Origin of the sequence: Kitasatospora sp. SUK 42, from assembly GCF_015776785.2 — a bacterium.
Taxonomy (GTDB): domain Bacteria; phylum Actinomycetota; class Actinomycetes; order Streptomycetales; family Streptomycetaceae; genus Kitasatospora.
Window position 1 is genome coordinate 281559 of the sequence record NZ_LFMD02000007.1, and the last position, 57155, is coordinate 338713.

The window sequence follows — 57155 nt, forward strand, 5'->3', positions numbered from 1 at the left end:
GTCCGCCCGGAGGGCGGGCGGGGCGGCGTTGGGGTGCGTGCATCGCAAGGCGGAGGAGGGAGCCACTGCGGAGCATTGGCGACCGACGACAACGCGGCGAGGTGCGTGCCCCGGCGCCGCCCCGCAGGCGGGAGTTCGAAGACAGGCCCCTAGACCCACTCCTGCTGCCGCGCCAGGTCCGCCTTCACCTCGGCGAGCTGGACCGCGACGGCCGAGGGGGCGGTACCGCCGCGCCCGTTGCGGGAGGCGATGGCGCCGTGCACGCTGAGCACCGACCGGACCTCGGGGGTCAGGTGCTCGGAGATCGAGGCGAACTGCGCGTCCGTCAGGTCGGACAGCTCGATGCCCTCGGCCTCGCAGACCTTGACGCAGGCTCCGGCGACCTCGTGCGCGACCCGGAACGGCACGCCCTGCTTGACCAGCCACTCGGCGATGTCGGTGGCGAGCGAGAAGCCGGCCGGGGCCAGCTCCTCCAGCCGCTCCCGGTGCACGGTGAGGGTGGCCATCATCCCGGTGAACGCGGGCAGCAGCACCTCCAGCGTGTCGCAGGAGTCGAAGACCGGCTCCTTGTCCTCCTGGAGGTCCCGGTTGTAGGCGAGCGGCAGCGCCTTGAGGGTGGCCAGCAGGCCGGTCAGGTTGCCGATCAGCCGGCCGGACTTGCCCCGGGCCAGCTCGGCGATGTCCGGATTCTTCTTCTGCGGCATGATCGAGGAGCCCGTGGAGAAGGCGTCGTGCAGCGTGATGAAGCCGAACTCCTTGGTGTTCCAGATGATCACCTCCTCCGCGATCCGGGAGAGGTTGATGCCGATCATCGCGGTGACGAAGGCGAACTCCGCGACGAAGTCGCGCGAGGCGGTGCCGTCGATGGAGTTGCCGACCGAGCCGCCCTCGAAGCCGAGGTCGGCCGCGACGGCCTGCGGGTCGAGGCCGAGCGAGGAGCCGGCCAGCGCGCCGGAGCCGTACGGCGACACGGCGGTGCGGGCGTCCCACTGGCGCAGCCGCTCGGCGTCCCGGCCGAGGGCCTGCACGTGGGCGAGGACATGGTGGGCGAAGAGCACCGGCTGGGCGTGCTGGAGGTGGGTGCGGCCCGGCATCGCGGTGTCCGGGTGCGCCTCGGCGAGGCCGACCAGGGCGTGCTGGAGGTCGAGCACCAGGCCGCCGATGATCTTGGCGTGGTCCCGCAGGTACATCCGGAACAGGGTGGCGATCTGGTCGTTGCGCGAGCGCCCGGCCCGCAGCTTGCCGCCGAGTTCGGCGCCGAGGCGCTCCAGCAGGCCGCGCTCCAGGGCGGTGTGCACGTCCTCGTCGGCGACGGTGCCGGTGAAGGTGCCCGCCTCGACGTCGGCGAGCAGCCGGTCGAGGCCGGCCAGCATGGCGGCCAGCTCCTCGTCGGACAGCAGGCCGGCCTTGTGCAGCACCCGGGCGTGCGCCTTGGAGCCGGCGATGTCGTACGGCGCGAGGCGCCAGTCGAAGTGGACCGAGGCGGAGAGCTTGGCCAGCGCCTCGGACGGGCCGTCGGCGAAGCGCGCGCCCCAGAGGCGGACGTCGGAGGACTGCTCGGCGGACATCGCGTGGCTCCTTGTTCGGGGTACGGGAAGGGGGTTGGGGGGTGGACCGGTCAGGCGAGGTCGCGGCGGGCGGCGAGCTTCGAGGACATCCCGAAGATCTCGATGAAGCCCTTGGACATCGACTGGTCGAAGGTGTCGCCGGTGTCGTAGGTGGCGAGGTTGAAGTCGTACAGCGACTGCTCGGACCGGCGGCCGTCGACCACGGCCCGGCCGCCGTGCAGCACCATCCGGATCTCGCCGGAGACGTGCCGGTTGGCCTCGTCGACGAAGCCGTCCAGGGCGCGCTTGAGCGGGGAGAACCACAGGCCGTCGTAGACGAGTTCGGCCCAGCGCTGCTCCACCTGCCGCTTGTAGCGGGCGAGTTCGCGCTCGACGGTGACGTTCTCCAGCGCCTGGTGGGCGGTGATCAGGGCGATCGCGCCGGGGGCCTCGTAGATCTCCCGGGACTTGATGCCGACCAGCCGGTCCTCGACCATGTCGAGCCGGCCGACGCCCTGGGCGCCGGCCCGCCTGTTCAGCTCCTCGACGGCCTCCAGGACGGTGACCTTGCGGCCGTCGACGGCGACCGGGACGCCGGCGTCGAAGGTGATGACCACCTGGTCGGCCTCGCGCGGGGCGGCCGGGTCCTGGGTGTACTCGTAGACGTCCTCGATCGGGGCGTTCCAGATGTCCTCCAGGAAGCCGGTCTCCACGGCCCGGCCGAAGACGTTCTGGTCGATCGAGTACGGGGACTTCTTCGTGGTGGCGATCGGCAGGCCCTTGGCCTCGGCGAAGGCGATCGCCTTGTCCCGGGTCATCGCGTAGTCCCGCACCGGGGCGATGCACTTCAGGCCCGGGGCCAGGGAGTTGATGCCGACCTCGAAGCGGACCTGGTCGTTGCCCTTGCCGGTGCAGCCGTGCGCGACGGTGGTGGCGCCGTGCTTCCTCGCGGCGGCGGCGAGGTGCTTGACGATGACGGGCCGGGAGAGCGCGGAGACCAGCGGGTACTGGCCCTGGTAGAGCGCGTTGGCCTTGATCGCGGGGAGGCAGTACTCCTCGGCGAACTCGTCCCGGGCGTCGGCGACCTCGGCCTCGACGGCGCCGCAGTCCAGTGCGCGCTGACGGATGACGTCGAGGTCCTCGCCGCCCTGGCCGACGTCGACGGCGACGGCGATGACCTCCGCACCGGTCTCCTCGGCGATCCAGCCGATGCAGACGGACGTGTCGAGTCCGCCCGAGTAGGCGAGTATGACGCGCTCGGTCACGACCTTCTCCTTCCAGCTCCGCGTACGGGGTCGTACAGGTTTGCGGCGATGGGCATAATTATGCACGACGCCGTATGAAACACAAACCCCGGCCGGTGGAATCTCCACCGGCCGGGGTTTGTAGGGAACTGCGCGTACTACTGCGCCTTGGCCTGGGCCAGTTGCATGAGGTGGTCGGCGAGCGCCTGGCCGCCGGCCGGGTCGCGGCTGATCAGCAGCACGGTGTCGTCGCCGGCGATGGTGCCGATGATCTCGAACACCTCGGCCTGGTCGATCGCCGAGGCCAGGAACTGCGCGGCACCCGGCGGGGTGCGCAGCACCACCAGGTTGCCGGAGGCCGTCGCGGAGACCATGAGCTCGCCGGCCAGCCGGGCCATCCGGCCCTCGCTGGCCGACTCCCCCATCGGCGCGCGCGGCGTACGGTCGCCGCCCTCGGCCGGGACGGCGTAGATCAGCGCGCCGTCCCGGTTGCGGATCTTGACCGCGCCCAGCTCGTCCAGGTCCCGGGAGAGGGTCGCCTGGGTGACCACGAGTCCGTCGTCGGCGAGCAGCTTGGCGAGCTGGCTCTGCGAACGCACCGGCTGGCGGGTGAGCAGGTCCACGATCCGCCGGTGGCGCGCAGTGCGGGTCTGCGGGACCTGCGGCGTCGGGCCGGTGGCGGAGGGGCCGGAGTGGGAAACGGTCATGTGATTATTCTCCCGGACAAACGTCAACTCGCATCGGCCGGGGCGCTCTCGCGCACCGTCCGGAGGATGCCCGGCAACGCGGCGAGGAAGGCGTCCGCCTCCTGCTCGGTCAGCACCAGCGGCGGAGCCAGCCGGACGGCGTCCGCGACCGCGGCGTTGACCAGGAAACCCGCCTCCTGCGCGGCCGCCTGGACCTTTGCCGAGACCGGCTCGGTGAGCACGATGCCGAGCAGCAGGCCGGCCCCGCGCACGTGCGAGACCAGCGGGTCGCCGATCGCCTCCACCCCGTGCCGCAGCCGCTCTCCCAGCTTGCGGACGTGCTCCAGCAGGCCCTCGGACTCGATGGTGTCCAGCACCGCGAGCCCGGCCGCGGCGGCCACCGGGTTGCCGCCGAAGGTGGTGCCGTGCTGGCCCGGGGTGAGCAGCTCGGCCGCCTCGCCGAAGGCCAGCACCGCGCCCATCGGCAGGCCGCCGCCGAGCGCCTTGGCGAGGGTGACGACGTCCGGCTCGACGCCCTCGAAGGCCTGGTGGGCGTACCAGTGGCCGGTGCGGCCGATGCCGGTCTGGATCTCGTCCAGGACCAGCAGGGTGCCGGTGGCCCGGGTGATCTCGCGGGCCGCCCTGAGGTAGCCCTCGGGCAGCGGGATCGCGCCGTTCTCGCCCTGGATCGGCTCCAGGAAGACGGCGGCGGTCTCGGTGGTGACGGCCGCGCGCAGCGCCTCGACGTCGCCGAACGGAACGTGGGTGACGTCTCCGGGCAGCGGGCGGAACGGGTCCTGCTTGGCCGGCTGGCCGGTGAGCGCGAGGGCGCCCATGGTCCGGCCGTGGAAGCCGCCCTCCAGGGCGACCAGGTGGGTGCGGCCGGTGCGCCGGCTGATCTTGAACGCGGCCTCGTTGGCCTCGGCGCCGGAGTTGCAGAAGAACACCCGGCCGCCCTCCCGGCCGTCCAGCTCCAGCAGCCGCTCGGCGAGGGCGATGGTCGGCTCGGCCATGAAGAGGTTGGAGACGTGGCCGAGGGTGGCGATCTGCCGGCTGACCGCCTCGACGACCGCCGGGTGGGCGGTGCCGAGGGCGTTGACGGCGATGCCGCCGAGCAGGTCGGTGTACTCCTTGCCGTCCGCGTCCCAGAGCTTGGTGCCCTCGCCCCGCACCAGCGGGATGCGGGGGGTGCCGTAGTTGTCGGTGAAGCTGTGCTGCCACCGCTCGGTGAGCTGCTCGTTGTGTGTCATGCCAGTCCCCCGGTCACGGTCGTCTCGTCGTCCGGCACGACCATCGTGCCGATGCCCTCGTCGGTGAAGATCTCCAGCAGCAGGCTGTGCTGGACCCGGCCGTCCAGCACGCGGGCGGTGCCCACGCCGGAGCGGACGGCGCGCAGGCAGCCCTCCATCTTGGGGAGCATGCCGGAGGCCAGCTCCGGCAGCAGTTCCTCCAGCTCGCTCGCGGTGAGCTGGCTGATCACGTCGTCGGAGCTCGGCCAGTCCTTGTAGAGGCCCTCGACGTCGGTCAGCACCACCAGCATCTCGGCGCCGAGCGCGACCGCGAGGGCGGAGGCGGCGGTGTCGGCGTTGATGTTGTAGACGTGGCCGTCGGCGCCGCGGGCGATCGAGGAGATGACCGGGATGCGGCCGTCGGCGATCAGCGCCTTCACCGCGCCGGCCTCGATGTTGACGATGTCCCCGACCAGACCGATGTCGACCTGCTCGCCGTCCACCACCGCGTAGCGCTTGACCGCCGTCATGGTGTGCGCGTCCTCGCCGGTCATGCCGACGGCGAACGGGCCGTGCTCGTTGAGCAGGCCGACCAGCTCGCGCTGCACCTGGCCGGCCAGCACCATCCGGACCACGTCCATGGTCTCGGGGGTGGTGACCCGCAGGCCGTTGGTGAAGTTGGACTTCAGGCCGAGCCGGTCCAGCTGGGCGCTGATCTGCGGGCCGCCGCCGTGCACCACGACGGGGTGCAGGCCGGCGTAGCGGAGGAAGACGACGTCCTGGGCGAAGGCCGCCTTGAGGCTCTCGTCCACCATGGCGTTGCCGCCGAACTTGATCACGACGGTCTTGCCGTGGAAGCGCTCCAGCCACGGCAGCGCCTCGATCAGCGTCATGGCCTTGGGCAACGCGGTGTTGTTGCGGGCCTGTTCGCCCTTGGGTGCGATCTGCACGGGTTTCCCTCGTCGATGGGGGTCCCCTCGGCCGGAGGCTGGGGGAGGTTGTCGCGGATCAGCGGATCGGATGTCGCGTCGCGGTGTCGCGGCTCAGGTGGAGTAGGCGCTGTTCTCGTGGACGTAGTCGGCGGTGAGGTCGTTGGTCCACAGGGAGGCGCTCGCCGTACCGGCGTTGAGGTTCGCGGTGATGACGACCTCGCGGCCGCCCATGTCCACCAGCTCGCGGTCCTCGCCCACACCGCCCTCCTTGCACACCCAGACGCCGTTGATGGCCACGTCGAGCGCGTTCGGGTCGAAGGCGGCGGAGGTGGTGCCGATCGCGGCCAGCACCCGGCCCCAGTTGGGGTCCTCGCCGTGGATGGCGCACTTGAGCAGGTTGTTGCGGCTGATCGTGCGGGCGACCTCGACGGCCTCGTCCTCGGTGGCGGCGCCGGTGACGTCGATCCGGATGTCCTTGCTGGCACCCTCGGCGTCGCCGATCAGCTGGCGGGCGAGGTCGGCGCTCACCGCGCGGACGGCCTCGGCGAACTCGGCCTGGTCCGGGGTGATGCCGGTGGCGCCGGAGGCGAGCAGCAGCACGGTGTCGTTGGTCGACATGCAGCCGTCGGAGTCGATCCGGTCGAAGGTGGTGCGGGTGGCGCCGCGCAGCGCGGCGTCCAGGCCGGCGCCGTCCACCTCGGCGTCGGTGGTGAGGACGACCAGCATGGTGGCCAGGCTCGGGGCGAGCATGCCCGCGCCCTTGGCCATGCCGCCGACCGTCCAGCCGGCCGGGCTGGTGACCTGGGCGGTCTTGTGCACGGTGTCGGTGGTCTTGATGGCGATCGCGGCGGCCTCGCCGCCGTTCTCGCTGAGCTCTCCGGCGGCCAGGGCGACGCCGGGCAGCAGGATGTCCATCGGCAGCCGGACGCCGATCAGACCGGTGGAGGCGACGGCGACCTCGCCGGCGTTGAGCTTCAGCTCCTCGGCGACCTTCTCCGCGGTGGCGTGGGTGTCCTGGAAGCCGAGCGGGCCGGTGCAGGCGTTGGCGCCACCGGAGTTGAGCACGACGGCGGAGACCTGGCCGCCCTTGAGGACCTGCTCGGACCAGAGCACCGGCGCGGCCTTGACCCGGTTGGCGGTGAAGACGCCGGCCGCGGCGAGCGAGGGGCCGTCGTTGACCACCAGGGCGAGGTCCGGGGTGCCGGAGGCCTTGATGCCGGCGGTCACGCCGGCGGCCCGGAAGCCCTTGGCGGCGGTCACGCCGATCTTGGGGTTGGTCACGGTGCGACTCCGTTCACGGGAAGGCCCAGCTCCTCGGGCAGGCCCAGGGCGATGTTCATGCTCTGCACCGCGCCGCCCGCGGTGCCCTTGACCAGGTTGTCGATCGCGCTGATCGCGATGATCCGCCCGGCGGCCGGGTCCAGGGCGACCTGGACCAGGGCGGTGTTGGCGCCGTAGACGCTGCTGGTCTGCGGCCACTGCCCCTCGGGCAGCAGGTGGACGAACGGCTCGGCCGCGAACGCGTCGGCGTAGGCGGCGCGCAGGCCCTCGGCGGTCACGCCCGGCTTGGCCTTGGCGGAGCAGGTGGCGAGGATACCGCGCGGCATCGGGACGAGGGTGGGGGTGAAGGAGACGGTCACCGGCTCGCCCGCGACCGGGGTGAGGTTCTGCACCATCTCCGGGGTGTGCCGGTGCACGCCGCCGACGCCGTACGCGCTGACGTTGCCCATGACCTCGCTGCCCAGCAGGTGGGTCTTGGCGGCCTTGCCGGCGCCGGAGGTGCCGGAGGCGGCGACCACCACGGCCTCCGGCTCGGCGAGCCCGGCGGCGTACGCCGGGAAGAGCGCCAGGGAGACGGCCGTCGGGTAGCAGCCGGGGACGGCGATCCGGTTGCTCCCCTTCAGCGCGGCGCGGTGGCCGGGCAGTTCGGGCAGGCCGTAGGGCCAGGTGCCGGCGTGCGCGGAGCCGTAGAACTGCTCCCAGTCGGCGGCGGCCTTGAGCCGGAAGTCGGCGCCGCAGTCGACCACCAGGACGTTCTCCCCGAGGGCCTCGGCGACGGCGGCGGACTGGCCGTGCGGCAGCGCGAGGAACACCACGTCGTGGCCGGCCAGCACCTCGGGGGTGGTGGGTTCGAGGACGCGGTCGGCGAGCGGGAACAGGTGCGGCTGCAATGCGCCCAGCCTGATGCCCGCGTTCGAGCCGCCGGTCAGCGCCCCGATCTCCACCTCCGGGTGGCCGAGCAGCAGGCGCAGCACCTCACCGCCCGCGTACCCGCTCGCGCCTGCGACGGCGACTCGCAAAGCCATGACGTTCCTCCTTAGTCGTGGCATGAATATACGCGCGACGGAAAATTCATGCAAGGAGTAACGGGAGAGGCCCCGGGGCCGGCCTTCGCACTCCCGACGTCGCCCCGCAGGTGGGAGTCCGAAGACAGGCCCCTCGGGCGCCGCCGGGACGGATCAGCGCCTGACCGCCCGCAGCACCACGAACTTGGGGTTCCCGGCGACGAGTTGGCAGTTGCCGAAGAGGCGGCGCAGCTTGACGTGGTAGCCCAGGTGGCGGTTGCCGACCACCCAGAGCTCGCCGCCGGGGCGCAGCGCCCGCCGGGCGCCGGTGAACATCCGCCAGGCGGTGGCGTCGGTGGTGGCCTGGTGGGAGTGGAACGGCGGGTTGTTGAGCACCAGGTCCACCGAGCCCGGGGCGAACAGCTCCGGGGCGAGCGCGTCGGCGGCCAGGAACTCGGCCGGGGCGTCCGGGCCCAGGTTGGTACGGAAGGTCTCCTCGGCGGAGGCCACCGCCTGGTGCGACTCGTCCACGAACACCAGCCCGGCGCCCGGCCCGGCCAGCGCGGCGGCCGTGCCGACCACGCCGTTCCCGCAGCCGAGGTCGACCACCCGGTCACCGGGGGCGGGGGTCGGCAGGTGGGCCAGGAAGAAGCGGGTGCCGATGTCGAGCCGCTCAGCGCAGAACGTCCCGGCGTGGTTGACCACCGTACGGCCGGAGGCGGGGCCGATGTCCGGCGGCAGCGCGTAGCGGTGCGGCCACGGGCTCGGCCCGGGGCGGAGCGCCGGGTCAGGAGTGCAGAGGATCAGCCGGGCCTTGCGGACCGCGAGCGAGGTGCGGGTCGGGCCCAGGATCCGCTCGAAGAGCTCCAGGGTGGAGGTGTGGATCTCGGTGACCATGCCGGTGCCGAGCACCACCGTGCCGGGGTGGAGCGCGGGGGCGAGCCGGTGCAGCTGGTCCTCCAGCAGGGCCAGGCTCTTGGGGACGCGCACCAGCAGGACGTCGATCCGCGCGGGCGGCTCGTCACGCGTGGTGAGCAACCGGGCCTCGTCCACGGCGGCGCCGGCCCGGGCCAGGTTCTCGCGGGTGGCCTGCCGGCCGAGGTGGGAGTCGGAGATCTGCACCGGTTCGTACGGCGCGAGCGCGGTGGTCAGCGCGCCCCAGCGGTCGCCCAGGACGGCGATCCGGCGGCCGGCCAGCTCGGTGGCGGCGCCGGCGGCGCTGTCCGCCTCACCTGCGAGGTGGCGCAGCAGGTACTCGTCGGAGGCGTCCCAGGCCCGCAGCCGCTCGCGCGGGTCCGCCGGGAAACGGGTGAGGTCGAGGGTGCCCCACGGAGTGGTGAACGGGGTCGCGGCGGCGGTCGTGCTGTCGGGATTCATCGTGTTCTCAGGCTATCCGAAGGCTCCGGTGAGCAGTTACGGACGGATACTGGAAGGGCCCGGCCGAGAGGGGTGAGGGCAATGGACTGGAAACTCGACGTCGTAGTGGTCCCGGTGGCCGATGTGGACCGCGCGAAGCTCTTCTACGAGGAGCAGGCCGGCTTCACGGTCGACCACGACACCCGGCCACGGGACGGTGTCCGGGTGGTCCAGTTGACTCCTCCTGGCTCGGCCTGCTCGATCGTGGTGGGCACCGGGGTGATCTGTTCTGCGCCCGGATCGGTGAAGGGGCTCCAGCTGACGGTGCCGGACATCGAGAAGGCGCACGCGGAACTCGTGGCGCGGGGCGTGGCGGTCAGCCCGGTCCAGCACTTCGAGGCCGGGTCGCGGGTGAACGGGCACGGCGAGGCGTGGAACAACTTCGTCTTCTTCAACGACCCGGACGGCAACGGCTGGGCGGTCCAGGAGGTGCCGTCCGCCGCGTAGGGCCCGGGTGAGGGCCCCAGGTAGGCTCCGAGGATGGCTGAGGACGAGGGAAGCGTGCGGGTGGACGCCTGGATCTGGGCGGTCCGGCTGGCCAAGACGCGGTCGCTGGCGGCCGCCGCCTGCAAGGCCGGGCACGTCCGGGTGAACGGCGAGCGCGCCAAGCCCGCGCAGCCGCTGCGGGCCGGGGACGAGGTGCGGGTCCGCGAGGAGGGGTACGAGCGGGTCGTCGTGGTGCGCAGGCCGATCCGCAAGCGGGTCGGCGCCTCGGTCGCGGCGGAGTGCCTGGTCGACAACAGCCCGCCGCGACCGCCGCGCGAGTTCGTGGCACCTGCCTTCGAGCGGGACCGCGGCGCCGGGCGCCCGACCAAGCGGGAGCGCCGGGAGCTGGACGAGCTGCGCGGGCGGTGACGCCGCGGTCACCCGGCCGTGTCGGTCAGCACCTTGGCGAGGAAGGCGTCCAGGTTGCCCACCGTGCGGTCGATCTGCTGCTCCAGCGGCAGCGACTCGTCGGGCCGGGTGACCAGGGTGGACTTCTTCAGCCCGCGGACGTAGAGCGAGCAGGCGAGGTCGGCGCAGATGTACGTCCCGACCGTGTTGCCCTCCCGCCCGGCCGCCCCGGCCCGCCGCGCGGCCAGCAGCGCGACCCCCGACCCGGCGTGCGCGGTGATGCACAGCGAGCACACATTGGTCTTGGTCAGACTGCGCCGGATCACCGGTGAGCGCATCGTCACCCCGACCAGCTCGCCCTCGTACGGCGCCACCAGGTACGCCCGGTCCGGTGCGCCCTGGTCCCGCCACCCGAGGAAGTCCAGTCTCTCCCAGGGCAGTTCGGCCAGCCCGCGGGGCAGGTGGAGTCGACGGGCCTCGCCCTTGGAGCAGTTGACGAAGGACGCACGGATCTCGGACTCGGTCAGGGCTTCCATGTCGCGGAAGCTAACACCGCCCGCCGCGCCCTGTCGCGTGAGTTTCTCCCGGTATGCGCCGGGCAGGCGGCCCGGACGGTCCTGGTGAAGGACCGTCAGTGCCGGTGCGTGGTCCGCGGTGGCCGGTCCCGGCGCCGGAGGTCGGCGCCGGGACCGGGCCGGGGGCTCAGTGCTTGAAGGCGACGCCGGCGTAGGCGGAGACGTCCTGCCAGCCTTCGGGCAGGTCGGCGGTGGGGACGTGTCCGGAGGTGGGGCGCCAGAGCGGGAGCTGGACGAGGCCCGGGCCGGCGAACTCGAAGTCGCCGAAGAAGGGCTCGACGCCGGCGCGCGGGCGCAGCACGAGCGGGGCGCTGGCGCTCCGGTAGATGCGGGTGCCCTCGACGGCGCTCTCCCGGGAGGCGAAGTCGGGGCTGCCGTGGGAGAGGATCAGGGCGCTGCCGGGGGCGAGCGCGTCGCGCAGGGTGCGGACGATCCGCTGGGCGCCCTCCTCGTCCCGGATGAAGTGCAGGACGGCGACCAGCATCAGCGCGACCGGCTGGGAGAGGTCGACGGCGGCGGCCAGTGCGGGGTGGGCGAGGATCGCCTCCGGGTCGCGCAGGTCGGCCTCGATGACGGAGGTGCGCCCGGTCGGGTGGCCGGCCAGCAGGGCGCGGGCGTGGGTGGCGACGATCGGGTCGTTGTCCACGTACACCACCCGGGCGTCCGGGACGACCCGCTGGGCGACCTCGTTGGTGGAGCCGACGGCCGGAATGCCGGTGCCGATGTCGACGAACTGGCGGATCCCCCGGCCCGCCGCGAACTCGACGGCCCGGCCGAGGAACTGCCGGTTGGTGCGGGCCAGCAGCGGCAGCGCCGGGTAGGCGGCTATCGCGGCCTGGGCGGCCTTGCGGTCCGCCTCGAAGTGGTCCTTGCCGCCCAGGTAGTAGTCGTACATCCGAGCGGTGTGCGGCACCCCGGTGTCGAGCTCGCTCGGCGGCTGCCAGTCCTCGGCTCTGGCCCAGCCCCAGTCGGTGTCGGCGTCCCGTTCGATGGCCGCGGTGTCCTCGTGCATCATGTTCCGCCCCCAATGCGCAATGCCGGAAGTGTGCCCACCGCCCCGTGAACACGCGGTGCGCGGTGATCGTATCCAACGACACGCCGGGGAAACAGCGGGAGTTCAGGTTTACGCAACACCCCCTCCATGGAGTGTGTGCACGTCAACGGGGATGCGAACAGACGTCCCGGATCGCCGCGCTCCGCCGTCCTCTCTATGCTGGCTGCCGATGACTGCCGACCGCCGCGCCCTGCTGCGCACCGCCGCCAAGCTCGCCGCTCTGACCGCCACCGGCGGGCTCCTGACCGCCTGCGGCACCGGCACGTCCCGCCGGTCCGAGACCGGGGGGCTCGCCGCGCACCCCGGCAGCGTCGACCCCCAGCACACCACCGACCCGGCCTGGAGCGGCGGCGAGGGCCCGGCCTCCGCCGAGCCCGCCACCGCCGAACCCACCACCACGGGGCCGCAGCCCACCGGCCAGCCGACCCCGGCCGCCGCCCCGGCGACCGCCCCGCCGACCCCGCCCGCGCTGCTGCCGCTCGCGGCGGGCACCCCGTACGAGGTGGTGCACGGCCCGCGCACCGGCAAGAACGTCGCACTCACCTGCCACGGCAGCGGCGACCCGAAGCAGGCCACCGCCCTCCTGGAGGCCGCCGAGCAGCACGGCGTCCGGCTGACCGTCATGGTGGTCGGCAGCTGGCTGGACCAGCAGCCGCAGATGGCCCGGCGGATCCTGGACGGCGGCCACGAGCTGGGCAACCACACCCAGAACCACCTCGACATCTCGGCGATGACCCCGGACCAGGCCCGCGCCGAGATCGCCCAGTGCGCCGACCGGCTGCAGCGGCTCACCGGCTCGATCGGCCGCTGGTTCCGCCCCTCGGCCGCGCAGTACGCCACGCCGATGGTGCGCGATCAGGCCAAGGCCGTCGGCTACGAGCACGTGCTGTCCTTCGACGTCGACCCGCGCGACTACAACGACCCGACCGCCGCCGAGCTCCAGCGCCGGGTGCTGAACGGGGTGCGCGGCGGCTCGGTGGTGGCCCTGCACATGGGCCACCAGTGCACCATAGACGCGCTGCCGGCGATCCTGGACGGCCTGACCAAGGCCGGGCTCAATCCGGTGACCGCCAGCCAGCTCTGCGCGTAGCCGGCCCGCACCGACCCACTCCGACCACTCCGACCACTCCGACCCACGACGGCCACGACGGCCACGACGGCCACGACGGCTCACGCCATCGGGTCGTCCTCCTTGTACGGGCGCAGCCGCAGCGTCCGGGCGTCCGCCTCGCGGATCGCGTCGGCGCGGTTGACCAGCTCCTCCAGGTCGTCCCGCCCGGCGTGGATGAACCGCCCGTGCAGCGCGTCGAAGCGCCCGCGGGCGACGTCCACGGTGACGGCGACCATGTACGGGATCGAGCCCCAGGCCGTCGTCCCCTTGAACATCGGCATCCCGGCGGTCATGTCGGTGGCCACCGCACCGGGGCTGATGTCGAGGACGACGATGCCGTGCCGGGCCAGCGAGTCCGCCATGTTGTCGGAGAGCTGGAGCAGCGCGCCCTTGGAGGTGGCGTACGCGGTGTAGTTGCCGTCCGGGCGCAGCGCGAAGCCGGAGTTGAGGTTGACCACCCGACCGCGCCGGCGGGAGACCATGCCGGGCAGGGCGTAGCGCAGCAGGTTGTAGGGGCCGCGCAGGTTGGTCTCGACGACCTGCCACCACTGGGTGGGGTCGGTCTCCCAGATCGGCACCTCGGCGCGGTCGACCAGCCCGGCGTTGTTGATCAGCAGGTCGATCGGGCCGAGGTCGCGTTCGACCAGCCGGACGGCCTCGCGCACCGAGCCGGGGCGGGTGACGTCGGCGGTGACCGCGACGCCCCGCGCACCGTGCTTGGCGCACTCCTTGAGGGTGTCGGTCAGCGTCTCGTGGGTGCGGCCGATCAGGCCCACGGACATTCCCTCGGCGGCCAGGCCGATGGCGATCTCCCGGCCGATTCCCCGGCCGCCGCCGGTGATCAGCGCGACCTGCCCTGTGAGCGATCCCGTCGCCATCCTGTGCTCCCTTCCCGTCCCCGGCCCCGTCTGCGGCATTCTGTCGGCCTCCGGGCGGCGGCGGCCCCGGGCACACGCGCGGGCGGGGCGGCCTCACTCGTTCGGAGGATTCGCCAACGGCGGCTCTCCACCGGGGAGATCGGTGGCACTCGCCCGGGGAGGGGGTGACCTACTGGCCGGTACGGAGTAGTAACGTCGTCGGGGCGGTGACCGGTGCACCCATTCCGGTACACCGGCCCCTTGACCAGCAGCTCGCTGGGCCACCAGTCGCTGGGCGACCCCCAGCACCACCGAAGGGCAAAGAGTGAGTGACATCGCGCGCGTCGGAGTAGTGGGCTGCGGCCTGATGGGATCGGGCATCGCCGAGGTCTTCGCCCGGGCCGGACTGGACGTCCTGGTGTCGGAGGCCAGTGGTGAGGCGCTGGAGTTCGGGCGCACCCGGCTGACCAACTCCCTGGAGACGGCGGTCAAGCGCGGCAAGCTGACCCCCGAGGAGCGGGACGAGGCGCTGTCCCGGCTGGCCTTCACCGTCGAGCTGTCCGACTTCGCGGACCGCGACCTGGTGGTCGAGGCCGTCGCCGAGCGCGAGGACATCAAGGTCAGGATCTTCGAGACGCTGGACCGGGTGATCGAGCGCCGTGACGCGATCCTGGCCTCCAACACCTCCTCGATCCCGATCGTGAAGCTGGCCGCCGCCACCTCCCGCCCGGAGCAGGTGATCGGCCTGCACTTCTTCAACCCGGCACCGGTGCAGAAGCTGGTCGAGGTCATCCCGACCCTGACCACCTCGGTGACCACCACCGAGCGCGTCGAGGCCTTCGCCAACCAGGTGCTCGGCAAGGAGCCGATCCGCGCCCGCGACCGGGCCGGCTTCGTGGTCAACGCGCTGCTCGTGCCGTACCTGCTGTCCGCGGTGCGGATGTTCGAGACGGGCGTGGCCACCGCCTCCGACATCGACAAGGGCATGGAGGCCGGCTGCGCCCACCCGATGGGCCCGCTGCGGCTGTGCGACCTGATCGGCCTGGACACCATCGTCTCGATCGCCGAGTCGATGTACGACGAGTACAAGGAGCCGCTGTACGCCGCTCCCCCGCTGCTGTCCCGGATGGTCGACGCGGGCCTGCTGGGCCGCAAGTCCGGCCGCGGCTTCTACGACTACACCGCGAGCGCCTGACGCCCGCGGGCGGACGCGAGGGGCCCGGGAGCAGGTGCCTGCTCCCGGGCCCCTCGCGTCGACGGGGCGTCAGCTGTTGATGGCGTAGCTGTCGCCGTAGACCTTCCACTTGAGCGGCGGGTTGAGGTCGAAGTTCTTCGCGTTGAGGAACACCAGCTGCGCGGTGTCGACCCGGCTGGTGTCGGCGTGCGCGGCCTCCTTCTTCATGACGACCTTGCGGGCGTCCAGGAAGGCCTTGAGGTAGGTGGCCTCGTCGCCGCCCTGGGCGGGCGTCCTGGCCTTCTTCATGGCGGCCGCGCGGATGCCGCCGAAGCTGTCCGAGCCGCTGCCCGGGCCGTGCATCACGATGGCGTCGTAGTAGGCGAACTGGCCGAGCGCGCGCAGGCCGTCGGCCTTGGCCTGGTTGACGGCGGGGTTGAAGTACACCCGGTCGCGCTCGTCGTTCTGGGCCTGCTGGAACACGGTGTCCTGGGCGGCGGTGGCCCAGTCCTTCTCGAAGGCGGCACCGAGGCCGGCGTGCGATTCGCTGCCGTTGACCTTCTTCAGGGCCGGCAGGTACTTGGCGAGGATGTTGCCGGGCTTGAGGTCGGTGTAGTGCTGGACCAGCTCCAGCATGTCGCCGGTGCCGGAGCAGAAGCCGATGATGCCGGCGGTGTAGCCGCGGCCGTCCTTGATGTCCTCGATGTACTTGTACTGGGCCTTCCAGTCCAGCGACGAGTTCTCCGCGCTGGACACCAGCCGCATCGCGATGTCCTTCTTGTGCGGGTCGTCCAGTCCGACACCCGCGGCCTGCACGGATGTCGCGGCGGAGGGCGCGGCCTGGGCGGCCGAGGTGGCCGCGACGGTCAGGGGCGCGGCCACCAGGGCGGCGGCGAGGGCGATGCGGAGGGCACGACGGGGCTGAGGGCGCATGGACGCTCCGATTCCTCGTTGCGTTAGGAAACTTTCCTAACGAGAAGAAGGAAACGCCCTCAGCCCCCGCTCTCGCAAGGGTTTTGACAGAACCCGTTCAAGAGAACTTCAAAGCCGCAGGTCAGAACGCCCGGCGCCGCACCCACCAGACCGCCGCCGCACAGAGCGCCACGGCGAGCAGGGTCGTCCAGCCGAACTCGATGAGCTGGAACGGCCAGAACCGGTTCGCCGGCTGGTACACCTCGTGCGCGGTGTAGCCGCCGTCGCGCACCAGGGACTGGAGCTGGGTGTAGTCACTGCCTCGGCTGTAGAAGTCGCCGGTGGAGATCCGGTTCCCGGCCGGGTCGGAGAACCACACGTTCAGCACCCAGCGGTCGTCCAACGCCATGGACTTCAGCGTGTGCACGGACTCCTCCAGGGGCGTCATGTAGTGCGAGCGCACGGCGTGGGCCAGGAACGGCAGGGCGACCGAGGCCGCCAGGCCGACGCCCACCGCGACCACGGTGCGACGCAGCACCGCGCCGGCCAGCGCCGCGACCCCGAAGGCCACCAGCACCCGGCCGACCAGCACCGGCGGCGCCTGTACGAAGAGGTCCGGACTGAACCCGCCTGCCCTGATCACCAGGGGCTCGCTCCACCAGCGCAGCAGCAGCCCGAACAGCGCCCCGACGACGGCCAGCACCGCGCCGCCCACGACCAGGCCGCCCGCCGTCCAGCGGGTTCGCCCGGCGCCCTGGGTCCAGGCGAAGCGGACCGTGCCGTGCTCGAACTCCCTTGCCAGCAGGGGGCCGCCGAGGAAGGCGCCGAAGGCCCCGCCGAGGACGTAGACCACGGTGTCGAGCGCCAGCAGGCCGTCGCCGTACTGGCGCTGGAACTGCTTGTACTTGAGCAGGCAGGCCTCGGTGGCCGGGTCGCAGGAGGCCGCGCCCGTGGCGTCCAGGCCGTTGTGCAGGTACCAGCCGTGCAGCAGCAGGGCGAGGGAGATCGCGCCCATCACCGTGAGCAGGGTCAGCAGCGCGGGCCGGTGGCGCAGCCCGGCGGCCCGCAGCACGGCGGAGCGGGGAGGGGCCAGGGTGGTCGAGCTCACGACAGCACCGCCTTCTCGTTCGCCTCGAAGGCGCGGACGGCCCCGCGCGGGCCGGGGAGGGCGGAGGCGGTCGGCTCGCGCAGGTAGGCGAGCACCAACTCCTCCAGGCCGACGCGCTGTTGGCGCCAGCCGCCGGAGACCGGGGCGTCCACGCCGCCGGTGCGGACCAACAGGTGGCACTGCGCGCCGGCCCGGCGGTCGCGCACCACCGGCAGCCGGTCGGCGACCGCGTCCGCCTCGGCGGTCGGGCCGGTGAGCATCCGGTGGCCGCCGAGCAGCTCGTCCACCTCCCCGGCCACCTGGACCTGGCCGCCGCCGAGCACCACCAGGTAGTCGCAGCTCTGCTCCAGCTCGTTGACGGCGTGCGAGGAGAACACCACCGAGAGGCCGTCCTCGGCCACCGCGGTGAGCAGCACGGCCATGAAGTCGTGCCGGGCGAGCGGGTCGAGCGCGGCCAACGGCTCGTCCAGGAGCAGGAGTTCGGGGCGCTTGGCAAGGGCCAGGGCGAGCGAGACCTGGGCCTGCTGGCCGCCGGAGAGGCGGCCGTACTTGCGGTCCAGCGGGATGCCGAGGCCCTCCAGGTGGGTGCGCGCCCGGCCGTCGTCCCAGCGGCGGTTGAGGTGGCGGCCCATCGCGAGCAGGTCGCGTACGGGCAGGCCCGGGTAGAGCGCGGCGTTCTGGGCGACGAAGCCGATCCGGTCCAACGCCCTGGGCGAACCCGGGAGTTGGTCGCCGAGGACGGTCATCGCGCCCTCGGTGGGCAGGGCCAGGCCGGCGGCCAGGCTGAGCAGCGTGGTCTTGCCGGCGCCGTTCGGGCCGACCAGGGCGACCACGTGCCCGGCGGGGACGGCGAGGTGGCAGTCCCGCAGCGCCCAGGAGCGGCGGTAGCGCTTGCCGATCCCGCCGCAGTCGATCACCGTGTCCCTGGCCATCAGGCCACCACCCCGTCGCGGCCCTCGCGCAGGTCGCGCAGCGCGTCCTCGAACACGGCGGCCATCCCCTCCTCGTCGAGCCCCGCGGCCCGCGCCGAGCGCATCCAGTCCAGCAACCCCCGCCGCAGCGCGGCCCGTTCGCGCAGCGGCACCACCCCGGCGGGCAGCCCCCGTACGAAGGTCCCCTGGCCCCGCCGGCCGACCGCGAGGCCCCGGTGCTCCAGCTCCCGGTAGGCCTTGAGCACGGTGTTGGGGTTGATGGCCAGCCCGGCCACCACCTCGCGCACCCGGGGCAGCCGGTCCCCCTCGCTCAACCAGCCCATCCGCAGCGCCTGTTCGACCTGTTGCACCAGTTGCAGGTAGGTCGGGACACCGGAGGCCGGGTCCAGGCGGAACTCGATCGGGGAGGGCTGGTCCGAGCCTTTATCTAGTTCCATAGTTAATGAGTTAAGTGGGCGTGATGACGGGCCGTCAAGTCAAGAAAAGGCAAAGGGCCCCGCCCGGACCGGAGAACGGTCCGAACGGGGCCCTCAGGCCCTGCGGGATCAGGCGCCGCGCAGCACCGCGCCGGTGCGGGCGACGGCCTCGGCGACGGCGGCCTCGCGGGCGGCGCTCGCCTCGTCGGCGGTCAGCGTGCGGTCCGCGGCACGGAAGCGCAGCGCGTAGGCCAGCGACTTCTTGCCCTCGCCGACCTGCTCGCCGGTGAACACGTCGAACAGCCGGATGGCCTCCAGCAGTTCACCCGCGCCGGAGCGCAGCGCGTCCTCGACCTCGGCGGCCGGAACGGCGGTGTCGACGATCAGCGCGACGTCCTGGGTGGCCACCGGGAAACCGGAGACCGCCGGGCCGTTGACCCGCTCGGCGCCGTCCGCCGTCAGCAGGTCGATGTCGAGCTCCATCGCGGCGGTCCGGGCCGGCAGCCCGAGCGCCTTGACCACCCGCGGGTGCAGCTCACCGGCGTGGCCGACCACCCGGTCGGTGCCGGTGACGACCAGCTCGGCGCAGCGGCCCGGGTGCCAGGGCGCCAGCTGGCCCTGGCGGACGGTCAGCTCGACGCCGGCCGCACGGGCCACCGTGCGGGCCGCCTCGATCGCGTCCGCCCAGGAGGCCTGGTCGCCCTTGCCCCACCAGCCGGACGGCAGCCGCTCGCCCGCGAGGGCGACGGCGACCCGGCGCGGCTGGTCCGGCAGCGCGGCGTCCAGCTCGGCCAGCTCCTCGTCGCTGGGCCGGTGGTCGACGGCCGGGCGCGGGGCCACGGTCCGCTCGTCCTTGGGCAGGAAGACGGTGCCGGTCTCGAAGATCGCCAGGTCCGTGTTGCCGCGGCCGATGTTGCGGCGCAGCGCGCCGAGCAGGCCCGGCAGCAGCGTGGTCCGCAGCGACGGCTCCTCGTCGTTGAGCGGGTTGACCAGCTTCACCGTGCGGCGGCGCCGGTCCTCCGGCTCCAGGCCGAGCGCCTCGAAGGCGGCCTCGCCGAGGAACGGGTAGTTGTTGACCTCGACGTAGCCGGCCCCGGCCAGCGCGACGCCGAGCCGGCGGTGGACGCGCTGGGCCTCGGTCAGGCCCTTGCCCGGGGGCACGTTCGGCATCCGGGCGGGGACGTTGTCGTAGCCCTCCAGCCGGATGACCTCCTCGGCGAGGTCGTACGGGTCGGTGAGGTCGGGCCGCCAGGTCGGCGGGGTGACCTCCAGGACGTCGGCGCCCGCGACCGAGCAGCCGATCTCCTGCAGGCGCCGGGTGACGGTCTCGCGGCCGTACGCGGTGCCGGCGACCCGGTCGGGCAGGTCGGCGGAGATGGTGATGGTGCGCACCGGGTGCGGGGCGGCGATGTCGGTGACCCCGGCCTCGGCGGTGCCGCCGGCGATCAGGACCAGCAGGTCGACGGCGCGCTGCGCGGCGGCGCGGGCGGCCTCCGGGTCGACGCCGCGCTCGAAGCGCTTGGACGCCTCGGAGGGCAGCTTGTGCCGCTTGGCGGTGCGGGCGACGGAGACCGCGTCGAAGTGCGCGGCCTCGATGATCACCTCGGTGGTGCCCGGGCCGGCGGCCGGGTCGAGGATCTCGGTGGAGGCGCCACCCATCACGCCGGCCAGGCCGATCGGGCCGCTGTTGTCGCAGATCAGCAGGTCCTCGGCGGCCAGCTTGCGCTCGACGCCGTCCAGGGTGGTGAGGGTCTCGCCCTCCTGCGCCCGGCGGACGGTGATCGGGCCGTCCACGCGCTGCTTGTCGTAGGCGTGCAGCGGCTGGCCGACCTCCAGCATCACGTAGTTGGTGATGTCGACGGTCAGCGAGATCGGGCGGATGCCCGCCTTCTGCAGGCGGCGCTGGAGCCAGATCGGGGACTTGGCGTTCGGGTCGACGCCGATGACCGTACGGGCCACGAAGCGGTCGCAGCCGGCCGGGTCGGTGACCTTCACCAGGTAGCCGAAGGAGTTGGCCGGCGGCACGTCGAGCAGCGCCGGGTCGGCCAGCGGCAGCCCGTACGCGGCGGCGGCCTCGCGGGCGACGCCGCGCAGGGACAGGCAGTAGCCGCGGTCCGGGGTGACGGCGATGTCCAGCACCTCGTCGACCAGCTGGAGCAGCTCGATCGCGTCGGTGCCGGGCTCGTACTCGGGCGGGAGCACGATGATGCCGGCGTGGTCGTCGCCCATGCCCAGCTCGCGGGCGGAGCAGATCATGCCGGCCGAGGTGTGGCCGTAGGTCTTGCGGGCCGCGATCGGGAACGGGCCGGGCAGCACCGCGCCGGGGAGCACGACCACGACCTTGTCGCCGACCTGGAAGTTGGTCGCGCCGCAGACGATCTCCTGCGGCTCGCCGGTGCCGTTGGCGTCGCCGACGTTGACGAAGCAGTGCCGGATCGGCTTCTTGAAGCCGGACAGCTCCTCGATGGAGAGCACCTCGCCGACCACCAGCGGGCCCTTGAGGTCGGTGCCGATCTGCTCGACGGTCTCGACCTCCAGGCCGGCCCGGACCAGGCGCTCGGCGACGTCGCGACCGGTCTCGCCGGCCGGCAGGTCGACGTACTCGCGCAGCCAGGAAAGCGGGACGCGCATCAGATCTCCATCCCGAACGGGAGGGTGAAGCGCACGTCACCCTCGACCATGTCGCGCATGTCGGCGACGTTGTGACGATTCATCAGGATCCGCTCCAGGCCCAGGCCGAAGGCGAACCCGCTGTAGCGGTTCGGGTCCACGCCGCAGGCCACCAGGACCCGCGGGTTGACCACGCCGCAGCCGCCGAGCTCGATCCAGCCCTCGGAGGAGCAGGTACGGCACGGGCGGTCCGGGTTGCCGACGCTCTCCCCGCGGCACACGAAGCACTGCAGGTCGATCTCGGCGCTCGGCTCGGTGAACGGGAAGTACGAGGGGCGCCAGCGCAGCTCCAGGCCGCCGCCGATCAGCTTCTCGACCAGCACCTCGATGGTGCCCTTGAGGTCGGCGAAGGTGATGCCCTCGTCGACGGCGAGGCCCTCGACCTGGCGGAACACCGGGGTGTGGGTGGCGTCCAGCTCGTCGGTCCGGTAGACCCGGCCGGGGCAGACGACGTAGACGGGGGGCTCGCGGTCCAGCATGGTGCGGGCCTGGACCGGGGAGGTCTGGGTGCGCAGCACGACGCCGGAGTCGGCGGAGCCGTCCGGGGCCTGGACGAAGAAGGTGTCCTGCATCGAGCGGGCCGGGTGGTCCGGGCCCAGGTTGAGGGCGTCGAAGTTGAGCCACTCCGCCTCGACCTCGGGGCCCTCGGCGACCTGGTAGCCCATCGCGACGAAGGTGTCCTCGATGCGCTCGGCCAGCGTGGTCAGCGGGTGCCGGGCGCCGCGCGGGGCACGGTCGAACGGCAGCGTGACGTCCACCGCCTCCTCGACCAGCACGCGGGCGTCGCGCTCCGCCTCCAGCTCGGCCTGCCGCTTGGCGAGGGCCTGGTTGACGGCGCCGCGGGCCTGCCCGATCAGCTTGCCTGCGGCGGCCTTGGCATGCGGGGGCAGGGCGCCGATCTCGCGGTTGGCGAGCGCCAGGGGGGAACGGTCGCCGAAGTGCGCGACCTTGGCCTGCTTCAGCTCGTCCAGGGAACCGGCGGCGGCGAAGGCGGCGATCGCCTCGTCCCGCGCCTGCTCCACCACCTCGGGCTTGAGGGCCTCGACCTCGACCGGGTCGTACGACTTGTTGGGTGCCGACATCTCTATCTTTCCCGTGCTCCTGCTCGTCCGTGCTCAGGTGTGTGGGGCTCGCCTTCGCGTCACGCCCGGCGGGGCCGGGGCACGGGCAGCCGATCTCCGTTCACCGGAGGCTCACGGGGAGTGGTGTCCGCGGCACAGCCGCGCAGGGCGTTGCGCAACGCCAAAGGTCGAGTGTAGTCGCAGCGCGTAGCGCGGCTGCCGTCAAGCCCGCCCGGTGGGACCTCGGCGCTCGCTTCCGAGCCTGCCGTATCCGTCGTCCACGCCCTTTCAGAGCATGAAGTCGGGCACCCCGGCGGGCAGGATAAATCGGAACCGGGCCCCGCCGCCGGGCGCGCGGTCGACCCGGATCGAACCGCCGTGGGCCTCCACGATGCCCTTGACGATGTAGAGCCCCAGGCCGGTGCCACCGCGCTTGGAGCCCCGCCAGAAGCGGGTGAAGACGCGCGGCATCGACTCCTCGGGGATGCCGCTGCCTTCGTCGCTCACGGTGACCGCTGTACCTTCCACGATGCGGGGCGGGGTGCCGGAGCGCTCCCAGACGGGCGCCTCGACGACCTCCTTGGCCGGTGCCACCTCGATGGTGACAGTTCCCTCACCGTGGCGCACCGCGTTTTCCAGCAGGTTGGCCAGCACCTGGTCGACCTTGTCCGGGTCCGCCCACAACACGGTCAGCGGCTCGCTGATCCGGATGTCGAAGCGCTCCTCGGCGATGCCGGTGGCGACCTTGCGCTCGACGTGCCGGCGCACCGCGGCCGCCAGGTCCACCACCTGCTTGCGCAGCTCCAGCCGCCCCGCGTCGATCCGGGAGATGTCCAGCAGCTCGGCGATCAGCCGGGTGACCCGGTCGGCGTCGGCGTCCACCGTCTCCAGCATCAGCCGCTTCTGCCCGTCGGTGAACCGCTCCCACTTGGCCAGCAGCGTCGCCGTGAAGCCCTTGACACTGGTCAGCGGGGAGCGCAGCTCGTGCGCGACGGTGGCGATGAGCTCGGCGTGGCTGCGCTCGGTGCGGCGCCGGGCCTCGGTGCCGCGCAGGGCGATCACCAGGCGCTCCAGCGGGCCGAGCGGCACCGCCCGGACGTACCGCGCGGAGACCAGCACCTCGCGGCCGCCGGGCAGCAGCAGGTTGCGCTCGGGCTGGCGGGTGCGGATGGCCAGGCCGCCGTACGGATCGGTCAGCTGCCACCAGCGGCGGCCGTCCAGGTCCTCCAGCGGCAGGACGTCCTCCAGCGCGCTGCCGAGCGCGGCCTGCGGGAGCACGCCGGTGAGCCGGGCCGCGGCCCGGTTGAAGCAGACCACCCGGCCCAGCGCGTCGGCGACCACCAGGCCGTCCGGCAGGTCGTCCGGGTCGAGCTCGGCTCCGCTGCCGACCATGGGTTGCCTCCCCGATTACCCACCGTGCCGTTCCCCCCACCGAGGCAGACCCTAGCGCCTCGCAGGCCCCCGCAGTAGGGCTTGCAACGGGGTGATCCCGGCGCGTCCGGGGCGTGTCCCGTGGCGGCCCCCGCAAGGACCCGCGGACACGCCCCTCAGCGTGTCAGCCGTTCGAGCGGCAGCCGCCGGGAGAACGCTGCGCCCGGGCCGAGGCGTACAGGCAGACCGCCGCCGCGGTGGCCAGGTTGAGGCTCTCGGCGTGGCCGTGGATCGGGACGCGCACGACCTCGTCGGTGAGCGCGCGGGTCTCCTCCGGAAGCCCCCACGCCTCGTTGCCGAACACCCATGCGCCGGGCGCACCCAGGGTGCCCTCGTCGAGCTCCCGGTCCAGGTCGCGCTCCCCCGCGCCGTCCGCGGCGAGCACCCGGACCCCGGCCTCGCGCAGCCTGCCGACCGCCTCCTCGACGGGCACGCCGACCGCCACCGGGAGGTGGAACAGGCTGCCGACGGAGGCCCGGACGGCCTTCGGGTTGTAGAGGTCCACCGAGGCGTCGGTGAGCACCACGGCGTCCGCGCCGGCCGCGTCGGCGGTGCGCAGCACGGTGCCGGCGTTCCCGGGGTCGCGCACGTGGGCGAGGATCGCCACCAGCTTCGGCCGGGCCTTCAGCACCTCGGCGAACGGGGTGTCGATGAAGCGGCAGAGCGCCACGATGCCCTGCGGGGTCACCGTGTCGCAGATCTCCGCGATGACCTCGTCGGTGGCGGTCAGCACCGGCAGGCCCTCCGCCAGGGTCGCCTCCACGATGCCGGCGTGCCGCTCGGCGGCCTCCGGGGTCACGTACACCTCGACCACGGCGTGCTCGGCCGACCCCGGCAGCTTGCCGAAGGCGACGGCCTCCCGGACGGCCTGCGGTCCCTCGGCCAGGAAGCGGCGCTCCTTGGTGCGCTGGTTCCGCTTGGCGAGCCGACGGGCGGCGACGACGCGCGGCGAGCGCAGGGAGGTGAGCAGGGGGGTGTCGGTGCTCGGCATGGTCTCGTTCTCTGGAGGCGCTGAAGCTGGCGGAGGGGTCGGGGCGCGTCTGCCCATTCGCGCTCGGCGGGAACAGTCGGACGCGCCCCAACGCGAACCGGACCCGCAGGAGAGCCTGCGGGTCCGGTCAGAGCTCAACCGATCTCGGAAGATCAGGCGGCGTCGGCGGCGGCCTTCGGGGCGTTCACGTCGGCCGGCAGCGCCTTCTGGGCGACCTCGACCAGGGAGGCGAACGCACCCGGGTCGTTGACGGCCAGGTCGGCCAGCATCTTGCGGTCGATCTCGACGCTGGCGGCCTTCAGGCCCTGCACGAAGCGGTTGTAGGTGATGCCGTTGGCACGGGCCGCAGCGTTGATGCGCTGGATCCACAGCTGACGGAAGTCGCCCTTGCGCTTCTTGCGGTCGTTGAAGTTGTAGACCAGCGAGTGGGTGACCTGCTCCTTGGCCTTGCGGTACAGGCGCGAACGCTGGCCACGGTAGCCGCTGGCGCGCTCCAGGATGACCCGGCGCTTCTTGTGGGCGTTGACTGCCCGCTTGACGCGTGCCACTTGATTACTCCTTGGGTTGGACCACGGACTACTTCACGCGGTCCGTCATTCGAATGGGTCGGGAAGGATCAGCTGCCCCGCACACGGCTCGCGCCGGGCGGGAGGGCGATCACTTGCCGAGAAGCTTCTTGATCTTCTTGGCGTCAGCGGGGGCCAGCTCGATCGTCCCGGCCAGCTTGCGGGTCAGCGTCGAGGGCTTGTGCTCCAGGAGGTGGCGGCGGCCGGCGCGCTCGCGCAGCACCTTGCCAGAGCCACTGATCTTGAAGCGCTTGCTGGCGCCACTGTGCGTCTTCTGCTTCGGCATTTCGCCGTATCTCCTCGTCAGTCCCGTCCACGCCCGCGCGACCTGCGCCGCGCGGGCGTGAACTGGATGGATCTGTGGTGACCGGGCGGGACGCCCCGTCACCCTGGGGGCCGACCCCGGACTGCCGTGAGCCTTGCGGCTCAGGCGCCCTGGGGAGCGGCCGGCTGCTCGACCGGGGCCTCGGCCTCGGCGGCCGGCGCCTCGACCGGGGCGTCCTGCGCCTCGGTCACGGCGTCGTCGTCCACCAGGTCCTCGGCCACCGCGTCGTCGTCCGCGGGGGCGGCGTCAGAACCGGGGGTCCGGCCCAGTCGCTCGGCCTTGCGGGCGTCCGCGAGGGCGCGGGCCTCGGCCATCGCCTCGGTCTTCTTCTTGTGCGGGCCAAGAACCATGATCATGTTCCGGCCGTCCTGCTTCGGCGAGGACTCGACGAAGCCCAGCTCCTGGACGTCGTCGGCGAGCCGCTGCAGCAGACGGAAGCCCAGCTCGGGGCGGGACTGCTCACGACCACGGAACATGATCGTGATCTTGACCTTGTCGCCCTGCTTGAGGAACCGGACGACGTGACCCTTCTTGGTGTCATAGTCGTGCGGGTCGATCTTCGGCCGGAGCTTCATCTCCTTGATGACCGTGTGCGCCTGGTTCTTGCGCGCCTCACGGGCCTTCATGGCCGACTCGTACTTGAACTTGCCGTAGTCCATGAGCTTGCACACCGGCGGCCGGGCGGTCGCCGCGACCTCGACCAGGTCGAGGTCGTACTCCTGCGCGAGCTCCAGCGCCTTGGCAAGCGGCACGATGCCGACCTGCTCGCCGCTGGGACCGACGAGTCGCACCTCCGGGACGCGAATCCGGTCGTTGATGCGGGGCTCGGTGCTGATGGGGCCTCCTCGGTTGCACCTTCTGCGATGCGGCCGTCGGACGGCGGTCGCACGTAGTGGACTCGACCACTGGGCGGGGCTTCATTCGTGCTGCGCTGCCCGGCACCTCCGGCACCGTGTGCACCGCGACACGAAAAAAGCCCCGCTCGGTACAAGCGGGGCTCCACACAACCGGGGCGCCCGGTGAGGGGCGCTGCGGCGACTCGGCGCCTCGGCGCCCGTCGCGGACCGGACCCGTCGACCGCGAGGCCGATCAGGTGGGAGACTTTCGCGGTTGCCCTCTCGGGCCTCCTGAGTGGAGCCTCCACTTGCTGGCCAGGTGCCCAAACGGGATCCCGGCCGGTCAGTCTCGAAGCTTACAGCGTCACGCGGTCGAACGCTATTCCGCCCCGGCGCGGGGCCCCTTGTACGCTCCACGTGTACCCACACGGCACGACGGAACGAGCCCCTCTTGAGCAGCGAGCCCACCCAGAACCCCGGCGCGGACGACGACGCGATCGGCTTCGACGACCTCACCCGCGACATCGCCGAGGTCCCGGCCGTCGAGGTGATCACCACCGTGGCGGTGCACCTGATGAGCGCGGCCGCGGTCAAGTGCGGCCTCGCCGAGGGCGGCGAGAAGGACAAGGACCTGGACGAGGCCCGCAAGCTGATCACCGCCCTGGCCGGGCTGGTCACCGCCGGCGCCCCGGAGATCAGCAACTTCCACGCCGCCCCGCTGCGGGACGGGCTGCGCTCGCTCCAGCTCGCCTTCCGCGAGGCCTCGCTGGTGCCGGACGCCCCGGGCACCGGGCCGGGCGAGAAGTTCACCGGGCCGGTCTACGCCTGATCCGGTACGCGCGACAGGGGCTCCGGCACACGTGTGCCGGAGCCCCTGATCGCTTCCTACCGCCGGTACAGCGCCTCCCCCGGCAGCTGCGCGGTCGCCGGGAGCACCGCGAGGTCCAGCCCCCGGTCCAGCCGCACCCGCAGCACCGCGTCCGCGGCCACCGCCTGGCCGACCCGCTGCGCGGCCGCCTGTAGGCCCGACTGGTCGAGCGCCGGGTCGAACACCACCGCGAGCACGCCGTCCGAGTCCTCCGAGGGCGCCAGCAGCCCGCTGAGCACCTCCGGCTCGGCCGCCAGCAGCGCCCGGACCGCCTCGCGCACCTCCGGGTCCAGCACCGGCGGCAGGTACGGGCGGTTCTCCGCGAGCGCCCGCAGCCGGGCCCCGGTCAGCTGGTAGCTCACCGGCCCGGCCGGGTCGATCAGCAGGGTGTCGGCGCGCTCGGAGAACGCCACCATGGCCGCCTGCGGGGCCGCCACCGGCGCCGGGCGGGCGTCGGCGCGCCAGCGGGTGAGCGTCTCCAGCGACGTGAAGGCCGGGAGCGCGCGGCGCCCGTCCGGGGCCTCCAGCACCGGGACGGCCATGTCGCTGGTCTTCTCGTGCCGGTGCCCGTGCGCGTCCACCTCGACCTCACCGAGGATCGCGACGATCGGCACCATCAGCCGGGTCGGGGTCAGCGCCGCCAGCAGTTCGGGCTCGGCCGTACGGTCCTGCGACCAGCGGGCGAGGGCCGCGGTCAGCGCCGGGTCTGCCGTGCCGTCGTCCTCGGAGAAGCCGGGGTTCGGGATGCTCTTGCCGACGAACGCCGGGTTGGAGAAGTCTTTGCGGTCCACCCGGCCGACCCTATGCCACCGTGGACCTCGCACCTCATTTCCCCGCACGCGCCCCTCAGGGCCTGCGCCTCGGACCCTTGCCGGGTCCGCGGTGTTGGGGCACGCACCTCGCCGCGTTGTCGTCGGTCGCCAATGGCCCCCAGCCTTCGGCCGGGAGGTGCCCCCACCGCAGTGGCTCCGCCCCCAGCCTTCGGCCGGGAGGTGCCCCCACCTCCGCCTTGCGATGCACGCACCCCAACACCGCGGCCTGATCCGACAAAATCCGAGGCGCAGGCCCTACCCACCGGTAGCGCCCTGTGGCACCCTGCGCGCATGGTCATCCTCGATGCGCCCGCGCCCGCCCCGGCCTCCGACCGTCACCGGTACGACCGGGCCACCGCCCACCTGGACGGGCCGGTGGCCGTCGTGGACCTCGCCGCCTTCGACGCCAACGCCGCCGACCTGGTGCGCCGGGCGGGCGGCAAGCCGATCCGGGTGGCCAGCAAGTCGCTGCGCTGCCGGGCGCTGCTGGAGCGGGTGCTGGCCGTGGACGGCTTCGCCGGGGTGATGGGCTTCACGCTGGCGGAGTCGCTCTGGCTGGCCCGTACCGGCGTGCGCGACGTCCTGCTCGCCTACCCGTCCACCGACCGGGCCGGCTACGCCGAGCTGACCGCCGCCCCGGAGCTGGCCCGCGAGGTCACCGTCGTCCTGGACGACCCCGCCCAGCTGGACCTGATCGACGGGGCCCGCGCCGGCGACGCCGAGGTGCGGGTCTGCCTGGAGCTGGACACCGCGCTGCACCTGCTCGGCGGGCGGGTCCGGGTGGGCGCCCGGCGCTCGCCGCTGCGCACCCCCGAGGAGCTGGGCGCCTTCGCCGAGGCCGTCCAGCGCCGCCGGGGCTTCCGGGTGGTGGGCCTGATGGCGTACGAGGGGCACATCGCCGGGGTGGGTGACCGGGTGCCGGGGCGGCCGGTGCGCTCGCAGCTGATCCGGCTGATGCAGGCCCGGTCCCGGGCCGAACTGGCCGAGCGGCGTGCGGCGGTGGTCCGTCGGCTGCGGCAGGTGGCCGAGCTGGAGTTCGTCAACGGCGGCGGCACCGGCAGCGTGGAGTCCACCGTGTCCGAGCGCGCCGTCACCGAGGTGGCCGCCGGCTCCGGGCTGTACGCGCCACGGCTGTTCGACGACTACCGCTCCTTCCGGGGCCGCCCGGCCGCGCTGTTCGGCCAGCCGGTGGTGCGCCGCCCCGGGGTCGGGGTGGTGACGGTGCTCGGCGGCGGCTACCCGGCCTCCGGCGCGGCCGGGCCGGACCGCTCGCCGGTGCCGTACCTGCCGCCGGGGCTGCGCTACGACCCGATGGAGGGCGCGGGCGAGGTGCAGACCCCACTGCTCGGCTCGGCCGCCGACGACCTGCTGATCGGCGACCGGGTCTGGTTCCGGCACGCCAAGGCGGGCGAACTGTGCGAGCGCTTCGCCGAGTTGCACCTGATCGAGGGCGACCGGATCGTCCGGACCGTCCCGACCTACCGGGGTGAGGGCAGGACCTTCCTCTGACCTCCGCGTGACCTCCGCGGCCGCCGCGATCCTCGCGCGGCCTTTCCCCAGCCTTAAGCGGGCCCGATGGAACGCCTAACCCGGACGTTCCGCCGGGCCTTTCCCCTGTTCGGGGCCTACAGTCCGTCAACAAGCACAGCACACGCGGCTATTGCCATCTGGTCCAGACCAATCCTACGCTTCGGCCGGGGGCCCGCGATCCGGGCCGGCGGCCCCCGAACGGGCAGGCGTGTCCGCTCTCCCCCACACCCGCCCGGAACGACGGTCAAGGAGTCCCCACCCCATGTCCATCAAGCGAACCGCCCTGTCCGTCGGCGTGGTCGGCGCCGCGGTCCTCGCGGTGGCCACCGCCACCGCCGGCACCGCCAGCGCCCACGGCACGATGACCAACCCCGTCAGCCGGATCGCCGCCTGCTACGCGGAGGGCCCGGAGCACCCGGTCTCGCAGGTCTGCAAGGACCTCGTCGCGGCGAGCGGCACCCAGCCGCTCTACGACTGGAACGAGGTCAACATCGCCAACGCCAACGGCAACAGCCAGGCCCTGATCCCGGACGGCCACCTCTGCTCGGCCAACCGCGACAAGTACGCGGCCCTGGACTGGCCCCGCACCGACTGGCCGGCCACCTCGGTCAAGGCCGGCAGCTTCACCTTCCAGTTCCGCACCACCGCGCCGCACGTCGGCACCCAGACCGTCTACATCACCAAGCCGAGCTACGACCCGACCAAGCCGCTGAAGTGGTCGGACCTCGACCCGACCCCGGTGGCCCAGGTGCAGGTCGACCGCACCGCCACCAACGGGTACTACACCTACAACGGCACGCTGCCGCAGCGCACCGGCCGCCAGGTGCTCTACACGGTCTGGCAGCGCAGCGACAGCCCGGAGGCGTTCTACAGCTGCTCGGACGTCGACTTCGGCGCCGCCACCACCGCCGGTGCCGCGGCCGTCTCCTCGTTCGCCGCGCCGGCCGCGCCCAGCGACGCGCAGATCGCCGCCGACGCCTCCAAGTCCACGGTCGCCCACCACGGACACGGCGGGGACCCGAACTCCCCGGCCGGCCAGGTGATCCCGACCACCTCCGCGGCCGTGGCCGGCACCTCGGCCACCGGTCCGCTGCTGCTGGCCGGTGCCGCCGCCCTCGGCGTCGGCTGGGCCGGCATGGTGCTCCGGCGCCGTCGCATCGAGGCTGTTCGAAGCGACTCCTGACGCCGGACACGGGGCCGGGCCGGCCCACCCCCGTCCGGTCCCGGTCCCGTGGTTCCCCCCGAGGAGATGAGTGAACGGCGGCGGCCCGCCCGGAGGATGTCCTCCGGGCGGGCCGTCGCCGCGTGTGTGAGGAGCTGAGGCCCGTCTCCCGACGGGCCCGGGCGCTCAGGTGTTCTCGGTCCCCGTGCCGCCGGTGCTGCCGGGGCCACCGGTGCCAGTGGTGCCGCCGGTTCCACCGTTGCCGCCGTTGCCGCCGTTGCCGCCGCCGGTGTCCGGCAGGCCGGGGATGGCCGGGACCTTGCCCTTGTAGTCGGTGATGCCCTGGACGACGGTGTCCATCACGGCGACGTCCGGCGACTTGTCGGCGATGTCGAAGCCGAAGTGCACCGCGACCAGCGCCTTGCCGTCGGAGGACGGGAAGACCACGGTCTGCACGTAGCCGTTGTTGCCCTTGGCCGCGTTCACCTTCCAGCGGACCAGGTAGCCGTCCTGGCCGTTGACCTTCACGGCCTCCGACTTGAGCTCCTCGTGCCCGGTGATGTCCTGGTAGGAGTCCTTGGCGGCCTTGTCGATGTCCGCCTTGGCCGCCGCCTGGACGTCCGTGCCGCCGCCGTCGATCCGGCCGGTGGTCACGCCGCCGAGGGTGCACTGGCTGGTGCCGTCCGGGCAGGTGTACTGGCCGACGGTGATCACCGCGAAGCCGTCGCTGGTGGTGCCGGCCTGCCAGCCGGAGGGGACGGGCAGGGTGAGCTTGTTCACCAGGTCGATCGCGTTCCCGGCGCCGGGGCGCTGCTTGCCGGTCCCGTTGCCGCCGCTGCCGTTCCCGTTGCCGTTCCCGTTTCCGCCCTTGCCGCCGCTTCCGCCGCCCAGGCCCGGGAAGCCGCCGAACGGGCCGGCGTCGCCGCCCGGCGCCGGCTGCTGCCGGGCGGCGGTGCGCTGCGAGCCGGAGTCGTGCTTGTCCATCGCCAGGTAGGTGATCCCCGAGCCGGCGCCCAGACCGAGCAGCGCGGCGACGGTGGCGGCCACCACCAGCTTGGAGGGCTTGCGCCAGGCCTTGCGCGGCCGCTCGGCGGGCCCGCCGAAGGGGGCACCGAAGGGCGGCGGCTCCGGGTAGCGGACCGTCGAACCGCCGCCCAGCACCTCCCCCTCCAGCACCGTGGGCTGCTCCGCCGTCCCCGGCCCCGGAGCCCCGGCCGCCGGGGGCTCCGGCTGCGGGGCGTCCGAGGGTGCGGGCCGGGTGCTGGCCGTCCAGCCCTTGCCGTCCCACCAGCGCTGGGTTCTCGGGTCGCCGGCGGTGTCCTTCGGGTCCGGGTACCACCCGGCGGGAATCTGCTCACTCACAGCAGAGAATCTAAAGGCAGCCGGATAAGCGCGAAATCAGCGCGACCCTGAATTCCGGGGATTTTCGATGAGATTACAGTGAGAACCCCGCGCCGGACCGCGCGCCGAACCCCGCATCGCACCGCGCCGCACCCCGCCGTGCCCGTCACAGGGGGGTGACGTACGCCCCGGAGATGCCGCCGTCCACCAGGAACTCGCTCGCGGTGATGAACGAGGAGTCGTCGCTGGCCAGGAAGGCCACCGCGGCGGCGATCTCCTCGGCCCGGGCGAACCGGCCGAGCGGGATGTGCACCAGCCGCCGGGCCGCCCGCTCCGGGTCCTCGGCGAACAGCTCGCGCAGCAGCGGGGTGTCCACCGGCCCCGGCGACAGCGCGTTCACCCGGATCCCCTCCCGGGCGAACTGCACGCCCAGCTCGCGGGACATCGCCAGCACCCCGCCCTTGGAGGCGGTGTACGAGATCTGCGAGGTGGCCGCGCCCATCCGGGCCACGAAGCTGGCGGTGTTGATGATCGAGCCCCGCCCGTGCCGGCGCATGTACGGCAGCGCGGCCTTGCAGCACAGGTAGACCGAGGTCAGGTTGACCTCCTGGACCTTCCGCCAGGCCTCCAGTCCGGTGGTCAGGATCGAGTCGTCCTCGGGCGGGGAGATTCCCGCGTTGTTGAAGGCCACGTCCACACTGCCGCAGGTCTCGTACGCCTCGTCGAAGAGCGCCTCGACCATGTACGGGTCGGTGACGTCGGTGTGCACGAACAGCCCGCCGACCGCCTTGGCGGCGGCGCGCCCGGTCTCCTCGTCCAGGTCCGCGCAGACCACCTTCGCGCCCTCCGACGCGAGCCGACGGGCGGCGGCCAGGCCGATCCCGCTGCCCGCCCCGGTGACCACGGCGGTGCGGCCGACCAGGCGGCGGCAGACCATCTCGTCCCGCTCGGTCATCGGGCTGTCACTCCTCGCTGTGGATGAAGACGTTCTTGGTCTCGGTGAAGTGGCGCAGCGCGTCCGGCCCCAGCTCGCGGCCCACCCCGGACTCGCCGTAGCCGCCGAAGGGCGTCCAGTAGCGCACCGAGGAGTGGGAGTTGACCGACAGGTTGCCCGCCCGTACGCCCCGGGCCAGGCGCAGCGCCCGACCGACGTCCCTGGTCCAGATCGAGCCGGACAGGCCGTAGCGGGTGGCGTTGGCCAGGCGCAGCGCGTCGGCCTCGTCGGTGAACGGCAGGACGACGGCGACCGGGCCGAAGATCTCCTCGGTGACGGCGGGGCACTCCGGGTCGGTGGGCGCGAGCACGGTCGGCGGGTACCAGTAGCCGGGGCCGTCCGGCACCTCGCCGCGGGCCAGCACGGGCAGGTCGGGGGTGACGTAGGAGGCGACCCGGCGGACCTGGCCGGCCGAGATCAGCGGGCCGAGCTGGGTGGCCGGGTCGGCCGGGTCACCGGTGCGCAGCGCCTCGACGGCGGGCAGCAGCAGGGCGAGGAAGTCCTCGTACACCTCGCGCTGGACCAGGATCCGGCTGCGGGCGCAGCAGTCCTGGCCGCTGTTGTCGGCGAAGGACATCGGGTCGGCGGCGCGGGCCAGGTCCGCGTCGGCGAAGACCACGCTGGGGCTCTTGCCGCCGAGTTCCAAGGTGACCCTCTTGACGCGGGCGGCGCAGCGGGCGGCGACCTCCTTGCCGACCAGGGTCGAGCCGGTGAAGACGATCTTGCGTACCGCCGGGTGGTCGACCAGGGCCCGCCCGGTGGTGGTTCCGGCGCCCGGGACGACCTGGAACAGGCCCTCGGGCAGGCCTGCCGCCAGGGCGAGTTCGGCCAGGCGCAGCGCGGTCAGCGGGGTCTCCTCGGCGGGCTTGAGCAGCACCGCGTTGCCGGCCGCGAGGGCGGGGGCGAAGCTCCGTGCGGCGGTCGGCATCGGGAAGTTCCAGGGCGCGATCACCCCGACCGTGCCGACCGGTTCGTGGAAGGTCACGTCCAGTCCGCCGGGCACCGGGATCTGGCGGCCGGTCAGCCGCTCCACTCCCCCGGCCGCGTACTCCAGCAGGTCGCGGACGTTGCCGGCCTCCCAGCGGGCGTTGCCCACGGTGTGCCCGGCCTCGCCGACCTCCAGGGCGGCCAGTTCGGGGACGTGCACCTCGACCTGGTCGGCGAACCGGCGCAGCAGCCGGGCGCGTTCACCGGGTGCCAGCGCCGCCCAGCCCGCCTGGGCCTTGTCGGCGCGCCGGACGGCCTCGTCCAGCTGCTCGGCGGTGGTGTCCGGGACGGTCGCGAGCACCTGCCCGGTGGCGGGGTCGCGGACGGTGCCGGCGGGCGGCTCGGTGCTGTTCGTCTGCTCGGTCACGGCTCACATCCGTTCGAAGGACCGGTAGCGCTCCCAGTCGGTGACGGCCCCGTCGTAGGCGGCCTGCTCGACCCGGGCCATGTTCAGGTAGTGCTCGACCACGTCGTCGCCGAAGGCCGTCCGGGCCAGCTCGCTCTCCGCCCACAACCCGGCCGCCTCGCGCAGCGATCCGGGCACCCGGGCGTACTCGTCCACCGCGTAGGCGTTGCCCAGGCAGGGCGCCGGCAGGTCCAGCTTGCGCTGGAGGCCGTGCAGGCCGGCCGCGATCATCCCGGCGACCGCGAGGTACGGGTTGACGTCGCCGCCGGGCACCCGGTTCTCCATCCGCAGCGACGGGCCGTGGCCGACCACCCGGTAGGCGCAGGTGCGGTTGTCCCGGCCCCAGGCGACGGCGGTCGGGGCGAAGGAGCCGGGGCGGTAGCGCTTGTACGAGTTGATGTTGGGTGCGTACAGCAGGGCGAACTCGCGCAGGGCGACGAGCTGTCCGGCCAGGAAGTGCCGCATGGTGTCGGTCATCCGGCCGTCCCGGTCCGCGAAGGCGGGGGCGCCGACGGCGTCGCGCAGCGACAGGTGGATGTGGCAGCTGTTGCCCTCGCGCTCGTCGTACTTGGCCATGAAGGTGAGCGCGCAGCCCTGTTGGGCGGCGATCTCCTTGGCGCCGGTCTTGTAGACGCTGTGCTGGTCGCAGGTGGTGAGGGCGTCCGTGTAGCGGAAGGCGATCTCGTGCTGGCCGAGGTTGCACTCGCCCTTGGCGGACTCCACGGTCAGCCCGGCGCCGGCCATCTCGTTGCGGATCCGGGAGAGCAGCGGCTCGATCCGGGCGGTGCCCAGCATCGAGTAGTCCACGTTGTAGAGGTTCGCCGGGGTCAGGCCGCGGTAACCGCCGAGCCAGGCCTGCTCGTAGGTGTCGCGGAAGACGAGGAACTCCAGCTCGGTGCCGATGTCCGCGGCCAGGCCGTACTCGGCGAGCCGCTCGATCTGGCGGCGCAGCAGCTGGCGCGGGGCGGCGTCCACCGGGTGGCCGCCGTGCCGGGCGAGGTCGGCGGTGACCTGGGCGGTGCCCGGCTGCCAGGGGGTCAGCCGCAGGGTCGCGAGGTCGGGGCGCATCGCGAAGTCGCCGTAGCCGGTGGCCCAGGAGGAGAAGGCGTAGCCGTCCACGGTGTTCTGGTCCACGTCCACGGCCAGCAGGTAGTCGCAGGCCTCGGCGCCGTTCTCGGCCACCTCGTCGAGGAAGAAGCGGGCGGCGAACCGTTTGCCCTGGAGGCGCCCCTGCATGTCGGTGAAGGAGAGCGCGACGGTGTGCACCTCGCCCGCGTCCACCAGGATGCGCAGTTCGTCCAGGGTCAGCGGCGGCCGGGGCGGCGAGCCCGCGGCGGCGTTCTCGGGCATGGCGGAACCCCTCCTCCTCGATCACTCTTCGAGATCAAGCGGTCACAGCGAACCGTACGGCCTGCGGCTCGCGGGGCGGAAGAGGGCGGACGGGTGTGGCGCGCCGACATGCGTGGTTGACGGTGTATCAGACGGTGCGGGAGGAGAATGCGCGCCATGGATCGCAGGCCTTTCATCGGTGTCAGCACCTATCTGGTGGACGCGAGTTGGAGCGACTGGCGGGGCCGCCGGGTGGCCCTGGTGCCGGAGCGGTACACCGCGTACGTCCAGGACTCCGGTGGGATCGCCGTCCTGCTGCCGCCCGACGCCCCCGAGCGCGCGCCCGAGGTGCTCGCCCGGCTGGACGCCCTGGTCATCGCGGGCGGGCCGGACCTCGACCCCGGCTACTACGGGGAGCCGACGCATCCGGCGACGGAGGTGGACTCGCCGGAGCGGGACGCCTGGGAGGTGGCGCTGCTGCGGGGCGCGCTGGCGGCGGGCATGCCGGTGCTGGGGATCTGCCGGGGCATGCAGATCCTGAACGTGGTGTGCGGGGGAACGCTGGTGCAGCACCTGCCGGACGTGGTGGCGGTGGACGTGCACGGCGGATCGCCGGGGAAGTACGGGACGCACGTGGTGCGGCCGGTGCCGGGGACGCTGGTGGGCGGGCTGCTGCCGGAGAGCGAGCTGGAGGTGCCGACCTTCCACCACCAGGGGGTGGGCCGGCTGGGGGCGGGGCTGCGGGTGAGCGCGCTCGCCCCGGACGGGACGGTGGAGGCGGTGGAGGGGCCGGGGTTCACGGTGGGGGTGCAGTGGCATCCGGAGCAGGGGGACGATCTGCGGGTGATGCAGGCCCTGGTCCGGGCGGCCACCGCGGCGGCCCTGGACGCGGTGGCGCTGCGCTGAGCCCGGACGGGGCCGGGCATTCACCTCACCCGTTCAGGTGAGCCGGAATCGCGGCCCTGACCAGGTCCTGTGCCAGCGGCAGTCCGGCCGCCGACACACCCTTCCGTACGGGGCCCGCGGGGCGCCTGAACGGCAACGACAACGGTCACCAGTACAGCCTTTGGATCTTTGTCGATTCTGCGGTTCACTTCGAGTGCGGGGCGATCGCATCCCGTCACCAATCACCCGTGCACCCAGAGAGGGCTTCGATGGCCGGGCACGAGCACTCCCACGATGATCATGCGCATGACCAACAGCACGCGCACGGCCACGGGCACGAACACGGGGGCCACGGCGGGCACGGGGGCCACTCGCACGGCGTGGCCGCCGACGCCGACCGCCGCTGGCTGGTCAGCGCCCTCGCCCTGATCGTCGTCTTCATGGCCGGCGAGGTCGCGGTCGGCTTCGCCGCCCGCTCACTGGCCCTGATCTCCGACGCGGCGCACATGCTCACCGACGCCGCCTCGATCGTGCTGGCCCTGGTCGCGATGCGGCTGGCCGCCCGGCCGGCCCGCGGCGGCTACACGTACGGGCTCAAGCGCGCCGAGATCCTCTCCGCGCAGGCCAACGGCGTGACCCTGCTGGTGCTGTCGGCCTGGCTGGGCTACGAGGCGGTCAGGCGGCTGATCGAGCCGCCGCAGGTCACCGGCTCGCTGGTGCTGGTCACCGCGCTGATCGGGATCGTGGTCAACCTGGCCGCGACCTGGTGCATGTCGAAGGCCAACCGCACCTCGCTGAACGTCGAGGGCGCCTTCCAGCACGTGCTCACCGACCTGTACGCGTTCATCGCCACCGCCGTCGCCGGCGCGGTCATGCTGACCACCGGCTTCGCCCGCGCCGACGCCATCGCCTCGCTGATCGTCGTCGCACTGATGCTCAAGGCCGGCATCGGGCTGGTCCGGGACTCCGGGCGGATCTTCCTGGAGGCCGCCCCGGCCGGGATCGACCCGGACACCGTGGCCGACCGGCTGGTCGCCGAACCGCTGGTCGAGGAGATCCACGACCTGCACATCTGGGAGATCACCTCCAACCAGCCGGCCCTGTCCGCGCACATCCTGGTCACCCCCGGCGGCGACTGCCACGCCGTCCGGCGCGGGCTGCAGCGCCGGCTGGCGGAGGAGTACGGCATCACCCACAGCACGCTCCAGGTCGACCACGTCGGCGAGGACGAGGCGGGCGCCCTCCTCCAGATCGCCGCCCCGGGCGACTCCGCCGCCGAGCACTGCGCCGACGCGCACGGCCCGGTGCACCGCGCGGGCCCGCACGAGCACTGAGGCCTCTCCGACGGCGCCGTACGGCATGATCTGAGGTGTGACCGCACCGCGACTGATGCTGCTCGACTCCGCCAGCCTGTACTTCCGGGCCTACTTCGGCGTACCGGACACCCTGCGCTCCCCGCAGGGTGAGCCGGTCAACGCCGTCCGCGGCCTGCTGGACTTCATCGCCCGGCTGGTCCAGGACCACCGCCCCGACGAACTCGTCGCCTGCATGGACGCCGACTGGCGCCCGCAGTGGCGGGTGGACCTCGTCCCCTCGTACAAGACCCACCGGGTCGCCGAGGCGGCCGAGGACGGCGAGGAGGAGGTGCCCGACACGCTCGCCCCGCAGGTCCCGGTGATCGAGCAGGTGCTGGACGCGCTCGGCATCGCCCGGGTCGGCTCCCCCGGCTACGAGGCGGACGACGTGATCGGCACCCTCACCGCCCGCGCGAAGGGCCCGGTGCAGATCGTCACCGGCGACCGCGACCTCTTCCAACTCGTCGACGACGCCCGGGAGATCACCGTGCTCTATCCCGTCAAGGGCATGGGCAACCTCCAGGTCACCGACGACGCGCTCCTGCTGGAGAAGTACGGCGTGCGCGGCGCGCAGTACGCCGACATGGCCGCCCTGCGCGGCGACCCGTCCGACGGCCTGCCCGGCGTCAAGGGCATCGGCGAGAAGACCGCCGCCCAGCTGATCAACGAGTACGGCGACCTCGCGACCATCCGCGCCGCCGCCCTGGACACGGGCTCCAAGCTCACCCCGGCCCGCCGCCGCAACATCGTCGAGGGCTCCGCCTACCTCGACGTCGCCCCCAAGGTCGTCCGCGTCGCCGACGACGCCCCGCTGCCCGCCTTCGACCCGGCCCTCCCCCACGAGCCGCTCGACCCGATGACCCTCGAAGAGCTCTCCACCCGCTGGGGTCTCGGCACCTCCCTGGCCCGCGTCCTGGAGGTCCTCGCCACCCGCTGAGCCCCCGGACGAGAGGGCCCGCACGTTCGACGCGAACGTGCGGGCCCTCGCCCTACCGGCGGTGAGCAGAAGGGCCGATGAGCCGGGTGGCCGATGAGCCGGGTGGCCGATTCCGGCGGGCGACACGTGGACGTCCGGGATGGGATGGAGGGGCCCGGTCCTCGTCCCCGCTCCGCGGCCTCTCTGATGGAGACGTACCTCATGCGGCCTCGCTTCGTCCCAGCCCGGCTCGCCGCCGGGCTGGCGCTCGCCCTGGCGTTCACCATCGGCGGCACGCCGGTGTCCTGGGCCGTCCAGCCGGTCCCTCCGTCCGCGCAGTCACCGACGGCCGGGCCCGGACAACCCCTCCAGGACCCCCCGGAACTGGTGAGCCACGACGGCGTGCTCAGGGCGGAGATCGTCGTCGCCAGACGCAAGGTCGCGGTGGGCGACCGCGAGCTGTACGCGCTGACGTACAACGACCGCTACATGCCGCCCACCCTGAGGATCCGCCCGGGTGACCGGGTGGAGCTGGCCATGACGAACGCCGGGTCCGAGGACACCAACCTCCACGTCCACGGGCTGCACGTGTCACCCAAGAGCCCGTCCGACGACATCTTCATCGCCATCAAGCCCGGTGAGACCTACCACTACCGCTACCGCATCCCGGGCGACATCACGCCGGGCACCTACTGGTACCACTCCCACGAGCACATGCGCTCGGCCGCGCAGGTCGCGGGCGGCGAGTCGGGCATCATCATCGTCGACGGGTTGCAGCGGTACCTGCCCCGCAAACTGCGGCACATCACCGAGCACATCGTCGCGCTCAAGGACGACCAGGTCGAGGGCGACTCCGTCAAGACCGACGACCTGAGCATCGGCGCACCGACCAATCGCACCGTCAACGGCCAGCAGAACCCGGTCATCCGCATCCGGCCGGGCGAGACCCAGCTGTGGCGACTGGCCAACATCGGCGCCAACATCTACTACAAGCTCCACCTGCCGGGCAGCGCGTTCCACGTGATCGCGCAGGACGGCTACCCGGTCGAACGCGTCTACGCCGCCGACTCCCTGGTCATTCCGGCCGGCGCCCGCTTCGACGTGCTGGTACAGGGCGGCCCGCCCGGCACCACCCCGCTCCAGACCCTCGCCTACGACACCGGACCGGACGGAAACCAGTTCCCCCAGGTGGACCTGGCCACCGTGGTCTCCCAGGGCACACCGATGGAACCGGCGACACTGCCCGTCCGCTTCGCCCACAACGACGACCTCGCGGACGCCCCGATCGCCGCCCGGCACGACATCGTCTACACGGAGAACGCGGCCGGCACCGAGTTCTACATCAACGGCGAACAGTTCGACCCCAACCGGGTCGACCTCACCTCGAAGCTGAACACCGTCGAGGAGTGGCGCGTCGTCAACAACACCGGGGAGGAACACTCCTTCCACGTCCACACCGACCACTTCCAGCTGATGAGCATCAACGGCACACCCACCCCGCCCGACCACCGCTGGTACGAGACCATCAACGTCCCGGCCAACGGCAACGCCGTCCTGCGCATCCGCTTCGACGACTTCACCGGCAGGACCGTCCTGCACTGCCACATCCTCAACCACGAGGACAAGGGCATGATGGCCGTCCTCGACATCGTCCCGGACCACCCGGCCTCACCGCAGGGCAGCTGAGCGGCCTCCCGCCCAGCCGGTCTCCCGGGCATGCGAAGGGGCCCGCGCGTTCGGCGTCGAACGTGCGGGCCCCTTCCGGGTCGTACTAGCCCACCGAGGAGTAGGCGATGATGCCGCGGCGGAGGCCGTCGACGGCCTTGCGGGCGGTCTTACGGAGTTCGGCGTCCTCGCCGGCCGCGTCCTGGATCTGGCCAAGGACGTCGATCAGCTGCTTGGTCCAGCGGACGAAGTCGCCGGCCGGCATCTCGGCGTCGCGCAGCACCTGGTCCAGGTTGTGGCCGAGCGCCCAGCGGTAGGAGGCCCAGGCGAAGCCGAAGTCCGGCTCGCGCTGGCCGACGCCCTCGGCGGTGTTGATCCGGTGCTGCTCCTCCAGGGCGTCCAGGTGGCCCCAGATCCGGACCATCCGGCCGAGCGCCTCCTTGGCCGCGCCCTCCGGCACCCGGGGGGCGCCGGCGTCGTCGGACTGGCGGGCCTCGTACACCAGCGCCGAGGCGCAGGCGGCGAGTTCGGCGGCGGCGAGGCCCTTCCAGACGCCCTCGCGGATGCACTCGGAGGCGAGCAGGTCGAGCTCGCCGTAGAGCCGGCCGAGCCGCTTGCCGTCCTCGGTGACGGTGTCCCCGCGCAGGTAGCCGAGGTCGGTGAGCAGCCCGCAGACCCGGTCGAAGGTGCGGGCGATGGTGTGGGTGCGCGAGCGCATCCGGCGTTCCAGCAGCTCGGTGTCGCGGTGCAGCCGGTGGTAGCGCTCGGCCCAGCGGGCGTGGTCCTCGCGGTCGGAGCAGCCGTGGCAGGGGTGCTGGCGCAGTTCGGTGCGCAGCCGGGTGATCTCCGGGTCGTCGGCGGCGGCCGCGCGGCCGCGCCGGAACCGCTCGGGCTCCAGGTGGCCGGCCTTGGTGCGCAGCGCCGAGGCGAGGTCGCGCCGGGACTGCGGGCTGCGCGGGTTGAAGGACTTGGGGATGCGGACGCGCTCGATCGCGGCGACCGGGTGGGGGAAGTCGATCATCGCGAGCCGCTTGACCTGCCGCTCGGCGGTGAGCACCACCGGGCGCGGGCCGTCCTGGAAGTCGGGGTGGCGCGTGCCGCCCCGGCCGGAGCGGTTGACCGGCGGCAGGCCCGGGTCGAGGACCAGGGCGAGGCCGGCGAACTTGCCGGTGGGCACGTGGATGACGTCGCCCGGCTTGAGCTGCTCGATCGACTCGACGGCGGCGGCGCGGCGCTGGCTGGTGCCCTCGCGGGCCAGCTCGTTCTCACGGTCCTTGAGCCTGCGGCGCAGCTCCATGTACTCGTCGAAGTCGCCGAGGTGGCAGGTCATGGACTCGCGGTAGCCGTCCAGTCCCTCCTCGTTGCGCTGCACCTGGCGGGCGATGCCGACCACCGAGCGGTCCGCCTGGAACTGGGCGAAGGAGGTCTCCAGCAGTTCGCGCGAGCGGTGCCGGCCGAACTGGCCGACCAGGTTGACGGCCATGTTGTAGGAGGGCCGGAAGCTGGACTTGAGCGGGTAGGTGCGGGTGCCGGCCAGGCCGGCCAGCGCCTCCGGGTCGAGGCCGCGCTGCCAGAGCACCACGGCGTGGCCCTCGACGTCGATGCCGCGCCGCCCGGCCCGGCCGGTGAGCTGGGTGTACTCGCCGGGGGTGATGTCGGCGTGGGTCTCGCCGTTCCACTTGACCAGCTTCTCCATGACCACCGAGCGGGCGGGCATGTTGATGCCGAGCGCCAGGGTCTCGGTCGCGAAGACGGCCTTGACCAGGCCCTTCACGAAGAGCTCCTCGACGACCTCCTTGAACCGGGGCAGCATCCCGGCGTGGTGGGCGGCGATGCCGCGCTCCAGCCCGTCCAGCCACTCGAAGTAGCCGAGGACGTGCAGGTCCTCGTCGGGGATGTCGGCGCAGCGCTCCTCAACGATGGCGCGGACCAGGGCGCGGTCGGAGTCCTTGTTGAGCCGCAGGCCGGAGCTGAGGCACTGCTGCACGGCGGCCTCGCAGCCGGCCCGGCTGAAGATGAAGGTGATCGCGGGCAGCAGGCCCTCGGCGTCGAGCCGGTCGATGACGTCCACCCGGCCCGGGGTCCAGACCCGGCCGGGACGGCCGTTGGGCATCGAGCGGCCCCGGCCGCGGCCGAAGCGGTCGCGCGGGTTGCGGTCCAGTTCGGAGCGGGCGAGCCGGACCAGCTCGGGGTTGACGGCCTTGCCCGGGTTCTTCAGGTTGTTCTTCGGGCGGCCGTCCCGGTCCGGGTTGGCGAACAGGTCGTACATCCGGTTGCCGGCCATCACGTGCTGCCACAGCGGCACGGGGCGGGTCTCGGAGACGATCACCTTGGTGCCGCCGCGGACGGTGTCCAGCCAGTCGCCGAACTCCTCGGCGTTGGAGACGGTCGCGGAGAGAGAGGCGAGGGTGACCGACTCGGGGAGGTGGATGATGACCTCCTCCCAGACGGCGCCGCGGAAGCGGTCGGCGAGGTAGTGCACCTCGTCCATCACCACGTAGCCGAGGCCGTCGAGGGTGCTGGAGCCCGCGTAGAGCATGTTGCGCAGCACCTCGGTGGTCATGACCACCACGGGGGCGTCGCCGTTGACGGTGTTGTCGCCGGTGAGCAGGCCGACCTTGGCGGCGCCGTAGCGCTTGACCAGGTCCCCGTACTTCTGGTTGGACAGCGCCTTGATCGGCGTGGTGTAGAAGCACTTGCGGCCCGCCTGGAGGGCCAGGTGCACGGCGAACTCGCCGACGATGGTCTTCCCGGAGCCGGTGGGGGCGGCGACCAGGACGCCCGAGCCGGCCTCCAGCGCCTCGCAGGCCTCCAGCTGGAAGTCGTCCAGCGGGAAGTCGTACAGCTGCTGGAAGCCGTGCAGGGCGGTGGCCTGCTCCTTGGCCCGGCGACGGCTGGCCGCGTACGCCTCGGCGGGGCTGAGCTCCTGGTCGGCCTGGGCGCCCTGGGGCTCTGGATCGGGGGTGTTCATCGCCGTCCGGGTGTGGTTGGTGTGATCTCGCATCTCAGCGAGAGGTTACCCGGGAGGACTGACATCGATAGCACTGTTTTCCGCAGCGCGGTCCGTACCCCGGTCCGCGCCGCGGGATCATCACCGGACCACCGCGGGATCAGTTCTCTCTCAGGTCCATAGTGGCAAATGTCCTCAAGTGATCGGAATGGAACCGGGTTCGTACGTCTCCGGTCATTCCCGCGACTGCGGGCGGCGGCCGAGGACTACCGGCCGCTCAGCAGCCCCGCCAGCCCGTCCGCGAGCCGCTCGTACTCCTCCGCCCGGTTGTACAGCTGGGCACTGACCCGCAGCACCCCGCCGCCCGACCACGGGCGGACGGCGATCCGGGTGCCGAGCCGCCGCCACACCTCGGCCATCAGCGGCCGCACGTCCTGCTCCTCCTCGCCCCAGCCCGCCGGCAGCCGTACGGCACGCATCGACACCCCGGGCGTCGCGGGCAGCGGCCGCAGGCCCGCGCGCTCGACCAGCACCCGCGCGCCGTACGCGGCGAGCGCGTCGTTGTGCGCCGCCACCGTCTCGGGGCCGAGCCCGCGCAGCAGCTCGAAGCCGGCCGGAGCGGCCAGCCAGCCCGTGTAGTCGCAGGTCCCGCGCCATTCGACGTTCCACGGGAAGCCCTTGTCGTGCTCCCAGGAGAAGGTCAGCGGGCGTATCCGCTCCGTCCACTCGGGGCGGACGGCGAGCACACCGGTGCCGCGCGGGGCGAAGGCCCACTTGTGCAGGTTGCCGAACCAGAAGTCGGCGTCGGGGTCGGCCGGGGCGGGCAGCATGCCGGGCGCGTGGGCCCCGTCCACGACGGTGGTCACTCCGCGCCCGCGCAGTTCGGCGAGCAGCTCCGGGCCGGCCAACAGGCGGGCGGTGGGCGAGGTGATCTGGTCGAGGACGGCGACGGTGGTGCGCCCGTCGACGGCGGCGAGCACGGCTTCCCGGACGGCCCGCTCGTCCGGGGCGTCCAGGGGCACCTCGACCACGACCACCTCGGCACCGGTCTCGGCGGCCCTGCGGACGGCGGCCCTGGTGACCACCCCGTAGCCGTGGTCGGTGACGAGGATCCGGTCTCCGGGCGCGAACGGGATGCTGTCCAGGGCGATCGCGACCGCCTCGGTGACGTTGGAGACCATGGCCAGCCGGTCCGGGTCGGTGCCCAGCTCCGCGGCGATCCGGGCCCGCGCCGCGCCGATCCGGGCCGGCAGGTCGGCGAAGAAGCCGTCCGGGTCCAGCTCGTGCTCGGCCCGCAGCCGCTCCTGCAGCCGCTGCACCGGGACGGGCACCGCACCGTACGAGCCGTGGTTCAGGTGGGCGGCGTCCGTCGACACCGCGAACAGCCCCTCGGCGGCGGGCAGCGGGGCCGGGGGCTCGACGGTCGAAAGGTCCTCGATCACGGTGGTTCCTCCCTTATGGTGTGTGACATTTCACATGGCAGAATACTGGTCCGGGCACGCACCCCACGACCACCATCGGGCCGTGACCTTCACCGACGCATTCCTCTCCCTCAGCGCCCGTACCGGTCGGTTCACCTTCGGCGCCCCGTCCGCGCACGCCCTCTCCGAGGACGGTACCCGCGTACTGCTGCTCCGCTCGACCGGCCCCGAGGACCCGGTCAACCGCCTGCACCTGCTCGACGTCACCACCGGGGAGGAGCGCCTGGTCGCCGACCCGACCGCCCTCGCCCCCGGCCGCAGCGGCGAGCGCGACGAACTGCCCGCCGTCGAACGGCGACTGCGCGAACGCACCCGGCTGGTCGCCGCCGGGATCGGCACCTACGCCGCCACCGCGGACCTCGCCACCGCCGTCTTCGCCCTGGACGGCCGGCTGTTCCGCACCGACACCGCCACCGGCACCAGCACCGAACTGCCCACCGCCGGGCCCGCGTTCGACCCCCGCCCGGACGCCACCGGCGAGCGCGTCGCCTACGTCGCGGACGACGCGCTGTACGTGACCCCGGAGCCGACGCCCCTCTCCCCCGCCGACGGCGCCCGCTGGGGCGTCGCCGAGTTCGCGGCCGCCGAGGAGCTCGGCCGCGCCCGGGGCCACTGGTGGCGCCCGGACGGCGGCGCGCTGCTGGCCGCCCGGGTGGACGAATCCGCCCTCCCCCGCCGCTACTTCGCCGACCCGGCCCGCCCCGGCGAGCCCGGTGAGGACTTCGCCTACCCGCAGGCCGGAGGCCCCAACGCCGACGTCCAGCTCTGGGTGCTCGGCCTCGACGGCGCCCGGGTCCGACTGCGGTGGGACGCCGAGGAGTTCCCGTACGTCTGCGCCGCCTCCTGGGCCTCGGACGACGAGGTGCTGCTGACCGTCGCCGACCGGCTCCAGCAGAACGTGCTGCTGCTCACCGCCGAACCGGCCACCGGCGAGACCCGCGAACTCTCGCGCACCACGGACGAGTTCTGGGTCGACGACCTCCCCGGCACCCCCGCCCGGCTGCCCGACGGCCGTCTGCTCACCGTCCACGACACCCCGCAGGCCCGCGGCCTCGCCCTGGACGGCGAGCCGCTGGACACCACCGGACTCCAGATCCGCCGGGTGGTCGGCCGCTTCGGCGGCGCACTGCTCTGCGAGACCGGCCAGGGCGACCCGGCCGACCAGTACGTCCACCTCGTCGACCCGGACGGCGGTGCGCCCGTCCTCCTCGCCGGAGACCCCGCCGAAGGCCCCACCGGAGGCCCTGGCGTGCACTCCGCGCTCGCCGCCGGCGACACCCTGCTGCTCACCTCCGCCACCGCCGAGGGCATCCGGCGGGTCGTCCGCCGGGCGGGCCACGAGCTGCCGCTCACCGACCTGAGCGCCGCCCTGCCGTACACCGTCCGCCCGCGGTTCGAACGGGTCACCGAGCGCGGCCTGCCCACCGCCGTGGTGTACCCGCGCGAGCACGTCCCGGGCCGCCGGCTGCCCGTCCTGCTGGACGTGTACGGCGGGCCGGGGTACCAGGCCGTCGCCACCGAGCCGCGCCGCTGGCAGCTCCGCCAGTGGTGGGCCGACCAGGGCTTCGCCGTGGTCACCACCGACAACCGCGGCACCCCCTTCGTCTCCCCCGACTTCACCCGGGCGATCTTCCGCCGCTTCTCCCTGGCGGCCCTGGACGACCAGGTCGACGCCCTGCACGCGCTCGCCGCGCACCACCCCGACCTCGACCTCGGCCGGGTCGGCGTGCGCGGCTGGTCGTACGGCGGCTACTTCGCCGCGCTCGCGGTGCTGCGCCGCCCGGACGTCTTCCACGCGGCCTGCGCGGGCGCCCCGCCCACCGACTTCCGGCTCTACGACACCGCGTACACCGAGCGCTACCTCGGCCTGCCGCAGGACAACCCCGAGGGCTACGCCGCCGACTGCCTGCTCACCGACGCACCCGGCCTGACCAGGCCGCTGCTGCTGATCCACGGGCTGGCCGACGACAACGTCCACCCCTCGCACACCCTGCTGCTCTCCCAGGAGCTCACCCGGGCCGGCCGCCCGCACGGCGTGCTGCCGCTGCCGGGCGTCACCCACATGACTCCGGGCGGGGTGAACGAGCAGGTGGCCGCGGCCGAACTCGCCTTCCTCCAGCAGTCCCTGGGCTGATCGGTTGATCCGTCCGGGCCGGGCCGGAGCTCGCCATGCCGGCCGGGCGTCGGGCAGTCGAGGGGCGTCGCACCTGCGGGTGCGACGCCCCTTCGCTTGCTTCACACCCCTTCCACGCGGCACGTGACATGTGAAATATTACCTGCGCTTCACCCATCGATGACCGAAGCACCCCCCAACCCCCGGAAAGGACCGGTCAGTTGCGCAGACTGTCCGCGGCCCTCGCCGCCGCGCTCACCACGGGCGCGATAGCGGCCACCCTGCTGGGCTCCCCCGCCCAGGCCGCTCCCCCGACCCCCCTCACCGTCACCGCCGCCCAAACCGCGGCGGACCAGGGCGCCGAGGCCCCGCCCGCGCCGCTGGTCCCGCAGGAGCGCGAGCGCCAGGCGCTGCGCGGCAAGGCCCTGGAACAGCTCAACAAGGGCGCCGTCGCCAAGGCCGACGGCAAGCGGGCCCCGGCCAAGGTGAAGGTCGGCAACGACTACGTCCAACTCGCCCACCAGCGCACGGACAAGGTCTTCGTGATCCTCGCCCAGTTCGGCGACGAGGTCGACAACACCACCCAGTGGAACGGCCAGCCGCGCTACGGCGGCACCCCGGGCCCGCGCCACAACCAGATCCCCAAGCCGGGCAGGGACGACAACCACACGCTGTGGGAGTCGGACTTCAGCCGCGACTACTACCAGAAGATGTTCTTCGACGACACGCCCGGCGCGGTGTCGATGCGCAACTACTACCGCACCCAGTCCTCCGGCCGGTACGACGTCGAGGGCACCGTCAGCGACTGGGTCACCGTCCCGTACAACGAGGCCCGCTACGGCAGCAACAAGGGCCCGCAGGGCTCCGGCGCCTGGACCCAGGCCCAGGAGTTCGTCCGGGACGCCCTCAAGGCCTGGTACGACGGCGAGATCGCCAAGGGCCGCAGCGTCGCCGACATCAGGGCGCAGCTCTCCCAGTACGACGTCTACGACCGCTACGACCACACCAAGACCGGCGAGTTCAACCAGCCCGACGGCTACCTGGACAACGTCATCGTGGTGCACGCGGGCGTCGACGAGACCTGGGGCGGCGGTGCCCAGGGCGCCGACGCCCTGTGGGCGCACCGCAGCTGGGCCTTCCCGGACGCGACCGGCCGGACCGGGCCGGACGGCAACCGGATCGGCGGCGCGCCGGTCGGCGACACCGGGCTGTACGTCTACGACTACGTCCAGGCGGGCGAGAACAGCGGCGTGGGCCTGTTCGCCCACGAGTACGGCCACAACCTCGGCCTGCCCGACCTGTACCCCACCAACGGCGGTGACAACAGCGTCAACTTCTGGTCGCTGATGTCCTCCGGCTCCTACCTCGGCAAGGGCCCCAACACCACCGGCGGCTACCCCGGCGACCTCGACGCCTGGAGCAAGCTGCAGTTCGGCTGGCTCGACTACGACGAGGCTCAGGCCGCCACCCGCTCCACCCATGCCCTCGGGGTGAGCAGTTACAACACCGACCTGGCCCAGGCCCTCCTGGTCCACCTGCCGGACGGCACCACCAGCACCGACCTCGCCGATCCGTACGAGGGCGGCAGGCAGTGGTGGAGCGACACCGGCGACAACCTCGACAACTCCCTCGCCCGCGACGTCGATCTACGCACCGCCACCGGCCCGGCCGCCCTGGACGCCGCGGTCTGGTACGACACCGAGCAGGACTACGACTTCCTCACCGTCGAGGCCTCCACCGACCAGGGCAAGCGCTGGACGGCCCTGGGCGGCACCGTGGACGGCGCGCCGATCGGCAACACCAACGCCAACACCCCTGGTCTGAGCGGCAGTTCCGGCACCTACCGGAAGCTGCACATCCCGCTGGACGGCTACCTCGGCCAGCAGGTCCGGCTGCGGTTCCACGTCACCTCGGACAGCAACACCCACGGCAGGGGCGTGCTGGTCGACGCCGTGAAGCTCACCGCCGGCGGCGCGGAGCTGTTCGCCGACGGTGCCGAGAACGGCCCGAACGGCTGGACGGCCAACGGCTTCACCATCATCACCGGCCGCACCGCCGTCAAGCAGCACCCGCGCGCCTACCTCGCCGAGAACCGCCGCTACACCGGCTACGGCGCGTTCCTGAGGACCGGCCCGTACAACTTCGGGTACGGCGGTGTCGCGGGCAAGGCCAACGTGGTGGACAACTACCCGTACCAGGAGGGCGTCCTGCTCTGGCTGTGGGACACCTCGTACGGCGACAACAACACCAAGGACCACCCCGGCGGCGGGCTGATCCTGCCGATCGACGCCCACCCGGCGCCGATCCGCTTCGCCGACGGCAGCCTGGTCAACGGGCGGGCGCAGACCTTCGACGCGCCGTTCTCGCTCAAGCCGACCACCGCCTTCACCCTGCACAAGGGCGGCGTCGCGGTGCGGATCCCGTCCGAGCCGGCCGTCCCGGTGTTCAACGACCACACCGGCGTGTACGGCGACCCGGCCACCCCGCAGCTCGCGGTGAAGGTGCCGGACACCAACACGAGGATCGAGGTCGTCCGGGAGACCCAGGGCGGGCGGGTCACGACCGTCCGGGTCGGCCCGGCCTCCTGACCCGGCGAACGCGTGGAAGGGCCCCGGATCCCCCCGACGAAAAGGGATCCGGGGCCTGCTCGTGCGCCCGGGCTCAGCGCTCCAGGCTGCGCGCGGTGCGCGCGGCGGTGACCACCCCGAGGACGACGATCGCGGCGATCCCGAAGGTCATGTACCGGGCCGCGTCGACCGGGCTGTCCCCGCCCAGGTTGACGAGGGTGCCGGCCAGCGCCGAGGTGACCGAGATCGCGATCAGCTGGGTGGTGTTGATCGCCGCGGCCGCCTTGCCGCCCTCGGCGGGGTCGCTGCTACTGCGCATCGCGGTCACGCTCAGGTGCGGGAAGGCCAGCCCGATTCCGGTACCGGCACCGAACAGCGCCACCGCCCACAGCACCACCCGCAGCCCGGAGGCGTGCCCGGTCTGCGCCAGCCCGTAGACCAGCAGGCCGGTGACCAGCAACAGCGGGGCGGTGCGGATCGCCAGGGCCCGGCCGCGGACGGAGTCGATCCCGACGCTGAACAGCTGGGCGGCGGTCCAGCCCGCCGAGGTCGCGGCGCCGAGGAACCCGGCCACCAGCGGGCCGAGACCGCCCAGCTGCTGGCCGAACAGCGGGATGAAGTTCTCCGCCACCACGCCGGCGCAGAGCACCGCGACGGTCAGGTAGAGCCACTTCAGCGGGTTGCCGGCCCGGTAGGTCTGCTGCGGCAGCACCGTCGCCGCCCCACGCCGCTCGGCCGCCACGAAGCCGATCAGCAGCGCCAGCCCGGCGAGCAGGCAGACCGCCGTCGGCCAGCCGCTCGGCACGGTCGAGCTGATGCTGAAGGCGGCCGCCGCCAGGGTGAGCAGCAGCAGCGAGGCCAGCGGCACCGGGCCGCTGCCCTGCCCTGCTCCGGAGCGCCCGGGCAGCACCCGGCGGGCCAGCGCGGCCAGCACCAGCGCGGCGACCAGCAGCAGCACGTACCCCCAGCGCCAGGCTCCGAGCTGGGCGAACAGCCCACCCAGCGAGGGCCCGACCAGGGTGCCGACGCCCCACATCGCGGAGACCAGTCCGGCCCCCCGGGTCCACAGCCGCTCCGGCAGCGCGCTGCGGATCACGGCGTAGCCGAGCCCGGACAGCAGTCCACCGCCGAGCCCCTGCACCACCCGGCCGAGGATCAGCGCCGCTATCGACGGACTGAGCGCGTTGACCACGGCTCCGGCGCCGAAGACCAGGAAGCCGAGCACGTAGGCGCGGGCCGCGCCGAGGCGGTCCAGCAGCCGGCTGACCAGCATCGAGGCGATGACGGCGGCCATCAGGAAGCCGGTGGCCACCCACGCGTAGTACCGCTCCCCGCCGATGTCGGCGACGATCGAGGGCATCAGCGCGGCGGTGAAGTACAGGTTCATCGCGTACAGCGCGACGCCGCCGGCCAGGATCGACGCGGCGGCCGCGTACCGGCGGGAGAAGAGTTCACCCCACCCTCCGGAGGCTCCGGACGGTATCGAATCCGGAGGGTAACTTCCATGCTCAGCGGTGATGGTGGCGTTCTCTACGACAGATGATTCGGTCACGTCCGGTACGCTAGGACTTCAACAGAACTTGAAGTCAAGGAGTCGCCATGACCACCGCGCCGGTCGATCTGCTGAGCGTCGGTGAGGTGGCCCGGCGGGCCGGGATCGCCACCTCGGCGGTGCGCTTCTACGAGGACCAGGGGCTGATCTCCTCCGAGCGGTCGGCGGGCAACCAGCGCCGCTACCGGCGGCACGTGCTGCGCCGGATCTCGCTCATCCTGGTCGCCAAGCGCCTCGGCATCCCGCTCGCCGAGGTCGCCGAGGTCTTCACGGGCCTGCCCGAGGACCGGATGCCGGGCAAGCACGACTGGGAGCGCATCTCCCGGCGCTGGGCCGAGCAGCTGCACGCCCGGCGGATGGAGCTGGAGCGGCTGGAGTCCGAACTGACCGGCTGCATCGGCTGCGGCTGCGTGTCGCTGCGCCGCTGCCGGGTGCTCAACCCGGGCGACGAACTCGCCACCGAGGGGCCCGGCCCGCGCCTGCTGCCGCCGCTCACCGAGGAGGCGTGACGGAGGGTGGGCGGGGTGGATCCCGGTCGGACGCGGCCCTCGTGAGGTTCCCCGCCGCGTCCGACCGGGGGTTCGTGGTGGCTACTCCGGGAAGTGGCAGGCCGCCTCCCGGCCGCCCGTGACACCGGTAGCCGTGGCCGCGCCGCCCGCACCGCCGGTCGCCTCGCCCGCGACACCGGTCGCCGCACCCGCACCGCCGGTCCCGACGATCCGCAGCAGCGGCCGCTCCGTCCGGCAGATCTCCCGCGCCTTCGGGCAGCGCGGGTGGAAGGTGCACCCCGTCGGAGGATCGGCCGGACTCGGCGGGTCGCCGAGCAGCACGATCCGCTCCCGGGCCCGCTCCGCCGCCGGATCCGGCAGCGGCACCGCGGAGAGCAGCGCCCTGGTGTACGGGTGCGCCGGGTTGCCGTACACCTCGGCCTTGTCGCCGATCTCGACGATCCGGCCGAGGTACATCACCGCGACCCGGTCGCAGACCCGCTTGACCACCGAGAGGTCGTGCGCGATGAACACGTACGCCAGGCCCAGCTCCCGCTGCAACCGCTCCATCAGATTGACCACCTGGGCCTGGATGGAGACGTCCAGTGCGGAGACCGGCTCGTCCGCGATCACCAGCTTCGGCGAGGTGGCCAGCGAGCGGGCGATGCCGATGCGCTGCGCCTGGCCGCCGGAGAACTCGTGCGGGTAGCGGTCGAGGTGTTCGGGGATCAGCCCGACCAGCTCCATCAGCTCCGCCGCGCGCTTGCGCGCGCCCGCCGCGCTCCCGCCCTGGACCAGCAGCGGCTCGGAGATGATCCGGGCCACCGTCTGCCGGGGGTTGAGCGAGGAGTACGGGTCCTGGAAGACCATCTGCAGGTTCCGCCGGTGCGGCCGCAGCCGGGCCTGGGAGAGCCCGCCGATCTCGGTGCCGTCGAAGGTGACGGTGCCCGAGGTCGGGTCGAGCAGCCGGACGATCATCCGCCCGGTGGTGGACTTCCCGCAGCCGGACTCCCCGACCAGGCCCAGCGTCTCCCCCGCGCCGAGGTCGAAGCTCACCCCGTCCACGGCCCGGACGGGTGCTCCGGCCCGGCCGGTGCGGCTGCGCCGCCCGGGGAAGGTCTTCACCAGGTCCCGTACGGACAACAGCGGTTGACTGCTCACAGCACTCCCTCCGGCACCAGCGGCAGGTGACAGGCGGCCTGGTGGCCGGGGCCGAGCGGGCCGAGCAGCGGGCGCTCGGCCACGCAGCGGGCGTGCTCCTCGGCGGACGCCGCGGTGGTGCGGACGCAGCGCGGGGCGAAGGAGCAGCCGGGGGCGGGGGCGATCAGCGACGGCGGGCTGCCGGGGATGGCCCGCAGCGGGGCGTCGTCGGTGTCGTCCAGGCGGGGCAGCGAGTCCAGCAGGCCGCGGGTGTACGGGTGCGCCGGGGTGGCGAAGAGCCGGTCCACCGGGGCCTGTTCGGCCGCCCGGCCGCCGTACATGACCAGCACCTCGTGGGCGACCCGGGCGACCACGCCGAGGTCGTGGGTGATCATCACGACGCCGAGGCCGCGCTCCTGCTGGATCCGGGCGATCAGATCGAGGATCTGCGCCTGGACGGTGACGTCGAGGGCCGTGGTGGGCTCGTCGGCGATCAGCAGCTCGGGTTCGCAGGCCAGCGCCATGGCGATCATGACGCGCTGGCGCATGCCGCCGGAGAACTGGTGCGGGTACTCGTCGACCCGGCGGGCCGGTTCCGGGATGCCGACCTCGGCCAGCATCTCGACCGCCCGGGCCCGGCCGGCCTTGCGTCCGGCCTTGAAGTGCACCCGGTAGTGCTCGGCGATCTGCTCGCCGACGGTGTAGAAGGGGTGCAGGCTGGACAGCGGGTCCTGGAAGATCATCGCGATCCGCCGGCCCCGCACCGCGCCCAGTTCCCGCTCGCCCAGGCCGGTCAGCTCCTGCCCGTTCAGCCGGATCGAGCCGGTGACGGCGGCGCCGCGGTGCAGGCCCATGACGGCGAGCGAGGTGACGGACTTGCCGCTGCCGGACTCGCCGACCAGGCCGAGGGTGCGTCCGGCCTCGACGGTGAAGGAGATGCCGTCCACGGCCCGGACGGTGCCGCGCGGGGTGTCGAAGGCGACCTTGAGGTCCTCGACCTCCAGGAGCGCAGTCGTCATCAGTACCTCACTCTCGGGTCGACGAACGCGTAGAGCACGTCGACCAGCAGGTTCGCCACGACGATGAAGAAGGCGGCGAGCAGGGTGACGCCGAGGATGACGGGCTGGTCGGAGCGGCCCAGGCCGTCGTAGAACAGCCGGCCGACGCCGGGCAGGCCGAAGATGGACTCGGTGATGACGGCTCCGGCCAGCAGGCCGCCGAGGTCCATGCCGAAGATGGTCAGGATCGGCGTCATCCCCGAGCGCAGCCCGTGCTTGACCGTCACGGTGCGCGGCGGCAGCCCCTTGGCCCGGGCGGTGCGGATGTACGGCTCGGCCATCGCCTCGATCATCGAGTTGCGGCTCTGCCTCGCGTACATGGCCGCGTACAGCAGGGCCAGCGCGATCCACGGCAGCAGCAGGTTGGAGGCCCACTCGAAGGGGTTGTCGGTGAACTGGTGGTACGCCGGGTAGGGCAGCAGCCCGGCCGTCCTGACGACGCCCCAGATCAGCATGATCGAGGTGAAGTAGACCGGCAGCGAGGCGGTGCCGACGGAGAGCACCATCAGGGTCCTGTCGACCGGCCTGCCCTTGCGCAGCGCCGAGGTGACGCCCGCGCCGAGGCCGAGGACCAGCCAGAGCGCGGCCGCCCCGAGGGCCAGCGAGATGGAGACCGGCAGCCGGTCGGTGAGCAGGTCCCAGACCGGCAGCCCGTACTCGTACGAGTAGCCGAGGCAGGGGAAGCCGCAGTGCACGGCGCTGGGGCCGGAGCCGTAGTCGCGCCCGGCGAAGATCCCGCCGAGGTAGGCGAGGAACTGTTCCCAGACCGGCTTGTCCAGGCCCATCGCCGCCTTGACGTCGGCGAGCCGCTCGGGGCTGCAGGTCTTGCCGCAGGCGGCCGCGGCCGGGTCGTTGGGCAGCAGGTAGAAGATGGCGAAGGTGATGGCGCAGATGGCGAGCAGGATGCCCGCCACGCCGAGCAGCCGGCGGCCGAGGTAGAGGATCACGACCGGCCTCCCCGGGGGTCGAGGATGTCGCGCAGCGCGTCCCCGAGCAGGGTGAAGGCGAGCACGGCGAGGAACAGGAAGACCGTCGGGATCAGGAAGTACGTCGGGTCGGTCTCGTAGTGGACGATGCTCTCGGCGATCATCTGGCCCCAGGACGCGGTCGGCGGGCGGACGCCCACGCCGAGGTAGCTGAGCGCGGCCTCGGTGGCGATCATGCCGGGGATCAGCAGCGTGGTGTACGCGATGATCGGCCCGGAGACGTTCGGGAGGATCTCCCGGGTGAGGATCCGCCAGGAGCGCGCGCCGCCGACCTTGGCGGCCTCGACGTACTCGCGGTGCTTGATCGAGAGGGTCTGGCCGCGCACCACGCGGGCGATGCCGGGCCAGGTGAACAGGCCGATCACCAGGGTGATCAGCAGGATCCGGTTGACGTCCTTGGCCACCGACATCATCGCGATCATGAAGATCAGCGAGGGAAAGGACATCGTGAGGTCCATCAGCCGGGACAGCAGGGCGTCGGTGCGCCCACCGAAGTAGCCCGCCGCGATGCCGGCCAGGGTGCCCGCGATCACGACGACGGCGGTCGCGGTGAACGCGATCAGCAGCGAGACCTGCCCTCCGTGCAGCACCCGGGCGAACAGGTCGCGTCCGGTGATCGGCTCGACGCCCAGCCAGTGCCGGGTGCTGATGCCGCCGAAGTCGCCCCGGGGCATGCCGCCCAGGTAGGGGTCGATGGCACGTTTGTCGAACTCCTCGGGGGACCAGCCGCCGAGCGAGCTCAGCGGGCTCGCCAGGGCGGAGGCCAGGAGCAGCACGCCGACGGTGATCAGTCCGAACCGGGCCGAGCCCTTGGCCCACAGCTGGTCCCAGACCAGCCGCCACGGCCCCCGCCCGGCACTCTTCTTGGCGCCCGCCGCCGTGGACTCGGCCACGGCGGCGGGCTCAGTGGTGGTACTCATCGGGCCCCTCACTTGCCCTTGGCGGGGTCCTTGAGGCCGACCACGGCCATGTCGATCATTCCGGCGTAGCCGGAGTTGCCGAACACGCCGGCCACGTTGCTGCCGGCCAGCAGCGGGCGGCGCTGCCACATCAGCGGGACGGCCGGGGCCTTCTTCAGCAGGTCCTCGTCCAGCTGCTGCCAGGCCTTGTTGGCCTCGTTGACGTCCGTCATGGCCGCGATCTGGTCCATCCGGTCCATCGTGGCCTGGTCGCGGAACTGGCTGAAGTTGCCCTGGTTGCCCTTCTCCTTGATGGTCCGTCCGTCGAAGATGAACGGGAAGAAGGTCGCGGCGGAGGGGTAGTCCGGGCACCAGCCGTTGATGGTCAGCTCGGGGGCGTTCCTGGCGTCGCCGAGGGTGTCGGTGAAGGCGGACGGGTCGACCGTGTTGACGGTGACCTGGATACCGGCCTTGGCCAGCGACTGCTGGATCGCCTCGGCGCGGGTCTTGTCTCCCAGGGAGACGGTGATCGACATCTTGAGGTCGGTCCTGCCGGCCTCCTTCAGCAGGGCCTTGGCCTTCTCCGGGTCACCCGCGGCCGGGATCTTCAGCGGGTCGGTCTTGGCACCGCCGGTCAGCGACGGCGGGAGGTAGGAGGTGGCCACGTCCGCCATCGCCGGGCCGCCGAAGGCCGTCACCTGCGCCTCGCGGTCGACCGCCCACATCATCGCCTCGCGCACCTTCGGGTCGTCGAAGGGGGCCTTGGAGGTGTTCAGGTACAGCATGTCCGTACAGCCGGTCTGCTCGGCCGCCATGCGGGCCTTGACGTCCGGCTTGGTCATCACCTTGGAGACGGACTCGTGGGCCATCCACGGCATCTCGATCGCGTTGGCGTCGGCGCCTTCGCTGGCGATGATCCGGTCGTCGGCCTGACCGCCCTTGATGCCCTGGGTGACCACGATCCTGTCCGGGTACGCCTTGCGGACGCTGTCGGTGGTCTGGTCCCAGTTGGCGTTGCGGACCAGCACCATCTGCTTGCCGCGGTCGTAGGTCTCGATCTTGTACGGGCCGGAGGAGAAGGGCCGGGAGTCGTACTGGGTGCCCTTCTCCTGGGACTGCGGGACCGGGGAGAAGGTCGGGAGGGTGACGGTGTCCGCGAACTCGGCGACCGGGCGCTTGAGGTGGAAGACGATCGTCCTGTCGTCCGGGGTCTCGATGCTCGCCAGGTGCTCGCCGGTCAGCGGGCCCTTGTAGTTCTCGCCACCGGCCAGGTACTGGACGGCGTAGTCGGGGCCGCCGGTGAGGTCCGGGGAGAAGGACCGCTCGACGTTGTACTTGATGTCGGCGGACCTGATCGGGGTGCCGTCCTCGTACTTGAGGCCGTCCTTGAGGGTGAAGGTCCACACCTTGCCGCCCTCGGAGGACTTGCCGAGGTCGGTGGCGAGGTCCGGGACGATCTCGCTGCCCGCGGCGCCCGGT

General features: G+C 72.7%; 49 protein-coding genes (1 of these 49 only partly in view). 14 read left to right on the forward strand and 35 right to left on the reverse strand.

Annotated elements, in window-relative coordinates:
* Positions 1–149: 149 nt before the first annotated feature.
* The 8 genes from argH to RZ50_RS22980 all read right to left on the reverse strand — a co-directional run bounded on the left by argH (position 150) and on the right by RZ50_RS22980 (position 9300).
* Positions 150–1568: an argininosuccinate lyase gene (gene argH / locus RZ50_RS22945; protein WP_196946838.1), complete on the reverse strand. Its 1419-nt coding sequence runs from the start codon at positions 1566–1568 to the stop codon at positions 150–152.
* Between the two features lie 50 nt (positions 1569–1618).
* Complete coding sequence (locus RZ50_RS22950) at positions 1619–2812, reverse strand: argininosuccinate synthase (RefSeq protein WP_196946837.1); 1194 nt, start codon at positions 2810–2812, stop codon at positions 1619–1621.
* A gap of 137 nt (positions 2813–2949) precedes the next feature.
* On the reverse strand, positions 2950–3498 hold the full coding sequence (locus RZ50_RS22955) for an arginine repressor (RefSeq protein ID WP_196946836.1): 549 nt from the start codon (positions 3496–3498) through the stop codon (positions 2950–2952).
* Positions 3499–3521: 23 nt separating this feature from the next.
* Positions 3522–4727, reverse strand: a complete 1206-nt coding sequence (locus tag RZ50_RS22960) for an acetylornithine transaminase (RefSeq protein WP_196946835.1) — start codon at positions 4725–4727, stop codon at positions 3522–3524.
* Positions 4724–5599, reverse strand: a complete 876-nt coding sequence (argB, locus tag RZ50_RS22965; protein WP_196946854.1) for an acetylglutamate kinase — start codon at positions 5597–5599, stop codon at positions 4724–4726. The genes RZ50_RS22960 and argB overlap by 4 nt, the downstream gene beginning before the upstream one ends.
* A 150-nt stretch (positions 5600–5749) precedes the next feature.
* Entirely contained in the window at positions 5750–6904 is a 1155-nt protein-coding gene (argJ, locus tag RZ50_RS22970; RefSeq protein WP_196946853.1) for a bifunctional glutamate N-acetyltransferase/amino-acid acetyltransferase ArgJ, read from the reverse strand.
* A gap of 11 nt (positions 6905–6915) precedes the next feature.
* Complete coding sequence (argC, locus tag RZ50_RS22975; RefSeq protein ID WP_196946834.1) at positions 6916–7944, reverse strand: N-acetyl-gamma-glutamyl-phosphate reductase; 1029 nt, start codon at positions 7942–7944, stop codon at positions 6916–6918.
* A gap of 153 nt (positions 7945–8097) precedes the next feature.
* Positions 8098–9300: a methyltransferase gene (locus RZ50_RS22980; protein ID WP_196946833.1), complete on the reverse strand. Its 1203-nt coding sequence runs from the start codon at positions 9298–9300 to the stop codon at positions 8098–8100.
* A gap of 81 nt (positions 9301–9381) precedes the next feature.
* Here RZ50_RS22980 and RZ50_RS22985 point away from each other — a divergent pair, with 81 nt between their 5' ends.
* Entirely contained in the window at positions 9382–9786 is a 405-nt protein-coding gene (locus RZ50_RS22985) for a VOC family protein (protein WP_196946832.1), read from the forward strand.
* Positions 9787–9819: 33 nt separating this feature from the next.
* A complete protein-coding gene (locus RZ50_RS22990; protein ID WP_196946831.1) occupies positions 9820–10194 on the forward strand; it encodes an RNA-binding S4 domain-containing protein in 375 nt (124 codons plus the stop codon).
* 8 nt (positions 10195–10202) lie between these two features.
* Here RZ50_RS22990 and RZ50_RS22995 read toward each other — a convergent pair whose 3' ends face one another.
* Together RZ50_RS22995 and RZ50_RS23000 are read right to left on the reverse strand one after the other, a co-directional pair.
* Positions 10203–10709: an FBP domain-containing protein gene (locus RZ50_RS22995; RefSeq protein WP_196946830.1), complete on the reverse strand. Its 507-nt coding sequence runs from the start codon at positions 10707–10709 to the stop codon at positions 10203–10205.
* Positions 10710–10875: 166 nt separating this feature from the next.
* Positions 10876–11763: an SAM-dependent methyltransferase gene (locus tag RZ50_RS23000; RefSeq protein ID WP_254803022.1), complete on the reverse strand. Its 888-nt coding sequence runs from the start codon at positions 11761–11763 to the stop codon at positions 10876–10878.
* A 208-nt stretch (positions 11764–11971) separates the two neighbouring features.
* Between RZ50_RS23000 and RZ50_RS23005 the strand changes: the two genes are divergently transcribed.
* Positions 11972–12892, forward strand: coding sequence for a polysaccharide deacetylase family protein (locus RZ50_RS23005; protein WP_196946829.1), 921 nt, complete (start codon positions 11972–11974; stop codon positions 12890–12892).
* An 80-nt stretch (positions 12893–12972) separates the two neighbouring features.
* On the opposite strand, the gene RZ50_RS23010 is transcribed toward RZ50_RS23005, so the two are convergent.
* Positions 12973–13791 (reverse strand): SDR family NAD(P)-dependent oxidoreductase, encoded by an 819-nt coding sequence (locus RZ50_RS23010; protein ID WP_196946828.1) that lies wholly within the window; start codon positions 13789–13791, stop codon positions 12973–12975.
* 304 nt (positions 13792–14095) lie between these two features.
* On the opposite strand from RZ50_RS23010, the gene RZ50_RS23015 reads away from it, so the two are divergent.
* Entirely contained in the window at positions 14096–14965 is an 870-nt protein-coding gene (locus RZ50_RS23015) for a 3-hydroxybutyryl-CoA dehydrogenase (protein WP_196946827.1), read from the forward strand.
* Positions 14966–15034: 69 nt separating this feature from the next.
* On the opposite strand, the gene RZ50_RS23020 is transcribed toward RZ50_RS23015, so the two are convergent.
* The 11 genes from RZ50_RS23020 to infC all read right to left on the reverse strand — a co-directional run bounded on the left by RZ50_RS23020 (position 15035) and on the right by infC (position 26192).
* On the reverse strand, positions 15035–15877 hold the full coding sequence (locus RZ50_RS23020; RefSeq protein ID WP_196946826.1) for a chitosanase: 843 nt from the start codon (positions 15875–15877) through the stop codon (positions 15035–15037).
* A 121-nt stretch (positions 15878–15998) separates the two neighbouring features.
* The gene (locus RZ50_RS23025) at positions 15999–16964 is read right to left on the reverse strand and encodes an ABC transporter permease subunit (protein ID WP_196946825.1); all 966 of its coding nucleotides are present in this window, start codon (positions 16962–16964) and stop codon (positions 15999–16001) included.
* A complete protein-coding gene (locus RZ50_RS23030; RefSeq protein ID WP_196946824.1) occupies positions 16961–17896 on the reverse strand; it encodes an ATP-binding cassette domain-containing protein in 936 nt (311 codons plus the stop codon). Before RZ50_RS23030 ends, RZ50_RS23025 begins: the two co-directional genes overlap by 4 nt.
* On the reverse strand, positions 17896–18333 hold the full coding sequence (locus RZ50_RS23035; RefSeq protein WP_196946823.1) for a GntR family transcriptional regulator: 438 nt from the start codon (positions 18331–18333) through the stop codon (positions 17896–17898). Before RZ50_RS23035 ends, RZ50_RS23030 begins: the two co-directional genes overlap by 1 nt.
* 108 nt (positions 18334–18441) lie before the next feature.
* Positions 18442–20943, reverse strand: a complete 2502-nt coding sequence (gene pheT / locus RZ50_RS23040) for a phenylalanine--tRNA ligase subunit beta (RefSeq protein ID WP_196946822.1) — start codon at positions 20941–20943, stop codon at positions 18442–18444.
* Positions 20943–22064, reverse strand: a complete 1122-nt coding sequence (pheS, locus tag RZ50_RS23045) for a phenylalanine--tRNA ligase subunit alpha (RefSeq protein ID WP_196946821.1) — start codon at positions 22062–22064, stop codon at positions 20943–20945. Before pheS ends, pheT begins: the two co-directional genes overlap by 1 nt.
* A gap of 267 nt (positions 22065–22331) precedes the next feature.
* Entirely contained in the window at positions 22332–23435 is a 1104-nt protein-coding gene (locus RZ50_RS23050) for a sensor histidine kinase KdpD (RefSeq protein WP_196946820.1), read from the reverse strand.
* A 163-nt stretch (positions 23436–23598) separates the two neighbouring features.
* Positions 23599–24465 (reverse strand): RNA methyltransferase, encoded by an 867-nt coding sequence (locus RZ50_RS23055; RefSeq protein ID WP_196946819.1) that lies wholly within the window; start codon positions 24463–24465, stop codon positions 23599–23601.
* Between the two features lie 152 nt (positions 24466–24617).
* The gene (rplT, locus tag RZ50_RS23060) at positions 24618–25013 is read right to left on the reverse strand and encodes a 50S ribosomal protein L20 (RefSeq protein WP_030055649.1); all 396 of its coding nucleotides are present in this window, start codon (positions 25011–25013) and stop codon (positions 24618–24620) included.
* A 109-nt stretch (positions 25014–25122) separates the two neighbouring features.
* On the reverse strand, positions 25123–25317 hold the full coding sequence (gene rpmI, locus RZ50_RS23065) for a 50S ribosomal protein L35 (RefSeq protein WP_045701618.1): 195 nt from the start codon (positions 25315–25317) through the stop codon (positions 25123–25125).
* 140 nt (positions 25318–25457) lie between these two features.
* Positions 25458–26192, reverse strand: coding sequence for a translation initiation factor IF-3 (gene infC, locus RZ50_RS23070; protein ID WP_196946851.1), 735 nt, complete (start codon positions 26190–26192; stop codon positions 25458–25460).
* A gap of 451 nt (positions 26193–26643) precedes the next feature.
* On the opposite strand from infC, the gene RZ50_RS23075 reads away from it, so the two are divergent.
* On the forward strand, positions 26644–27021 hold the full coding sequence (locus RZ50_RS23075) for a DUF1844 domain-containing protein (RefSeq protein WP_196946818.1): 378 nt from the start codon (positions 26644–26646) through the stop codon (positions 27019–27021).
* 56 nt (positions 27022–27077) lie between these two features.
* Here the strand turns inward: RZ50_RS23075 and RZ50_RS23080 are convergent, their stop codons facing one another.
* The gene (locus tag RZ50_RS23080) at positions 27078–27851 is read right to left on the reverse strand and encodes an SseB family protein (protein WP_196946817.1); all 774 of its coding nucleotides are present in this window, start codon (positions 27849–27851) and stop codon (positions 27078–27080) included.
* A gap of 312 nt (positions 27852–28163) precedes the next feature.
* Between RZ50_RS23080 and RZ50_RS23085 the strand changes: the two genes are divergently transcribed.
* Positions 28164–29381 (forward strand): alanine racemase, encoded by a 1218-nt coding sequence (locus tag RZ50_RS23085; protein ID WP_196946816.1) that lies wholly within the window; start codon positions 28164–28166, stop codon positions 29379–29381.
* 283 nt (positions 29382–29664) lie between these two features.
* Entirely contained in the window at positions 29665–30585 is a 921-nt protein-coding gene (locus tag RZ50_RS23090; protein ID WP_196946815.1) for a lytic polysaccharide monooxygenase, read from the forward strand.
* 165 nt (positions 30586–30750) lie between these two features.
* On the opposite strand, the gene RZ50_RS23095 is transcribed toward RZ50_RS23090, so the two are convergent.
* The 4 genes from RZ50_RS23095 to RZ50_RS23110 all read right to left on the reverse strand — a co-directional run bounded on the left by RZ50_RS23095 (position 30751) and on the right by RZ50_RS23110 (position 35642).
* Positions 30751–31926: a DUF2510 domain-containing protein gene (locus tag RZ50_RS23095; RefSeq protein WP_196946814.1), complete on the reverse strand. Its 1176-nt coding sequence runs from the start codon at positions 31924–31926 to the stop codon at positions 30751–30753.
* A 145-nt stretch (positions 31927–32071) separates the two neighbouring features.
* On the reverse strand, positions 32072–32860 hold the full coding sequence (locus tag RZ50_RS23100) for a 3-oxoacyl-ACP reductase (RefSeq protein WP_196946813.1): 789 nt from the start codon (positions 32858–32860) through the stop codon (positions 32072–32074).
* 7 nt (positions 32861–32867) lie between these two features.
* Entirely contained in the window at positions 32868–34253 is a 1386-nt protein-coding gene (locus tag RZ50_RS23105; RefSeq protein ID WP_196946812.1) for an aldehyde dehydrogenase, read from the reverse strand.
* Between the two features lie 3 nt (positions 34254–34256).
* A complete protein-coding gene (locus RZ50_RS23110) occupies positions 34257–35642 on the reverse strand; it encodes a glutamine synthetase family protein (RefSeq protein WP_196946811.1) in 1386 nt (461 codons plus the stop codon).
* A gap of 156 nt (positions 35643–35798) precedes the next feature.
* Here RZ50_RS23110 and RZ50_RS23115 point away from each other — a divergent pair, with 156 nt between their 5' ends.
* The 4 genes from RZ50_RS23115 to RZ50_RS23130 all read left to right on the forward strand — a co-directional run bounded on the left by RZ50_RS23115 (position 35799) and on the right by RZ50_RS23130 (position 40463).
* Entirely contained in the window at positions 35799–36527 is a 729-nt protein-coding gene (locus tag RZ50_RS23115) for a gamma-glutamyl-gamma-aminobutyrate hydrolase family protein (RefSeq protein WP_196946810.1), read from the forward strand.
* Positions 36528–36775: 248 nt separating this feature from the next.
* On the forward strand, positions 36776–37840 hold the full coding sequence (locus RZ50_RS23120; RefSeq protein WP_196946809.1) for a cation diffusion facilitator family transporter: 1065 nt from the start codon (positions 36776–36778) through the stop codon (positions 37838–37840).
* A 55-nt stretch (positions 37841–37895) separates the two neighbouring features.
* Complete coding sequence (locus tag RZ50_RS23125) at positions 37896–38798, forward strand: 5'-3' exonuclease (RefSeq protein WP_196946850.1); 903 nt, start codon at positions 37896–37898, stop codon at positions 38796–38798.
* Between the two features lie 201 nt (positions 38799–38999).
* Complete coding sequence (locus RZ50_RS23130) at positions 39000–40463, forward strand: multicopper oxidase family protein (RefSeq protein ID WP_254803023.1); 1464 nt, start codon at positions 39000–39002, stop codon at positions 40461–40463.
* Positions 40464–40548: 85 nt separating this feature from the next.
* On the opposite strand, the gene RZ50_RS23135 is transcribed toward RZ50_RS23130, so the two are convergent.
* The gene (locus RZ50_RS23135; protein WP_196946849.1) at positions 40549–43413 is read right to left on the reverse strand and encodes an RNA helicase; all 2865 of its coding nucleotides are present in this window, start codon (positions 43411–43413) and stop codon (positions 40549–40551) included.
* A 245-nt stretch (positions 43414–43658) separates the two neighbouring features.
* Positions 43659–44834 (reverse strand): aminotransferase class V-fold PLP-dependent enzyme, encoded by a 1176-nt coding sequence (locus RZ50_RS23140; protein WP_196946807.1) that lies wholly within the window; start codon positions 44832–44834, stop codon positions 43659–43661.
* A gap of 82 nt (positions 44835–44916) precedes the next feature.
* Here RZ50_RS23140 and RZ50_RS23145 point away from each other — a divergent pair, with 82 nt between their 5' ends.
* Entirely contained in the window at positions 44917–47007 is a 2091-nt protein-coding gene (locus RZ50_RS23145; RefSeq protein WP_196946806.1) for a prolyl oligopeptidase family serine peptidase, read from the forward strand.
* Positions 47008–47207: 200 nt separating this feature from the next.
* Positions 47208–49574: an immune inhibitor A domain-containing protein gene (locus tag RZ50_RS23150; protein WP_254803025.1), complete on the forward strand. Its 2367-nt coding sequence runs from the start codon at positions 47208–47210 to the stop codon at positions 49572–49574.
* A 73-nt stretch (positions 49575–49647) separates the two neighbouring features.
* Here the strand turns inward: RZ50_RS23150 and RZ50_RS23155 are convergent, their stop codons facing one another.
* Positions 49648–51105: an MFS transporter gene (locus RZ50_RS23155; protein ID WP_196946805.1), complete on the reverse strand. Its 1458-nt coding sequence runs from the start codon at positions 51103–51105 to the stop codon at positions 49648–49650.
* 47 nt (positions 51106–51152) lie between these two features.
* Between RZ50_RS23155 and soxR the strand changes: the two genes are divergently transcribed.
* Positions 51153–51614 (forward strand): redox-sensitive transcriptional activator SoxR, encoded by a 462-nt coding sequence (gene soxR / locus RZ50_RS23160; RefSeq protein ID WP_196946804.1) that lies wholly within the window; start codon positions 51153–51155, stop codon positions 51612–51614.
* Between the two features lie 81 nt (positions 51615–51695).
* On the opposite strand, the gene RZ50_RS23165 is transcribed toward soxR, so the two are convergent.
* The 5 genes in view from RZ50_RS23165 to RZ50_RS23185 are tightly spaced (at most 8 nt apart) and all read right to left on the reverse strand, a layout consistent with a single transcriptional unit that may run on beyond the window.
* Positions 51696–52754 (reverse strand): ABC transporter ATP-binding protein, encoded by a 1059-nt coding sequence (locus RZ50_RS23165; protein ID WP_196946803.1) that lies wholly within the window; start codon positions 52752–52754, stop codon positions 51696–51698.
* Positions 52751–53752: an ABC transporter ATP-binding protein gene (locus RZ50_RS23170; RefSeq protein WP_196946802.1), complete on the reverse strand. Its 1002-nt coding sequence runs from the start codon at positions 53750–53752 to the stop codon at positions 52751–52753. Before RZ50_RS23170 ends, RZ50_RS23165 begins: the two co-directional genes overlap by 4 nt.
* Complete coding sequence (locus tag RZ50_RS23175) at positions 53752–54738, reverse strand: ABC transporter permease (protein WP_196946801.1); 987 nt, start codon at positions 54736–54738, stop codon at positions 53752–53754. The genes RZ50_RS23170 and RZ50_RS23175 overlap by 1 nt, the downstream gene beginning before the upstream one ends.
* Entirely contained in the window at positions 54735–55697 is a 963-nt protein-coding gene (locus tag RZ50_RS23180) for an ABC transporter permease (RefSeq protein WP_196946800.1), read from the reverse strand. Before RZ50_RS23180 ends, RZ50_RS23175 begins: the two co-directional genes overlap by 4 nt.
* Positions 55698–55705: 8 nt before the next feature.
* Positions 55706–57155, reverse strand: partial view of an ABC transporter substrate-binding protein gene (locus tag RZ50_RS23185; protein WP_196946799.1) — the 3' portion only. The gene runs 299 nt beyond the window's last position; only the last 1450 of its 1749 coding nucleotides appear in the window; its start codon lies beyond the right edge, outside the window; it ends in the stop codon at positions 55706–55708.

Excerpts from the sequence above, each read along its gene's own strand:
- argH (WP_196946838.1), bottom strand. The coding sequence starts at position 1,568 with ATGTCCGCCGAGCAGTCCTCCGACGTCCGCCTCTGGGGCGCGCGCTTC.
- RZ50_RS22955 (WP_196946836.1), bottom strand. The coding sequence starts at position 3,498 with ATGACCGTTTCCCACTCCGGCCCCTCCGCCACCGGCCCGACGCCGCAG.
- RZ50_RS22960 (WP_196946835.1), bottom strand. The coding sequence starts at position 4,727 with ATGACACACAACGAGCAGCTCACCGAGCGGTGGCAGCACAGCTTCACC.
- argB (WP_196946854.1), bottom strand. The coding sequence starts at position 5,599 with ATGACGCTGATCGAGGCGCTGCCGTGGCTGGAGCGCTTCCACGGCAAG.
- argC (WP_196946834.1), bottom strand. The coding sequence starts at position 7,944 with ATGGCTTTGCGAGTCGCCGTCGCAGGCGCGAGCGGGTACGCGGGCGGT.
- RZ50_RS22980 (WP_196946833.1), bottom strand. The coding sequence starts at position 9,300 with ATGAATCCCGACAGCACGACCGCCGCCGCGACCCCGTTCACCACTCCG.
- RZ50_RS22985 (WP_196946832.1), top strand. The coding sequence starts at position 9,382 with ATGGACTGGAAACTCGACGTCGTAGTGGTCCCGGTGGCCGATGTGGAC.
- RZ50_RS22990 (WP_196946831.1), top strand. The coding sequence starts at position 9,820 with ATGGCTGAGGACGAGGGAAGCGTGCGGGTGGACGCCTGGATCTGGGCG.
- RZ50_RS22995 (WP_196946830.1), bottom strand. The coding sequence starts at position 10,709 with ATGGAAGCCCTGACCGAGTCCGAGATCCGTGCGTCCTTCGTCAACTGC.
- RZ50_RS23000 (WP_254803022.1), bottom strand. The coding sequence starts at position 11,763 with ATGATGCACGAGGACACCGCGGCCATCGAACGGGACGCCGACACCGAC.
- RZ50_RS23005 (WP_196946829.1), top strand. The coding sequence starts at position 11,972 with ATGACTGCCGACCGCCGCGCCCTGCTGCGCACCGCCGCCAAGCTCGCC.
- RZ50_RS23010 (WP_196946828.1), bottom strand. The coding sequence starts at position 13,791 with ATGGCGACGGGATCGCTCACAGGGCAGGTCGCGCTGATCACCGGCGGC.
- RZ50_RS23020 (WP_196946826.1), bottom strand. The coding sequence starts at position 15,877 with ATGCGCCCTCAGCCCCGTCGTGCCCTCCGCATCGCCCTCGCCGCCGCC.
- RZ50_RS23030 (WP_196946824.1), bottom strand. The coding sequence starts at position 17,896 with ATGGCCAGGGACACGGTGATCGACTGCGGCGGGATCGGCAAGCGCTAC.
- RZ50_RS23035 (WP_196946823.1), bottom strand. The coding sequence starts at position 18,333 with ATGGAACTAGATAAAGGCTCGGACCAGCCCTCCCCGATCGAGTTCCGC.
- pheT (WP_196946822.1), bottom strand. The coding sequence starts at position 20,943 with ATGCGCGTCCCGCTTTCCTGGCTGCGCGAGTACGTCGACCTGCCGGCC.
- pheS (WP_196946821.1), bottom strand. The coding sequence starts at position 22,064 with ATGTCGGCACCCAACAAGTCGTACGACCCGGTCGAGGTCGAGGCCCTC.
- RZ50_RS23050 (WP_196946820.1), bottom strand. The coding sequence starts at position 23,435 with ATGGTCGGCAGCGGAGCCGAGCTCGACCCGGACGACCTGCCGGACGGC.
- RZ50_RS23055 (WP_196946819.1), bottom strand. The coding sequence starts at position 24,465 with ATGCCGAGCACCGACACCCCCCTGCTCACCTCCCTGCGCTCGCCGCGC.
- rpmI (WP_045701618.1), bottom strand. The coding sequence starts at position 25,317 with ATGCCGAAGCAGAAGACGCACAGTGGCGCCAGCAAGCGCTTCAAGATC.
- RZ50_RS23085 (WP_196946816.1), top strand. The coding sequence starts at position 28,164 with ATGGTCATCCTCGATGCGCCCGCGCCCGCCCCGGCCTCCGACCGTCAC.
- RZ50_RS23090 (WP_196946815.1), top strand. The coding sequence starts at position 29,665 with ATGTCCATCAAGCGAACCGCCCTGTCCGTCGGCGTGGTCGGCGCCGCG.
- RZ50_RS23100 (WP_196946813.1), bottom strand. The coding sequence starts at position 32,860 with ATGACCGAGCGGGACGAGATGGTCTGCCGCCGCCTGGTCGGCCGCACC.
- RZ50_RS23110 (WP_196946811.1), bottom strand. The coding sequence starts at position 35,642 with ATGCCCGAGAACGCCGCCGCGGGCTCGCCGCCCCGGCCGCCGCTGACC.
- RZ50_RS23115 (WP_196946810.1), top strand. The coding sequence starts at position 35,799 with ATGGATCGCAGGCCTTTCATCGGTGTCAGCACCTATCTGGTGGACGCG.
- RZ50_RS23120 (WP_196946809.1), top strand. The coding sequence starts at position 36,776 with ATGGCCGGGCACGAGCACTCCCACGATGATCATGCGCATGACCAACAG.
- RZ50_RS23125 (WP_196946850.1), top strand. The coding sequence starts at position 37,896 with ATGCTGCTCGACTCCGCCAGCCTGTACTTCCGGGCCTACTTCGGCGTA.
- RZ50_RS23130 (WP_254803023.1), top strand. The coding sequence starts at position 39,000 with ATGCGGCCTCGCTTCGTCCCAGCCCGGCTCGCCGCCGGGCTGGCGCTC.
- RZ50_RS23135 (WP_196946849.1), bottom strand. The coding sequence starts at position 43,413 with ATGAACACCCCCGATCCAGAGCCCCAGGGCGCCCAGGCCGACCAGGAG.
- soxR (WP_196946804.1), top strand. The coding sequence starts at position 51,153 with ATGACCACCGCGCCGGTCGATCTGCTGAGCGTCGGTGAGGTGGCCCGG.
- RZ50_RS23170 (WP_196946802.1), bottom strand. The coding sequence starts at position 53,752 with ATGACGACTGCGCTCCTGGAGGTCGAGGACCTCAAGGTCGCCTTCGAC.
- RZ50_RS23180 (WP_196946800.1), bottom strand. The coding sequence starts at position 55,697 with ATGAGTACCACCACTGAGCCCGCCGCCGTGGCCGAGTCCACGGCGGCG.